The organism is Pseudomonas sp. CK-NBRI-02, assembly GCF_008124495.1.
Classification (GTDB): Bacteria; Pseudomonadota; Gammaproteobacteria; order Pseudomonadales; family Pseudomonadaceae; genus Aquipseudomonas; species Aquipseudomonas guariconensis.
Map to the genome: position 1 here is coordinate 172,479 of NZ_VSJH01000008.1, position 55,666 is coordinate 228,144.

Genomic DNA, 55,666 nt, shown 5'->3' on the forward strand with positions numbered 1-55,666 from the left:
CTGACCGCAGCCTGAGATTCCTGTACCCCATGGCTAGCTAGCCATGGGGTTACGGCAGCACAGCGCAAAGTGCGCGACGTTGATCGACATCAAACAGCCATCGCTCGCCGCGCCCTAGCCTATCGGGTGGACATTCGAACCCACCCCAAAGGACTGCCATGAGCGACGACGCCACGCCTCTGCCCCCTCCCACTGCCGATGCGACGCCCAGCATCACGCCAATCGCCCGCAACCGCCCACCTCGCAGACGCCAGACTGCCGCCAAGACCACCCCAGAGCCGAGCATCAGCGCCATCAGCCAGCAGCCGGCAGCGCTGGAGGTGGCCTCGGCGCGGCGCGGCAGCAATGAAGACAGCACCTCGGCGCGCCTGCCGGCCAGCTACCCCTACCGCACGCGCCTGCGCCGCCAGGACTATGAGAAGGCCAAGCACGCCCTGCAGATCGAGCTACTCAAGGTCCAGAGCTGGGTCAAGGAAACCGGCCAACGCGTGGTCATTCTGTTCGAAGGACGCGACGCGGCAGGTAAAGGCGGTACCATCAAGCGCTTCATGGAACACCTGAACCCACGCGGGGCGAGGATCGTCGCCCTGGAAAAGCCCTCCGAGCAGGAGAAGGGCCAATGGTACTTCCAGCGCTATATCCAGCACCTGCCGACCGCGGGCGAAATGGTCTTCTTCGACCGCTCCTGGTACAACCGCGCCGGCGTCGAGCGGGTGATGGAGTTCTGTACCCCGTTGCAGTACCTGGAGTTCATGCGCCAGACACCGGAGCTTGAACGGATGCTGTGCAACAGCGGCATCCTGCTGTTCAAGTACTGGTTCTCGGTCAATCGCGAAGAGCAGCTGCGCCGCTTCATCTCGCGCCGGGACGATCCACTCAAGCACTGGAAGCTCTCGCCCATCGACATCAAGTCGCTGGACAAGTGGGAGGACTATACCGCCGCCAAGGAAGCCATGTTCTTCCACACCGACACCGCCGACGCGCCGTGGACGGTGATCAAGTCCGATGACAAGAAGCGTGCGCGGATCAACTGCATCCGGCATTTCCTGCATTCGTTGGACTACCCGGGCAAGGACCATAGCATCGCCCATGCACCGGATCCGTTGCTGGTCGGACGGGCCTCGCGGGGGTTCGAGGAGGATGAGCCTCCCTCGCTCGTCAGTTGAGCCTTGGGCCGCAAGCCGGCCCCTTGGGTTTCTTCGGCAATTACGCTTCAATACGCGCATTTTTCCAGACACCCCCAAGGATTCGCCCCAATGGCCTCCAACACCAAGCAGCAAAAACGCGCCAAGCGCGCCGCCACCAAGGCCAAGCAGAACCGCATGGTGCGCAGCGGCCAGGCGGTCAAGGCCAGCGCCGGCGACAGCGCCAGCGTCGAGCAGGTCTTCAACAAAGCCATGGACTCAGGCAGCTACAACAGCCTGTTTGACAAGATGAAGGAAGCCCAGCAGAACGGCCTGGTGCCGATGATCTCGGTGTTCCTGGTCGATCCGCTGCTGGCTCTGGTGCTCAAGGGCCACAAGGAAGAACACGCCACCGACTACATCGTCATGGTCTTCACTGCTTATCGCAAATGGCTCGACGGCAGCGACGAAGATGCCACCATGGCCTGGCTGGAAAGCGACGAGTTCCAAGAGGCCTATGTGGCAGCCTCCGAAGCGGTCGCCAAGCAGCAACAACAGCAGAAGCAGTTCGGCTGAAGATCGCCGGCAGCCCAAACCCGCCCCACAAGCTTCTGTGGGAGTGGATCTACCTGCGAAAACGCCGATACAGACAAACGAAAAGGCCGTGCCCTTCACAGGACACGGCCTTTTTTGTTCAACAGCCCGGATCAGTTATCCAGCGCCACCTGGCCCGCTGCCTGGCCTTCGGCCTTGCGCTTACGCTGCACCAGCAGACCGGCAGCGACCACGCCAATGCTGAGCAATGCGGTGGCGATGATCTCGGCGCGATGGTCTTCGCGCAGCGCCATCACCACCAAGATCGCGACGATGAACGCGATGGTCGCCCAGGTCAGCCCCGGGAACAGCCACATCTTGAAGGCAATCTTCTCGCCCCGAGCTTCACGCTGGCTGCGCATGCGCAGTTGCGACACGGCAATCACCAAGTACACCAGCAGCGCGATGGCGCCGGAGCTGGCCAGCAGGAATTCGAACACCGCAGCCGGAGCCACGAAGTTGGCGAACACGCACAGAAACGCCGCCGCTGTGGACAGCAGGACCGCCCAGTGCGGAGTGCCCGCCTTGGTGGTGCGCTGCGCCATGGCCGGCGCATCGCCGCGCTTGCTCAGGGAGAACAGCATGCGCGAAGAAGTGTACAGCGCCGAGTTCAGGCAGCTGGTCACGGCGATCAGCACGACGATGTCGACGATCAATTTGGCGTTCGGCACGCCGATGCGGCTCAGGACGGTCTGGTAGGAACCGGTCTCGGCCAGGGCTGGGTCGTTCCATGGCACCAGGGCCACGACCAGGAAGATCGACACCAGGTAGAACAGGCAGATACGCCAGATCACCGAGTTGGTGGCGCGGCTGATCTGCTTGCCCGGGTCTTTGGATTCGGCGGCGGCGATGGTGACGATCTCGGTCCCCATGAACGAGAACATGGTGGTCAGCATGGCGGCCAGCACCGCGCCCAGACCGTTGGGCATGAAGCCCTGGGTATCGAATAGATGGCTGACACCGCTGACCTGGCTATTGGGCACCAGGCCGAACATGGCCACACAGCCAACGACGATGAAGCCGATGATGGCCAGTACCTTGAGCAGGGCGAACCAGAACTCGAACTCACCGTAGTTCTTCACGCTGCACAGGTTGGTCAGGGTCAGCGCCAGCGTAATGATGAGCGAGAAGGCCCAGAGGTCCACGGCGGGGAACCAGGCATGCAGGATGGCCGCCGCAGCATTGGCCTCCAGTGGGATCACCAGGACCCAGAACCACCAATACAGCCAACCGATGGTAAAGCCTGCCCAGCGCCCGATGGAGCGGTCGGCATATGTGGAGAAGGAACCGGTATCCGGCGAGGCGATGGCCATCTCGCCGAGCATGCGCATCACCAACACCACAAGGGTGCCCGCCGCAGCATAGGCGAGCAGAACGGCAGGACCTGCCGCAGCGATGGCGTGGCCGGAGCCAACGAATAGACCGGCGCCGATTACGCCAGCGATGGACAGCATGGTGACATGCCGTTGCTTGAGCCCCTGAGCGAGGTCATTGGAATTGTGCTTACCGCTCATAAAACTACCTTTGTAAGGAGTGGACCACCCGAAATGCTTAAACGGAGCGCGCCCGGGGTTGAGGTAGGCGTCGCTGCATTCGGTGGTTTCCGTATGGCAATAAGCGGGCCAGCCACGAATCACGCTCGTCAGAATTCGCTGATGGCCAAGCGCTCCGGGCCTCGCAGGCCTTTCGGCCATGCCTTGACCGAAAGGTCGTCAAATTTTCTTGCCAAGCCCTGATTACTGAAATACCCACTTACAAATGCACCAAAGGTGCCCCACGGTAACACCCGTGCACAAAAAACGATCAACAGAAAGTGCAACCTTAAGGAGCAACCCAAGCCCCGCACACTCACGCGCAAAGTACTACCCGGCCAAAAACGGCTTCCCACACACGTCCAAAGCTGGCACCATCGCGCCTTTTTTCATCAAGGCTCCGGTGCTGGGGACGTGCGCGCGGACATCCTCGCGACAGTCCGCTGCAACGATGCGACAAAGTATCCCGCCAGCGACCCGAGCCACTTGCGACCTGGTTGGCCGCCATTACGCCGCTATGCTAGCTTGGCGCTCGCCAGGAAGGCCGCCAACAGCTGGGAACGCACCCGAACACATGAGGACCGCACATGGCCCAGGCCACGCCCGCGCTGGAAATCCGCAACCTGCACAAACGCTACGGCGAGCAGGAGATTCTCAAGGGCATTTCTCTGACCGCACGCGACGGTGACGTGATCTCGATCCTGGGGTCGTCCGGTTCCGGCAAGTCCACCCTGCTGCGCTGCATCAACCTGCTGGAGAATCCCCACCAGGGGCAGATCCTCGTCGCCGGTGAAGAGCTCAAGCTCAAGGCGACCAAGACCGGCGACCTGATCGCCGCCGACAACCGCCAGATCAACCGTCTGCGCAGCGAAATCGGCTTCGTCTTCCAGAATTTCAACCTGTGGCCACACATGTCGATCCTCGACAACATCATCGAGGCGCCACGTCGCGTGCTGGGCCTGAGCAAGGCCGAGGCCATCGAGGCCGCCGAGGCACTGCTGGCCAAGGTCGGCATCCATGACAAGCGCCACAGCTACCCCGCCCAGCTTTCCGGTGGCCAGCAGCAACGCGCGGCCATTGCCCGGACCCTGGCCATGAAGCCCAAGGTCATCCTGTTCGACGAGCCGACCTCGGCGCTCGATCCGGAAATGGTCCAAGAAGTGCTTAACGTTATCCGCGCATTGGCCGAAGAAGGCCGTACCATGCTGCTGGTGACGCACGAGATGAACTTTGCCCGCCAGGTGTCCAGTGAAATCGTCTTCCTGCACCAGGGCTTGGTCGAAGAGCAGGGATCGCCGCAGCAGGTGTTCGAAAACCCGACCTCGGCGCGTTGCAAGCAATTCATGTCCAGCCACCGCTAACGGAGCAACACATGCAGACCTATAAGAAATTCCTCCTGGCCGCTGCCGCCACGCTGGTCTTCTCGGCCAATGCCATGGCCGCGGAAAAACTGCGCATGGGTATCGAGGCGGCCTACCCGCCGTTCAACAACAAGGATGCCAGCGGCAACGTGGTCGGCTTCGACAAGGACATCGGCGACGCCCTGTGCGCCAAGATGAAAGTCGAGTGCTCGGTCGTCACCTCCGACTGGGACGGCATCATCCCTGCACTGAACGCCAAGAAGTTCGACTTCCTGGTGTCCTCGCTGTCGATCACCGACGAGCGCAAGCAGGCCGTCGATTTCACCGACCCCTACTACTCCAACAAGCTGCAGTTCATCGCCCCGAAGAACGTCGACTTTAAGACCGACAAGGCTTCGCTCAAGGGCAAGGTGATCGGCACCCAGCGCGCGACCCTGTCCGGCACCTGGCTGGAAGACAACTACGGCGATGACGTCGAGGTCAAACTCTACGACACCCAGGAAAACGCCTACCTGGACCTGATCGCCGGCCGCATCGACGGCATCCTGGCGGACAAGTACGTGCAGTACGAGTGGCTCAAGAGCAAGGACGGCCAGAACTTCGAGTTCAAGGGCGAGCCTGTGGTCGACAGCGACAAGATCGGCATTGCCGTGCGCAAAGGCGACCCGCTGCGCGAGAAGCTGAACAAGGCCCTGGCCGAAATCAAGGCCGACGGCACGTACAAGAAAATCAACGACAAGTACTTCCCGTTCAGCATCGAATGATTCACCCAGACCAGCGCCGCCTTGCGCGGCGCCGGTCCCTTGAATGCACCTGCCCATGAATATCGACCTGCACGGATTCGGTCCGGCCATGATGGCCGGCACCCTGATGACCGTAAAACTGGCGCTCTGCGCCCTGCTGCTGGGGCTGGTCCTGGGCCTGCTCGGCGCCCTGGCCAAGACATCCCCGGTCAAGCCGCTGCAATGGCTTGGCAGCACCTATTCGACGTTGGTGCGCGGTGTGCCCGAACTGCTCTGGGTCCTGCTCATCTACTTCGGCACCGTCGGGCTGATGAACAGCCTTGGCGAAGCCTTGAACATGCCGGGCCTCGAGCTCAGCGCATTCGCCGCCGGCGTGATCGCCCTGGGCCTGTGCTTCGGCGCCTACGCCACGGAAGTCTTCCGCGGCGCGATCCTGGCCATCCCTAAAGGGCACCGCGAAGCGGGCCTGGCGCTGGGCCTGTCCAAAGGCCGCATCCTTTCGAAGATCATCCTGCCGCAGATGTGGCGCATCGCCCTGCCCGGCCTTGGCAACCTGTTCATGATCCTGATGAAAGACACGGCGCTGGTGTCGGTGATCGGCCTCGAGGAAATCATGCGTCATGCGCAGATCGGCGTGACCGTGACCAAAGAGCCGTTCACCTTCTATGCGGTCGCCGCGTGCATCTACCTGAGCCTGACCATCATTGCCATGACCGGTATGCACTTCATGGAAAAACGCGCCGCTCGCGGCTTCGTGAGGGCCGAGTAATGAACTGGGAAGTCATCATCAAGTGGCTGCCACGCCTGGCCCAGGGCGCGACCCTGACTCTGGAGCTGGTCGCCATCGCTGTTATCGCCGGGCTGATCCTGGCCATTCCACTGGGCATCGCCCGCTCCTCGCGCCATTGGTATGTACGCGCAGTGCCCTACGGCTACATCTTCTTCTTCCGCGGCACACCGCTGCTGGTGCAGCTGTTCCTGGTGTACTACGGCCTGGCCCAGTTCGATGCGGTGCGCAGCAGCGCGCTGTGGCCGTACCTGCGCGATCCGTTCTGGTGCACCGTACTGACCATGACCCTACACACCGCCGCCTACATCGCCGAGATCCTGCGTGGCGCACTGCAGGCCATCCCGAAAGGTGAAATCGAGGCGGCACGGGCGCTGGGCATGTCGAGGGGCAAAGCCATGTTCTACATCATGCTGCCGCGCGCCGCGCGCATCGGCCTGCCAGCCTACAGCAACGAAGTGATCCTGATGCTCAAGGCCAGTGCCTTGGCCAGTACCGTCACCCTGCTGGAGCTGACCGGCATGGCGCGGACCATCATCGCCCGCACCTACCTGCCGGTGGAGATCTTCTTTGCTGCAGGCGTGTTCTATCTGGTCATCTCCTTCGTACTGGTCCAGGGCTTCAAGGTGCTCGAGCGCTGGTTACGCGTGGACGCCTGCCAGGGGCGTTGAAACTGTAAAACCCGGGGGCCGCCTTGCGGCCCACCGCAGGCTCCGCATCGTCTGAACCTGTAGGAAATGGCGAAGCCTGCGAAGGAGCGCAACGCGCTCCCCTTTCAACAGCGCTGCGGTGCTTGAATGCAAACCATCCCCTACCTTCACGGCCCTCACCTGCTCGAGCGCTTCAAGGCACTCGACCATTTCCTTCTCCAGCATCAGCAGCTATGGCGCCCGCGCCCCTTCACTCAGCTGCATCTGGAATGGGAGGCCCAGCACCCTGAACTCGCCACCTGGCTGCGCCAGCGCACCCTGGAACAAGCCGAAGCCGTCCAGCAGAATCCCGAACAGCTGCCGGCGCCAGCGCCCTTCGCACAACTGGCCATTCGCGCCTCGCAGTTGTCCGCTCTGGGCGAGCTGCCCGATGCTGGCCTGCACCCGGCCGGCCATCGTCTGGACGTGAATGTCCCGGGACGCAAGTGGCAACAGATCGAGGCCTTCACCCGTCGCCTGGCCTTCCACCAGCCCACCGGTCATTGGTTGGACTGGTGTTCAGGCAAAGGCCACCTGGGCCGACGCCTACTGCAGCCCGGCCAACGGCTGACCTGCCTGGAGTACGACGTCGAACTGGTCACTGCGGGAAGCGCCCTGAGCGAACATCATCACCTGCCGGCCACTCATGTACACCAAGATGTGCTGGCACCAGACAGCCACCGTCACTTGGACAGCAGCAAGAGCGCCGTCGCCCTGCATGCGTGTGGGGAGTTGCATGTGCGGCTGCTGCAATTGGCCAGCCAGCAAGGTTGTCGGCAGATTGCCGTCGCGCCCTGCTGCTACAACCGCATTCCGGGGAAGGTGTATCAGCCGATGTCTTCGGCGGCCCAGGCCTCGGCCTTGCAGTTGAGCCAGGAAGACCTGGGCTTGCCGCTCAACGAGGCGGTGACTTCCAGCGCCCGTGTCCGACGTCAGCGTGACATCTCGATGGCCCGCCGCTTGGGCTTTGACCTGCTGCAACGCCAGCAGCGGGCCATCGACGAGTACTTGCCAACACCCTCGCTGCCGACTAATTGGCTGGACAAGCCTTTCGAACAGTACTGCCGCGATCTGGCCGAGCTTCGGCACGTCCAGATCCATGATGCGCCCGACTGGGCGGCGCTTGAGGCCGCCGGCTGGCAACGCCTGGCACAGGTGCGCAATCTGGAGCTGCTGCGCAACCTGTTTCGCCGCCCGTTGGAAATGTGGCTGGTGCTGGACAGGGCCCTGTTTCTCCACGAGCGCGGCTATGACGTGCGCATGGGTGTGTTTTGCGACTACCCCCTCACGCCTCGCAATCTGTTGCTGATTGCAGAGCGCAAAGAAGACGTGCCGTCCAGTTGAAAGCCTGTGGATAACTCTGTGAACAAGCTTGTGATGAATATCACGAAAACGGGGATCCAACCGCTATTTCAGCGCGTTCGCTTATTCCAGGCAGCGAGCCAAAACCAGTAAAAACAGGCCTTTGCGCAAAGACCAGCGGATAAGTCAAGTGGCATGCCTTTCGCGCAATGTTGGCATGCCGCTTGTGCATAAACGCGCCGGACTCGTGCCAATCGCGTGATTTTCAGGCCATTTTCAGCAGGCTCATGCCTAGCAAGAGCAAAGCCAGGCCCAGCCATCCGCGGCCAGCCAGGCGCTGACCAAACAACGCCCAACCCATCGCCACAGTCGCCAGGATGCCAAAGCCGCCCCAGATGGCGTAGGCGAGCGACAGTTCGATGTCCTGAACGGCCTGGGCCAAAGCGGTGAACGCCGCCAGTACACTCAGGATCGAGGCAAAACCCAGGCCTTTGCGACGGAAACCGTCTGAGTATTTGAGCAGAAGGTTGGCCAGTACTTCCAACACGATGGCCAAACCCAGCCAGGCAAAGGGGATCAACATGGCAGGCCCTCCGCTTCGCGCACAGCAGGAGTGCTGCGGGTACCGGCCTTGACCAGCAGGATGCCGGCGATCATCACCGCCAGGCCCAGGGCCTTGGTCCAACCCAGGCTTTCACCAAGCCAGACCACACTGACCACGGTGATCAGAACGATACCGATTCCTTCCCACAAGGCATAAGCCACGCCAACCGGCACACGCTTTACCGCAAGGGCCAGGAAGAAATACGACAGACAGATCATGACGTACATGACGACATGCCCCATGACGGGGAAATGTGTGGCGGCGAGTTTCATCGACGCCGTACCGATCACCTCTGCGGTGATCGCGACGAACAAATAGATCCAGGAACGCATGGTGCCCTCCCATGGGCGACAGCGGCCGAGCGCACAGGCATCGGCACGAGACACAACGTTTAAGGCTGCAGGTCGAGGGAGGGGCTAGAGGTCGCCGGTCCAGTGACGCTCACGGGAAACCAGGCGGGAAGTGGAGAGTAGCTTGAAAGCTTTACTGTTCAACATAATGAACAGCACATTAGCTGAGCTGATCGAATAAGTCAAAACGATAGACTGAGACTAACGAAATTTCGCGTTGAGGCAAGCATTCCCAGGAAAAAGCCCCGTAAAGCCTGCTGAAAGGTTCGTAAATTATATTATTCATCCTATACAAAACGCTGCCGCTACCAAGTGACTGATTCCCCTGCGGCAAAGCGTCGCCAGCTTAAACAAAATGAAATTAATTATTGTGTAGCGATAATTTTTCACCAATAATCCGCCCCGTTCATCACAGTACGGAGGCACCCCATGAACGACAGCAGATCAGTGGCCTACGCGCGTTCGCGCTTGCGCATCATCGGCGTCTTTGCCGCTTTTCTGGCCTGGGCCACCGGTGCAGTCGAGCTTTTCGGCACACCGCTGCTCTGGGTCTTCGACTATCCCGACACAGTCGCGGCCTACCTGCAGGGCCATGGCATCAACATGCCTCTGCTCCTGGAAGACGGCTACCAACCCTCGAGGCTCGCCATGGGTCTGGTACTGGCGCTGGAGATGATTCCGACAGGGCTCTCTGTGCTGAGCCTGCTACTCACAGGCTTGTTCTTCTTGCGCTTGTCCAAGGGGCACACCTGGAGCCTGGCCAACATCCGCATGCTCTGGCGAGTCGGGCTGCTGTGCATCGGCGCTCCGCTGCTGTGGCCAGTGATCGATACCCTCCAAGGCCTGGCCCTGGCCATCGACCTGCCCGCCGGGGAGAGAAGCTTCGTCGTGTCGATCGGTGTATCATCCGAGGCTGTCTACGAGATCATGAAAGGCATCCTGCTCTGCGCCTTCTCGCTGCTCATGCGTGACGCCAAGACCCTCAGCGATGAACACAACTGTTATGTCTAGCCGCCCCCTATGCCGATAATCATCCGCCTCGACGTCGTCATGGCCAGGAACAAGATCCGTTCCAAGGACCTGGCGGAAATCATCGGCATAACGGAAGCGAACCTGTCACTGCTGAAGAACGGCAAGATCAAGGGTTTCAAGATCGAGACCCTCGAGAAGCTGTGCCGCGCGCTGAACTGCCAACCGGGCGACCTGCTGGAGTTCAGCGAGGAATGATCAAGGACCGTTGTACCCGTGGACACCCAATACCAACGCTTCGCCATCCTGGTGCTGGCGAGCCTGCTGCTCGGCGGCTGCGGCCCATCCTACACGTATAGGTATTCGCCACCGCCCAGCCCACATGGGCTCGCTTGCATCAATAACTGCGCGATGCAACGCAATCACTGCAAACAACTGGCCCGCCTGGAAGAAAACAGCCAGCGCGCCCTGTACCAGGCCGAGCTGAGGGCCTACCAGTACTGCAAGGACAGCAAGCCGAACAAGAACACGCGTCATAGTTGCCCCTATCCCAGCTATCCGTTTTTCAACTCCGCAGGCTCCGAATGCCAGCCTGATTACGACAGCTGCTACATGGCCTGCGGCGGCACCATCCAGCGAATTCTGAACAACGACTGACCCAGAACGGACATCGACAACGTGATCCAGACCAAGCCCTTTGCCCTGCTGTGCTGCGCCCTGGCCCTGAGCGGCTGCGCCAGCAACACCCACTCGCCCAAGACCTCGTCCCTCGACTGGGACATGCCCGGCATGCAGTTGGGCGGCGACAGAGGCCTGCCCCTGCGCGCCGAAACACCCTGCCGCAAGCGCGGCTGCGACAACGACAAGCTGTTCTTCAACCCCGCCCAGGCCGAGCCCAGCGTCAACAGCATCCACCGCGGCTGGTAGGAAAACGCTGCTTTCCCGGCAATGGCGTAACCTATTGGAAGGAATAGGTTTACACGCGCCAACCGATCGCTATAATGACGCCCCATTGCCGGTATAGCTCAGCTGGTAGAGCAACTGACTTGTAATCAGTAGGTCCCGGGTTCGATTCCTGGTGCCGGCACCATACGCAGTATCAAAAAAGGCTCACCTTAACGGTGGGCCTTTTTTGTTTGCGTCGTTGACGCCAATCAACCTCTCCCCACGCATACCGCTTAGCCTGAAATCCCCAGGCCAGAACGGAGCATGCGCCATGGCCAAGAAATTCCCACACAACCCCAGCCACCCCGAGCGCATCTGCTGGGGCTGCGACCTGTATTGCCCGGCAAAAGCGCTGGCCTGTGGCAATGGTTCTGAACGGACCCAGCACCCGGCGGAACTGTTCGGTGAAGACTGGGAGCGCCAGCCCCAGCAGAACCAGGCGCTACTGCCGCATGCCGATGACAAACCTTGAAATGCTTTCCCTCGATGCGTTATAGCTAAAAAGGCATCCATAAAGAAAAGAGGCACTACAAGCCCCCATGCACGAGATCACTGTCCCGTCCTGAATAAGGTTTACACCTTTCCCCCGAGAATCTGGAGACCTCGATGGTGCATGGTGTGAAGCGAACACAGCGTGATTACTCGCTGACTTTTAAATTGGCTGTAGTGGATCAGGTCGAAAAAGGTGAATTGACCTGTACTCAGGCCCAGGAGCGGTACGGTATCCAGGGCAAATCTACAGTTCTGGTATGGTTGCGTAAGCATGGTCGGCAGGATTGGAGCCAAGGGGCGTCGATCCGGGCCGAGAGGAGCTGCGCGATGTCCGACCCCAAAACGCTCACTCCAGAGCAGCGGATCAAAGAGCTTGAGCAGCAGCTTGAGCTGATGAGCCAGAAGGCTCAGTTCTTTGAGACCGTCGTTGATGTCCTGAAGAATGACTACGGTGTATCGGTCGTAAAAAAGCGATCCGGCAAGTCCTCTCGCAAGGTCAAGTCGCAGGACTGAGCATTGCCAGGGCTTGTCAGTTTCTAGGCATTAGCCGGCAGGCTTATTACAAGCGCAATCGAGCTGCCGACAGTAAAGCTCATCAGGCAGATCGGGTTGTCGAGTTTGTTCAGAAAATCCGGATGCGTCAGCCGCGACTGGGTACACGGAAACTGCACTATCTGCTGCATTGCCAGCCTGATAAACGAGTCCAAGTTGGCCGAGACCGGCTGTTTGAGGTTTTGGGCGAGCGCCGCTTGCTGGTGCTGCCCAAGCGGGCGTATCACAAGACAACCCAAAGCTATCATCGCTTCTACCGTCATCCCAATCTTCTCAAAGCAGGCCCAAATCAGGTAGTTCCGTCAGGGCCAGAGCACGTCTGGGTGGCGGATATTACCTACCTGCCCTCCAGAAGCGGCCCGCTGTACCTGAGCCTGGTAACGGATGCATATTCCAGAAAGATTGTTGGCCATCATGTCCATGAAAGCCTACATGCCGAGTCGGTTGCACAAGCCTTTAGACAGGCCCTGCGCAAGCGGCGGCGCCACCAGCCGTTAGTCCATCACTCCGACCGCGGTATTCAATACTGCTCAGCGCTATACCAGTCGCTGCATACAAGGCACGGAGTTCATTGCTCGATGACTGACGGGTACGACTGCTACCAGAACGCTCTAGCCGAGCGCATCAACGGAATCCTCAAAACAGAGCTGTTGCTGAGTAACCCAGAAGATCTGGAGCAGGCACGGAAGATGGTTGATGAGGCCGTGCAGATCTATAACACGGAGCGGCCTCACATGGCCCTGAAACACAAAACGCCCGATGCGGTGCATCGGGCGTTTTGAGGCCTACCGGCCTACCTGAACAGGTGTAAACCTATTTCAGGACTAGACACATGTCCCGTCCTGAATAAGGTTTACACCTTTCCCCCGAGAATCTGGAGACCTCGATGGTGCATGGTGTGAAGCGAACACAGCGTGATTACTCGCTGACTTTTAAATTGGCTGTAGTGGATCAGGTCGAAAAAGGTGAATTGACCTGTACTCAGGCCCAGGAGCGGTACGGTATCCAGGGCAAATCTACAGTTCTGGTATGGTTGCGTAAGCATGGTCGGCAGGATTGGAGCCAAGGGGCGTCGATCCGGGCCGAGAGGAGCTGCGCGATGTCCGACCCCAAAACGCTCACTCCAGAGCAGCGGATCAAAGAGCTTGAGCAGCAGCTTGAGCTGATGAGCCAGAAGGCTCAGTTCTTTGAGACCGTCGTTGATGTCCTGAAGAATGACTACGGTGTATCGGTCGTAAAAAAGCGATCCGGCAAGTCCTCTCGCAAGGTCAAGTCGCAGGACTGAGCATTGCCAGGGCTTGTCAGTTTCTAGGCATTAGCCGGCAGGCTTATTACAAGCGCAATCGAGCTGCCGACAGTAAAGCTCATCAGGCAGATCGGGTTGTCGAGTTTGTTCAGAAAATCCGGATGCGTCAGCCGCGACTGGGTACACGGAAACTGCACTATCTGCTGCATTGCCAGCCTGATAAACGAGTCCAAGTTGGCCGAGACCGGCTGTTTGAGGTTTTGGGCGAGCGCCGCTTGCTGGTGCTGCCCAAGCGGGCGTATCACAAGACAACCCAAAGCTATCATCGCTTCTACCGTCATCCCAATCTTCTCAAAGCAGGCCCAAATCAGGTAGTTCCGTCAGGGCCAGAGCACGTCTGGGTGGCGGATATTACCTACCTGCCCTCCAGAAGCGGCCCGCTGTACCTGAGCCTGGTAACGGATGCATATTCCAGAAAGATTGTTGGCCATCATGTCCATGAAAGCCTACATGCCGAGTCGGTTGCACAAGCCTTTAGACAGGCCCTGCGCAAGCGGCGGCGCCACCAGCCGTTAGTCCATCACTCCGACCGCGGTATTCAATACTGCTCAGCGCTATACCAGTCGCTGCATACAAGGCACGGAGTTCATTGCTCGATGACTGACGGGTACGACTGCTACCAGAACGCTCTAGCCGAGCGCATCAACGGAATCCTCAAAACAGAGCTGTTGCTGAGTAACCCAGAAGATCTGGAGCAGGCACGGAAGATGGTTGATGAGGCCGTGCAGATCTATAACACGGAGCGGCCTCACATGGCCCTGAAACACAAAACGCCCGATGCGGTGCATCGGGCGTTTTGAGGCCTACCGGCCTACCTGAACAGGTGTAAACCTATTTCAGGACTAGACACACACGTATCTATCGGTCCCATGGCCCGCTTGCCGCTCTGCTTGGCAAGGCCACCGGGCCCTTCCCTGCCGTTATCCGCTCTACCCTCGGCTGCTCTCCTCTCTCGACGCTGTTCCACACGCTGTCGATTCCACCTCGAGACATGCTGCTGGCGCACAAGCGCAAGCGCCCCGTGCCTCCACCTGCCTGCTGACACCTGAAGTCTTCACCCATCCACAGCCCTAGGCCTATTGCCGTTCGGGGTTGGGGAGGTTTTGCCTTTTTTCGTGTTTACAGGACATCCTCATGACTATTCGCGTTGCCATCATCGGCGCCGGCCCGTCAGGCCTGGCGCAACTGCGTGCTTTCCAATCCGCCCATGCCAAGGGCGCACCTATGCCCGAAGTGGTCTGTTTCGAAAAACAGGCTGACTGGGGCGGCATGTGGAACTACACCTGGCGCACTGGCCTGGACCAGCATGGCGAACCGGTCCACGGCAGCATGTATCGCTACCTTTGGTCGAACGGCCCGAAGGAGTGCCTGGAGTTCGCCGACTACAGCTTCGACGAGCATTTCGGTCGGCCGATTTCTTCGTATCTTCCTCGCGAGGTGCTGTGGGACTACATCCAGGGCCGAGTGAAGAAGGCCGGTGTGCGCCAGTACATTCGCTTCAACACCGTGGTCAAGGCCGTGCGCTTCGATGACCAGAGCCGCACATTCACTGTCACTGCCCATGACTACGCTCAGAGTCAGGGCATCGAGCAGGTGTTCGACTACGTGGTGGTGGCCAGCGGGCACTTCTCCACGCCGAACGTGCCGTCGTTCCCGGGCTTCGAGCGTTTTTCAGGACGCATCCTGCATGCCCACGATTTTCGCGATGCATTGGAGTTCGCCGGCAAGGACGTGCTGATCGTCGGCAGCAGCTACTCGGCCGAGGACATCGGCTCGCAGTGCTACAAGTACGGTGCCCGCTCGATCACCAGCGCCTATCGCACCCAACCGATGGGCTACCAGTGGCCCAAAGGGTGGAAAGAGCGACCGCAGCTACAGCGGGTCGAAGGCGACGTGGCGCACTTCGCCGACGGCTCCAGCAAGCGGGTCGATGCGATCATCCTGTGTACCGGCTACCAGCATCACTTCCCGTTCCTGCCTGACGAGCTGACCTTGCGCACCGACAATCGTCTGTGGCCGCTGGGCCTCTACCAAGGCGTGGTCTGGGAGGCCAACCCGCAGTTGCTGTATTTGGGCATGCAAGATCTCTGGTACAGCTTCAACCTGTTCGATGCCCAGGCCTGGTTCGCCCGTGATCTGATGCTTGGCCGCATCCAACTGCCGGACCAAGCCGCCATGCAGGCCGACAGTGCGCGCTGGCGTGCCGAGGAAGAAGCCTTGGAGAGCACCGCCTCGATGTACCAATTCCAGGGGCGCTACATTCAGCACCTGATCGGACAAACCGATTACCCAAGCTTCGACATCGATGCAGTCAACCGCATCTTCCTCAAATGGAAGCACGACAAGAAGCACGACATCATGGGCTATCGGGACCGCTCCTACCGTTCGGTGATGACCGGTACCGCTGCGGTGCCGCACCATACTCGCTGGCTGCAGGCGCTGGACGATTCGCTGGAGGAATACCTGCGCGAGACGGCAGAGCCCGGTGATGTGCAGGTCCTGAGGCAGGACAAGCGCTGACGCGCGCCCGCGACCGAACACAAGCCGCGCGCAGGTAATAGTCTTTTACCGAATCCCTTGGTTTTCCGCGCGCGGCCTTTGCCTATCCTAGTGCGGGTCATCCTGTCAGCGATGGACCCATGAAAGACACGCTCCCCACCCGCTACGCCTGTCTGGCCGCCTGCCTGTTGTTCACCTTCGCCAGCATTCCATTTCTTGCCCAACACAGCTGGCTCTGGCCGCTCACCCTGCTCACTGCCCTGCTCAGCCTGGTCGGTCTCAATGACCTGCGCCAGAGCCATCATGCCGTGCGCCGCAACTACCCGATCCTGGGCAACATCCGTTACCTGATCGAGACCATTCGGCCGGAGATCCGCCAGTACCTGATCGAGGGCGACGACGACAAGCTGCCGTTCTCCCGCTCGCAGCGCTCACTGGTCTATGCCCGCGCCAAGAACGAGAGCGCCGAGAAGGCCTTCGGCACACTCAACGATGCCTACAAGCCTGGCTTCGAATTCATCAGCCATTCGATGGTACCGGTGCAGACGCCCGACCCGGCGTCGTTTCGCATCGACATCGGTGGCCCGCACTGCCGGCAGCCGTATTCGGCGTCGATCTTCAACATCTCGGCCATGAGCTTCGGCGCGCTCAGCGCCAATGCCATCGGCGCCTTGAACAAGGGCGCGCGCCTGGGCCGCTTCGCCCACGACACCGGCGAAGGCAGCATCAGCCCTTACCACCGCGAACACGGTGGTGACCTGATCTGGGAAATCGGCAGCGGTTACTTTGGCTGCCGTACCGAAGACGGTCGCTTCGACCCGGCGCGCTTTGCCGAACAGGCGCGCGATCCACAGATGAAGATGATCGAACTCAAGCTCAGCCAAGGCGCCAAGCCCGGTCATGGCGGCATCCTGCCTGGGCACAAGGTCAGTGTCGAGATTGCCGCCACCCGTGGTGTGCGGGTCGGCGAGGACTGCATTTCGCCAGCCGCGCACAGTGCCTTCCACACGCCGCTGGAGCTGCTGCATTTCATCGCCCGCCTGCGTGAGCTGTCTGGCGGCAAGCCGGTGGGCTTCAAGTTCTGCCTGGGCCATCCCTGGGAGTTCATGGCCATCGCCAAGGCCATGCTGGCCACCGGGATCACGCCCGACTTCATCGTCGTCGACGGCAAGGAAGGTGGCACCGGTGCCGCACCGCGGGAGTTCAGCGACAACATGGGCGTACCCATGCGTGAAGGGCTGATGTTCGTGCACAACACACTGGTCGGCCTGAACCTGCGTGACCGCGTGCGTATCGGTGCAGCCGGCAAGATCGTCAGTGCCTTCGATATCGCCAGTACGCTGGCCATCGGTGCTGACTGGGTCAACTCGGCACGGGGTTTCATGTTCGCCATTGGCTGCATCCAGTCGCAGAGTTGCCACACCAACAAGTGCCCTACCGGCGTGGCCACCCAGGATCCGCTGCGCCAGCGCGCCCTGGTGGTGCCGGAAAAAGCCGAACGGGTGGCGAGCTTTCATCGCAATACCCTGCATGCCTTGGCCGAGATGCTTGCGGCGGCAGGCCTGGAGCATCCTTCGCAGCTCAAACCCAAACACCTGGCAAGGCGTATCAGCCCGAGCGAGATCAGCCTGTTTTCCCAGTTGCACCAGTTCCTCAAGCCCGGCGAATTGCTCAGCGGCTCGATCGAGAACGAGTTCTATGCGCGGATGTGGCGGATGGCCCGCAGCGACAGCTTCGCGCCGCAAACCGCAGACAGCGTTGCGCCAATGGCAGCGGTACGCCGAAAGGAAACAGCCCCGGCATGAGCCAGGGCTGTTCGGGACGCGAGTACGGGATCAGAAGACGTTGATCGGGTACTCGACGAAGACGCGGACTTCGTTACCGCTGATGTTGTACTCGCTGGATTTCTGCGAGACACGCAGGATGGAGCTGCGCAGTTTGACGCTCAGGTCCTTGGCTGCACCGCTCTGTACCACGTACTTGAGCTGGTTGAAGATCTCGCGCTCGGTACCGCCGGTGCTGGTCGAAGTGGTGATGTTATCGCCACGAACGTACGCAACGTTGTAGGTCAGGCCTGGAACACCGAAGGCGGTGAAATCAAGACCGTAGCCCAGCTGCCAGCTGCGCTCGTCTTCGGCGTTGAAGTCGGACCAGTAGGAGTTGGCCAGGAAGATGGTGCTGCCGCCATCGCCTACGCGGCGTTGGTCTTTCTGGTAACCGCCGTAGGCGTAACCCAGGTTGCTGTCGCCGGTCGAGCGCTGATGGGCCAGGGTGAACGAGTGCGGACCGGTGGCGAAGGTCGCTGCCAGGCTCCAGATCTTGTTGTCGTCGCCGGTGATACCGTTTTCGCGGACATAGGAGTTGTCCAGCTTGGTGCGGTAGCCGTTGAAGTCCAGGGTCAAGGACTGATCCTTGCTGATCGGGAATACGTAGTTGGCGCCCACGTATTGCTTCTTCAGCACGTCTTCGACATCGGAGGCATACAGCGCAGCAGTGAACTGGTCGGTGAACTTGTAGCTACCGCCCAACACGTTGATCGACTTCAGGCCACCGCTGTCACGACCTTCGGCGCTTTTGCGCGATTCAGCAGTGAAGCGACCGGCATTGAGCTCAAGACCTTTGATCTCCTTGGAGGTGATCAGGGTACCGGTGTAGCTTTCCGGGAGCAGACGCGCGTTGTCGTAGTTCAGAACAGGCAGCGTAGGCATCTGGTCACCGTACTTCAGTACAGTGTTGGAGACACGGAACTTGACCGCTGCGCCACCCTTGGAGAGGTCATCGGCAGCGTTGCCGCTGTCGCCTTTCTTGAAGAAGTCGATCCCTTGCGCGCCGGAGTGGCCCTTGCCGCCATCCAGGCGCACTGCGTACAGACCGAATGCATCAACACCAACGCCCACGGTGCCTTGGGTGAAACCGGACGAGAAAGTACCGATCGCCGCCTGGCCCCACTCGGATTTGTCCTTGTTGCCGTCCTTGTAGTCGCGGTTCATGTAGGCATTGCGCAGCAAGACGTTCAGCTGGCTGTCTTCAACGAAGCCCTTGCTTTCGGCCTGGTCGTTGGCCTGGGCCTGGGTCGCGGCGATCATCGCCAGAGCGACCAGGCTGATCCTGGTTTTCAACATCTTGTTTTCCTTATTTCTGAATTTTTAAACGCTCTGCAACCTGACGCCAGGAACCAACGCCCCTTCGTAGGTTCGACGCTATGCGGATCCAAAACTGAAAAAAGCCCGTCATGTGACATGCAGCGGGCTTTGTACAACAGCATGGCCAAGTCATGGCCAGCAGGCGTTGGGCGAATCCTAGCCCCGGCTGATTCGAGATGTCAAAAAATCGTGAAAGGCAGATGCTTATAACCAGATTCACGACAACAACCCGTGAATTTCTGGAGAAATCCGCACAGCATTAGGTTTTTTCCCTATGGCGCAGGCCCGTCCTGTGTTGCCATCTTGCACTTCCAACGCTCGCGGTAGCCCCGAAAGTGGGTTGAGTATTTTTTACAAATAGAAACACCTGTAAAGACAACACCTTACAAATTACCCAAGCGACCACTAATAGCACTCGTTATCATTCGCACTCAATTTTCATTTATTGTTTTGCGGATTCTCAATGTCGGTACCCTCCCACCTTCCCTCTTTATCCTTTGGCCTGTCGCTACTGCTTGGAGCAAGCCTGGCCAGCGCCGCCACCACCACCCTGCCGGAGCTCTCGGTCACCGCCGACCGCGAGCGCGAAGACGACAATCCTCGGGTTCACGAAGTCAGCACGGCAACCCGCACCTCTACCCCGGTTCGCTACGTGCCACAGGCCATCGACACGGTGAAGACCCACAACGTCCTCGACTACGGCAGCTTCAGCCTGGGCAAGGCACTGGAGGGCATTCCCAACGTCAGCAGTGGTGCCGATACCCGCTTCGACAGCTTGCGCATCCGTGGCTTCGACGCCAGCAACGACTTCTATCTGGACGGCGTACGCGATGACAGCCAATACGTGCGCGACCTGCACAACATCGAGCGGGTCGAAGTACTCAAGGGGCCAGCGGCGGTTCTCTATGGCCGTGGCAGCCAGGGCGGTATCGTCAACCGGGTCAGCAAGGCCCCGGAGCACGGCCGGCGCTCGAGCATCGAGGCCCAGGGCGGTAGCGAAGACCTGCGCAGCCTGTATGCCGATCTGAGCGCTGACCCGACCGATACCCTCAGCCTGCGCCTGAACCTCGGTAATGCCGACAACAACAGTTTCCGCGACGGCATCGACGGCAGCCGCCAACTGTTCGCACCGTCCATGAGCTGGCAGCTGACCCCGCAGCTGAACTGGCTGGTGCAATACGAATACAGCCGCTACAACCGCACCCCCGACCGCGGCATTCCTGGCGATCCGCAGACCGGGCGCCCCGTCGATGTCAGCCGTCATACCACCTACGGTGATACCCAGCGCGACTTCATCGATGACCGTGCCCAGTCGCTGCGCTCGCGCCTGAACTACGAGCTCAATGACCAGTGGCAACTGCGCCATACGTTCTCCCTGTTCAATCTGGAGAGCGACTTCGACAACACCTACCTCACCGGCTACATCCCTTCCACCGGCCTGGTGAGTCGCCAGCGCTGGCAACAGGACCTGAGCACTCGCAATCTATTCAATACCTTCGAGGCCGAAGGTCATCTGCAAACCTTCGATCTCGAGCACACCCTACTGGTGGGCCTGGAGCTGGGCGAACAGCGCCGCAATTCGTTGTTGCATCAAGGGGTCGGCGTGCCTTCCGTACCGCTGGGAGGCTCCAGTGGGCAGCACCAGCACACCGGTGCGCTGAAGGTATCGAGTAACAACCACACCCGCGTGGAAAGCGCTGGCCTCTATCTGCAGGACCAGATACGCCTGAACGATCAATGGCAACTACTGGCAGGCGTGCGCTTCGATCGCTTCGAGGTGCAGACTACGAGCAAAGTGAAGAACCTCACGGAAACCCAAGAGAGCACCAGCACCAGCCCGCGCGTGGGCGTGGTCTATTCCCCATGGCGCGAGCACTCGTTCTATGCGTCCTGGAGCAAGACCTTCTCACCGGTCGGTGGAGGCCTGATCGGCATCACACCCGGCGCTCCGGGCAATGGCAACGATGCAGGCCCTGAGCTCACTCGGCAGAAGGAGATCGGGGTCAAGAGCGATTGGTTCGACGAACGCCTGAGCACCACTCTAGCCCTCTACGAGCTGGAGCTGTACAACCGCCGTACCCGCGACCCGAACAACCCCGAGCTCATCCAGCTCAGCGGCGAGCAGCGCTCAAGAGGCATCGAATTGACTGTCATGGGCAATGTCACCGGCAACTGGTACGTGCGCGGCGGCATGGGGCTGCAGGATGCGACCATCGTCAAGGACAACAATGGCCAGCAAGGCAACCGCATCAACGATGTGGCCAAACGCAACGGCAGCCTCTTCGTCACCTGGAAACCAGAGCTCGGCTGGTACGCCGAAACCGGCCTGACGCTGGTAGGCGATCGATTCGCCGACAACCAGAACACCGTCAAGCTGCCCGGCTATGGCCGCTGGGATGCGCTGGCGGGCTACCGCACCCACGATTGGGATGTGCGCGCGGCCTTGAGCAACCTCACCGACAAGACCTACTACAGCTCGGCCACCAGTGCCAGCCAAATCCAGTTCGGTGATCCACGCAGCCTGGTGGTGACCGGTACCTACAGCTTCTGATTCAGGTATCCGATCTCGTCAGGCCAGCCAAGGCCGAAAAAAAACGCCACCGCGATAAACACGGTGGCGTTTTCGTTTGGGCGAGCGTGCACCCAATCAGTGCCAGACGGCCATCAACGCTTCCAGCTCAGCCTCGCTGATCAGGCCCTGCGGATATCGCCCATCCAGTAGACGCCGTGGATCGTCCGACTTGAAGCGATAGCCTCCATGGCTTTTCAACCATTGGGCCAGAATCTTGAGCGATTCGTGGTCCATCACCGAGGAAGGCATAGCCGACTCACTTGCTGCATTCATGTCCACACGTACTCCAGGTGCCGTGAGCGGCTAACTTACGTTGGTTTTATTACAGAACAGCAAAGCTGCTATCTGACTGAAACACCTGAAAAACAATACAAGACATATGCCATCGCCCCCCTCCGGTAATCGGCAGCCACAAAAAAGCCCGTCAATGGACGGGCTTTTTTGTGATCGGGGGTTTAGCGCTTGACCGGCGCCGGCTGTTGCTGGGTCAGGCAGTGGATGTTGCCGCCACCCAGAAGCAGCTCACGGCCTGGAATCATGACGACTTCGTGGTCCGGGAAGACCTTGGCCAGGATCGCTCTGGCCTGGGCATCAGCGGGGTCATCGAAGCTCGGGGCGATGATGCCGCCATTGACGATCAGGAAGTTGACATAGGAGCCGGCCAGACGCACGGACGGGTCACGCTCCTGGCTGCCAGCCACATGGTCGACGCCTGCGCACTCTTGCTCAGTGGCGTACAGCGGGCCCGGGATCGGCATTTTGTGCACGACGAATTCACGGCCTTTGGCATCGCGGCTGTTTTTCAATACCTCGTATGCGGCGTGGCAACGCGCATAGTTGGGGTCGTTGGAATCATCGGTCCAGGCCAGTAACACTTCGCCTGGGCTGACGTAACAGCAGAAGTTGTCGACGTGCCCGTCGGTCTCGTCGTTGTACAGCCCGTCCGGCAGCCAGATGATGGTTTCGACGGCCAGATGCTCACGCAGAATGTCTTCGATCTGCTCGCGATTGAGGTGCGGGTTGCGGTTGCGGTTGAGCAGGCACTCTTCGGTGGTGATGAGCGTACCTTCACCGTCCACATGGATCGAACCGCCTTCGAGTACGAAGCCCTCGGTGTGGTAACGCTGGCAGCGCTCCATTTCCAGGACCTTGGCCGCCAGTTCCTCGTCACGGTTCCAGGGCGCGTACAGGCCGCCGTCGAAGCCGCCCCAGGCATTGAAGCCCCAGTCCACACCCCGCACTTCGCCATGGTCGTTGATGACGAAGGTCGGGCCGGTGTCACGCACCCAGGCGTCGTCGTTGCTGATTTCCACCACGCGGATGTTGGGGACATCGAGCTGACGACGGGCGTTCTCGTATTGGCCGGCAGAGACGGCGACGGTAACCGGCTCGAAGCGGGCGATGGCCTTGGCCAGCGTCACATGCGCAGCTTGCGCCGGCTTGCCGCCCAGGCGCCAGTTGTCCGGGCGCTCTGGCCAGACCATCCAGACCTGGGTTTGCGGCGCCCATTCGGCGGGCATATGGAAACCGTCGGCACGCGGGGTCGAGTTGAGGGTTTTCATCGGTAACCTCTGCGAGGGCCCGGCGCCGACTGCGCCAGGTCATTGATAAAGAGGGCAGCTTACTCAGAAGCGGCCGTGCTTACACCATTATATACTCGATAAAAATCGAACTTAAAAGCTGAACGACAAATTATTTGGTCATAAAAAAGCCACCTAAGCCGATAACAATCGACTCAGGTGGCTCGATGACCTCGACTTAAAGCGCTTCGGACAGAATGCGGTCCACGCTGTCGACGAAGTAATCCACGCTCGCCCGGGTGGTGCACATGGGCGGCTTTATCTTGAGGATATTCAGGTAGTCCCCGGTGGGCTGCATGAAGATGCCAAGATCGCGCAGGCGATTGCACAAGGTCATGGTCTCTTCGGTGGCAGGCTCCAGCGTCTGGCGATCGCGCACCAGTTCAAGACCCAGGTAGAACCCGGAGCCGTGGGCAGCCCCCGCAAGTGGATGTTTATCGACCAATGCCTCCAGGCGCGCCTTGAAGTAACGGCCCACCTCGCGGGTGTTCTCCCAAAGGCCTTCCTCCTGCATGACATCCAGCACTGCCATGCCGATCCGGCAACTGACTGGGCTACCACCGGCCGATGAGAAGAAGTAACCCTCAGCCTCCAGGGCCTCGGCAATCTCCCGCCGGGTAATCACCGCGCCCAGTGGCTGACCGTTACCCATGCCCTTGGCCATGGTGATGATGTCCGGCACCACGCCCTGCTCCTCGAAGCCCCAGAAGTATTCGCCGAGGCGACCATAGCCGACCTGCACCTCGTCAGCGATGCACACCCCGCCCCGGGCACGGACCTTCGCGTAGGCCTCGCGCAGGTAGCCCGCCGGCAGCGAGATCCCCCCGGCATTGCCGTATACCGGCTCGCAGATGAATCCGGCCAGCTGCCGCCCCCGGGCATCGAGATCGGCCAGCTTGGCGTCGACATCCTGCAGGTAATCAGGTGCGCTGTCCGGCCCACGGAAACGCCCGCGGAAAGTGTTCGGTGCCTCCACCGGATGCACCCAGTCCGGCCGGGTTTCCAGCGCCTGCGGGTTGTCGGCGATGGAGGTGGAAATGGCGTCGGTAGCCACCGACCAGCCGTGATAGGCCTCCAGCACACTGAGCAAATCGCGCCCACCGCTGTAGGCCCAGGCCAGGCGGATGGCCAGGTCGTTGGCCTCGGTGCCGCTGTTGACCAGGAACACCCGGTCGAAGCCTTCCGGCGCCAACGCCAGCAGTCGCTCCGAGAACTCGGCTATCGCCGCATAGTGGAAGCGCGAGTTGGTGTTGACCAGCGACCACTGGCGCGCCGACTCGGCGGCCATGCGCGGATGCCCATGGCCCAGCACTGCGACGTTATTGAGCATGTCCAAGTAGGAGCGGCCCTGCATGTCGATCAAGTAGTTGCGCCAGCCCCGCTCGATATGGGGTGGCTGCGCGTAGTAGTGCTTCTGCGAGCGGGCAAAGCTGGCGTCACGGCGAGCCAGCAGGGCCTGGGCGTCGACCAAGGGCTCGGCGCCGCAATCGAAGCCCAGCAAGGCGCGGGGGGACGGGCACACCGCCAACCAGGCCTGGGCATGGGATGGTTTGGCGAAGAACGGCGGCTGATGTTGGTGATCCCGGCTCAACTGGACGCTCAGGAAGCCGCAGGTCAGCCCCAGGGCTTGCCCTTTGGCCAGTGCCTGGCCGTCCTGCGGCGCTTCTTCCAGCCCTGCCAGCCATAGGCTCCAGTCGGATGTGCGCAGCCGACCACGGCCCTCGCCGGTGCGCTCCCAGACACCTGCCTGCGGTGCCTGCAGCGCGGTGCCGGCGGGCACGTTCAGTTCCACACCCAAAGCGCAGGTGGCGGGCTCCTCGGGACGATCGATGTGCGTCTGTGACAACCGGTACTGCCCGTGCAGGGTGCACGCCGGCCCGGCCTGCCCGGTCAGCAGCCGCTGGTCGAAACCGGGCTGCTCCCAATTACCGGCTTCGCAATGAGGGCTGAGCACGCCCAGGTCGATGCGCGCCACCGCCTCGCCGGCCAACGCCGGCATCAGCGGCGCACAGTCCGAAAGGGTCAGCGGCGCCAGGGCGTGCCCTGCGGCCTGGAGAATCGCAGCCTCCATCAGGGCAAAAGGCACGGCGCTGGCGGTGTCGAAGATTTCCCACTCATGGGCGATGTTGTCGAGGATGTACTGGTTGCCAGGCTCTACCTGCAACTGCTGTTCGCTGCTGAGCACCAGCACGGCCGCGCGCATCAGCACCAATGGCCACAAGGCTCGCAGCTCGGCCTCCTGCAGCGGATTGATCGCCTGGTACGCCTGGATCGCCGGCAGGATACGCAGCGGGTCGCCTTCGGCGTGGTGCAGCAGGGCAGCACAGGTCACGGACAAGTCGGCGATACGCCAGGTACGCACCAGATCGCCGAAGTCGATGACGCCCTGCAATTGCCACTGGCGCCCGGCATCACGCGCCCAGACCGCATTGTCATCGGTGATGTCCAAGTGCACGGCCTGGGCCGGCAGGTCATCGGCCAACGGCTGCAAGCGTTCGGCGGCCAGCCCGGTGAGTTGCTGCACACGGGCTCGACGGGACGGGTCTTGCAGTACCGGCAGCAAATGCTCGATCAGTGCCTTAGCGTGGCGCGGGTCCCACTGCAGGGTGCGCTCGAGGCCGGGATGATCGAAATCGGCCAATGCCCGGTCGACACGCGCGCACAGCTCGCCCAGTTCAGCGATCAGGCGCGGCTCCATGTGTTTGAGACGCGTCAGTGGCTGGCCCTCGATGTAGTCGAGCAGGCGCACCCGCAAAGACTGGCCATCGATGTCCACCGCTAAAAGATCCTGGCCATCGCCTGCCCGACGCACGGCCGGCACTGGCAAGCCTTGCTCCCGCAGGTAGGCGAGTGCCGCGTGCTGCGCTTCGAGCTCCACCTGCGCATAGCTGGCGTGGCAGGCCTTGAGCACGAAGCGGCCTTGTTCGCTGTCGAGCAGCAGGTTCAGGTCCTGCTGACTGCCCAACGGCTGCAAGGGTCCGTCCAGGTCGTAGTGCGCGCGCAGCAGGGCATGGGCCTGGGCTTCGCTCAGCGAAGGGTTGGGCTGGCGGGAACGCTGGATCAGGGTGCTCAAGGGCATGGAGTGGAACCTCGGTTTTTTTGTCGCTTATATCGCCACTGCTGCTGCCGATATACAAGAGGCTGGCGATAAAAGCCTTGGTTACAGCAAGGCAGTTCCAAACTGTCCGGCTTTGCCGGACAATGCCGCCGCACGAACAAAGGGCCAGACCGCAGCGACCCGGCCGACACGCTAAGCTCCACTGGAGCTTCCTTCAGACCCAGAGGTTCTTTCAGATGCGAATTCTCGTCACCGGTGGCGCCGGTTTCATTGGCTCTGCCCTGATCCGCCACCTGATCGACAATACCGAGCACGAGGTCCTGAACCTCGACAAACTCACCTACGCCGGCAACCTGGAGTCGCTGCAACGCATCGCCAGCAATACCCGCTACGAACTCGTCCAGGCCGATATCGCCGATGCGGCCACGGTCAGCGCCGTGCTGGAGCGTTTCCAGCCTCACGCGATCATGCACCTGGCCGCCGAATCCCACGTGGACCGCTCCATCGATGGCCCGGCGGAGTTCATCCAGACCAACATCGTCGGCACCTACACCCTGCTCGAAGCCACCCGTGCCTGGTGGAGCCGCCTGCCATCGCAGGCACGCGCGGCGTTTCGCTTCCACCACATCTCTACTGATGAGGTCTACGGCGACCTGCATGGTGCACACGACCTGTTCACCGAGACCACGCCCTACGCGCCAAGCTCGCCCTATTCGGCAAGCAAGGCAGCGTCCGATCATCTGGTACGCGCCTGGCACCGGACCTACGGGCTGCCTGTGCTGGTTACCAACTGCTCGAACAACTACGGCCCGTACCACTTCCCCGAGAAGCTCATCCCACTGATGATCCTCAGCGCCCTCGCCGGCAAACCGCTGCCGGTGTACGGCGATGGCCAGCAGGTGCGCGACTGGCTGTACGTCGACGACCACGCCCGTGCCCTGCTCAAAGTGGTGACCGAAGGCCAGGTCGGCGAGACCTATAACATCGGTGGCCACAATGAGCAGAAGAACATCGATGTCGTGCACGCCATCTGCGCGCTGCTCGAGGAACTGGCGCCTGAACATCCGGCGGGCGTGGCCCGCTACACTGACCTCATCACCTTCGTCCAGGACCGCCCAGGCCACGACCTGCGTTATGCCATCGACGCCAGCAAGATCGAGCGGGAGCTGGGCTGGGTACCGGAAGAGACGTTCGAGAGCGGACTGCGCAAGACCGTACAGTGGTATCTGGACAACCTCCAGTGGTGCCGCCATGTCCAGGATGGCAGCTACCAGGGTGAGCGCCTGGGACATTCCAATTTCAAGGACCTGATCGCATGAGCAAAGGCATCGTACTGGCGGGGGGCTCCGGCACCCGCCTGCATCCCATCACGCTTGGCGTTTCCAAGCAGCTGCTGCCCATCTACGACAAACCGATGATCTACTACCCGGTCTCGGTGCTGATGCTGGCCGGCATCCGTGACATCTTGCTGATCTCCACCCCCCGGGACCTGCCACAGTATCGTCAGTTGTTCGGCGACGGCAGCCAGTTCGGCCTGCGTATCAGCTACGCCGAGCAACCCTCCCCCGACGGTTTGGCCCAGGCCTTCCTGATTGGCGAGCAGTTCATTGGCAACGATCCGGTGTGCCTGATCCTGGGCGACAACATCTTCCACGGTCAAAGCTTCACCGAGCAACTGACCCGTGCGGCCAGCCATCCCACGGGCGCGACGGTGTTCGGTTACTGGGTCAAGGACCCGGAGCGCTTCGGTGTGGTCGATTTCGACGAGCAAGGTCGAGCACTCTCGATCGAGGAAAAGCCTGCCGAGCCCAAGTCCAGCTATGCCGTCACCGGCTTGTATTTCTACGACAACGACGTGATCGAGATCGCCAAGGGCCTGCGCCCCTCCCCTCGTGGCGAGTTGGAGATCACCGACGTCAACAATGCCTACCTCAAACGCGGCGACCTGCGCGTGGAGCGTTTCGGTCGTGGCTTCGCCTGGCTGGACACCGGAACCCACGAGAGCCTGCTGGAAGCCTCGCAGTACGTGCAGACCATCGAGAACCGCCAAGGCCTTAAAGTTGCCTGCCTGGAAGAAATCGCCTACCAGAAAGGCTGGATCACCCGCGAGCAGCTGCTGGCCAAGGCAAACGAACTGAAGAAGACTGGTTACGGTCAGTACTTGAGCAAAATCGCCGAAGAGCCCGCATGAACATCATCCACACCGACATCCCCGACGTGCTGATCATCGAACCCAAGGTGTTCGGCGACAGCCGGGGTTTTTTCCTCGAGAGCTTCAACGCCAGGGATTTCGCCGCTCACACCGGCCTGGACATCACCTTCGTCCAGGACAGCCACTCCTATTCGCGCAAAGGCGTGCTGCGCGGCCTGCATTATCAGGTCGAGAATACCCAGGGCAAACTCGTGCGCGTGGTGCGCGGCGAGGTCCTGGACGTGGCCGTCGACGTACGTCGCAGTTCCCCGACCTGCGGCCGCTGGGTCGCCGCGCGCCTGTCGGCCGAGAACTTCCGCCAGATGTGGGTGCCGCCAGGGTTCGCCCATGGATTCGTGGTACTGAGTGAAGAAACCGAGTTCCTCTACAAGACCACCGACTACTACAACCCCGCTGCCGAGCGCTGCATCCGCTGGGACGACCCGACCCTGAACATCGACTGGCAACTGCAGGCGCCGCCGCAGCTGTCGGCCAAGGACCAGCTTGGCAAGTTGTTCAGCGAGCTCGACCTGCTGCCATGAAACCATTGAAGATCCTCGTTTGTGGCCATAACGGCCAACTCGCCCAAGCCTTGCGCCCGCAGTTGACCGACCTGGGCGAGGTACTGCTGCTCGGACGCGACCAGCTCGACCTGGCCAATCCCGAGCAACTGCGTGAACCCCTGCGCCGACTGGCCCCCGACCTGATCATCAACGCCGCCGCCCACACCGCAGTGGACCAGGCCGAGAGCGAGCCGGAGCTGGCGTTCGCCATCAACGCCGAAGGCCCGCGCGTGTTGGCCGAGCAAGCAGCGCGACTTGGCGTGCCGCTGATCCACTACTCCACCGATTATGTCTTCGACGGCGACAAGCCCACTCCCTACACCGAGGCGGACACACCCAACCCGCTGGGCGTCTATGGGCGCAGCAAGCTGGCTGGCGAACAGGCCATCAGCGCGGTGGGCGGCGAGCACCTGATCCTGCGCACCAGTTGGATCTACTCGCGGCATGGGCGCAACTTCCTGCTGACCATGCAACGCCTGCTGCAAGAGCGCCCGCAGCTGCGGGTGGTCGACGACCAGGTCGGCGCGCCGACCTGGGCCGGCACCCTTGCCGTCAGCACCCGCGCACTCATCGAGCGTTGGCAGGCAGGCCAGGCCGGCGCCTGGGGCCTCTACCACCTGACAGCGCAAGGCGAGACGTCCTGGTTCGGCTTTGCCCAGGCCATTGCCGAACACCTGCGTGCCCAAGGCCTGCCCTGCGCCGAGTTGCTGCCGATCCCGTCCAGCGAGTACCCGACACCTGCGCGCCGGCCGCTGAACTCGCGCCTGGACTGCTCGCGCCTGGCCCGTGAGTGGCAGGTCCAACAACCGCACTGGCACCAAGCGCTGATCGACTGCCTCAAGTAGCGCATAATTGCGCCAGATCCTTCTGGCGCATCCCTTGATGATTTCGACCTCCACGCCTCCACGCCGTCCCCGCTGGCGCAGCCTCGCCCTGCTGGCCCTGTGCCTGGCTCCGCTGCTCTGGCCGCTGCATCACCTGGCCGAGCGTTACTACCAGGAGGAACTGGCCTCACAAAACCGCCAGACCCTCGACCTCTATGTCGCCAACCTGCTGGGCACCCTGCACCGCTACGAGACCTTGCCGCAGATCCTAGGCGACCTGCCAGCCCTGCGCGGTGCGCTCCACGACCCGTTCAAGACCGAAGCGGTGACCAACGCCAACCGCCTGCTCAAGGAGATCGTCGAGCAAACCGGCGCCGAGGTCATGTATCTGATGGACGTCAGCGGCAATACCCTGGCCGCCTCCAACTGGGACAAACACGACAGCTTCGTGGGCCGCAACTTCGCCTTCCGGCCGTACTTCCTCGAAGCCATGCAGGGGCGCCTGGGAAGATTCTTCGGCCAAGGCACCACCTCGGCCAAGCGTGGCTATTTCTTCGCCGCTGCCGTGCACGAGCGGGACAAGATCGTCGGCGTGCTGGTCGTCAAGGTTGATCTGGACCACACCGAAACCCTGTGGGGTCGCACCCCAGAGCAACTGCTGCTCACCGACCAGAATGGCGTGGTGGTGCTGACTTCGCGACCTGACTGGCGCTTTCGCGCCACCCGGGCGCTGACCGCCGCCGAGCGCGAGGCGATCATCGCCATCCAGCCCTACCCGACCCAGGCCCCGCAGCCGCTCAACCTCGACACCGCTGCCTGGCTGATCCAGACCCGCAGCATCAACGAAACCGGCTGGCAAGTCAGCATCCTCGCCCCGCGCACGCTGGTCGACCGCTCCGTGCAGACGGTCATGGCCATCGGTGCGGCCGCCTTGCTGGTGCTGATGCTGCTGGCAGGCCTGGTGATGCAGCGCCGACGCCACTACATCGACCGTATCGACTTCGAAGCCCGCGGCCGCCAGGAGCTGGAAAAGCGCGTAATGGAGCGCACCGCCGACCTCGAAGGCCTCAACACCCGCCTGAAGAAGGAAGTACTTGAGCGAGAACAGGCCCAACAGGAGCTGGTCCGCGCTCAGGACGAGCTGGTCCAGGCCGGCAAGCTGTCGGTGCTGGGCACCATGTCGGCCAGCATCAGCCATGAGCTCAACCAGCCATTGGCCGCTATCCGCAGCTATGCCGAAAACGCCGAGATCCTGCTCGATCATCAACGCATCGAAGATGCCCGTGGCAACCTCAAGCTGATCGGCGAGCTGACCGGGCGCATGGCCTCGATCATCACCCACTTGCGTGCATTCGCCCGTCGCGACCGCCACGCCCCGGAAAGCGTCGCCCTGCAACCGGCGCTCGATGACGCCCTGGCGTTGCTGGCCAAGCGCCGCCGGGCCATGGCCGTGGAGCTGGTCCGCGACCTACCCGACGCCACACTCTGGGTCCAGGCCGGCGAAACCCGCCTGCGCCAGGTGCTCGGCAACCTGCTGGCCAACGCCCTCGACGCCCTGACCGAGAAAGCCAACCCGCGCAAGCTGTGGCTCAGTGCCGAAACCCGCGACGGCTACGTCTACCTGTACATCCGCGACAACGGCCCAGGCTTCAGCAGCCAGGCCCTGGAGCACGCCAAGGAACCCTTCTTCACCACCAAGACCCGCACCCAAGGCCTGGGCCTGGGCCTGGCGATCTGTGAAAGCCTGATGCGAGCCCTGGGTGGCGAACTGCTGCTCGGCAACCACCCGGAAGGCGGCGCACTGCTCACCCTGCAGCTGCGCGTGGCCACGCCCGGCGCGAACCTGCAACCTTCGGAGGACCCCTCGGCATGACGACCGAGACACTCATCGACAGCCGCACCCAGGTCATCCTGGTGGACGATGACCCGCACCTGCGCCAGGCCCTGGGGCAGACCCTGGACCTGGCCGGCCTGAAAGTCGTGACGCTGGCCGACGCCCAGGGCTTGGCCGAGCGCATCGCTGCGGACTGGCCTGGCGTGGTGGTCAGTGACATCCGCATGCCCGGCATCGATGGCCTGCAACTGCTGGAGCAACTGCATGGGCGTGACAGTGACCTGCCGGTGCTGCTGATCACCGGCCACGGCGATGTGCCGCTGGCCGTGCAGGCCATGCGCGCCGGGGCCTATGATTTTCTCGAAAAGCCCTTTGCCAGCGATGCCCTGCTCGACAGCGTACGTCGCGCCCTGGCCTTGCGCCGTCTGGTGCTGGACAACCGTAGCCTGCGCCTGGCCCTGAGCGACCGCCAGGAGCTGTCCACGCGTCTGGTTGGCCATTCGCCGGCCATACAGCGCCTGCGCGAGCAGATCGGCGCCCTGGCCGCCACCCGCGCGGACGTGCTGATCCTCGGCGAGACCGGCGCCGGCAAAGAGGTGGTGGCCCGTGCGCTGCACGACCTGTCGAGCCGCCGCGAGGGGCCTTTCGTGGCGATCAACGCCGGTGCCCTGGCCGAGTCGGTGGTCGAGAGCGAGCTGTTCGGCCATGAACCCGGCGCCTTTACCGGCGCGCAGAAGCGCCGCATCGGCAAGTTCGAGTTCGCCAATGGTGGGACGTTGTTCCTCGATGAAATCGAAAGCATGAGCCTGGATGTGCAGGTCAAGCTGTTGCGCCTGTTACAGGAGCGGGTGGTGGAGCGCTTGGGTGGCAACCAGCTCATCCCATTGGACATCCGCATCATCGCCGCCACCAAGGAAGACCTGCGCCAAGCCGCCGACCAAGGGCGCTTTCGCGCCGACCTGTATTACCGCCTGAATGTGGCACCGCTGCGCATCCCGCCGCTACGCGAGCGTGGTGACGATATCCTGGTGCTGTTCCAGCACTTCGCCGATGCCGCCAGCGCACGCCATGGCCTGCCGGCCCACAGCCTGCAACCGGCCCAGCGTGCCCTGCTGCTGCGTCACGACTGGCCAGGGAACGTGCGCGAGCTGCAGAACGCTGCGGAGCGCTTCGCACTGGGTCTGGAGCTGGCCCTCGACGGCCAGGCGCCCAGCACTCACACAGCCCACGAAGCTGAGCGCAGCGGCACGCTCAGCGAACAGGTCGAACAGTTCGAGCGATCATTGATCGCCGCCGAGCTGGCCCAACCCCACAACTCCCTGCGCAGCCTCGCCGAAGCCCTCGGCATCCCGCGCAAGACACTGCACGACAAGCTGCGCAAGCATGGCCTGAATTTCGAAGGCGGCGCCAGCGGACACGACGATCAGGAGGAAACCCGCCCATGACCACCGACAGCCAGTACCTGCAGTCCGTACTGCACAGCGACATTCCCCTGACCCGGGAGATGGGCATGGAAGTCATTGGCTGGGAGGACCACTGCCTGCGCCTGCAATTGCCGTTGGCGCCCAACGTCAATCACAAGAGCACCATGTTCGGTGGCAGCCTGTATTGCGGTGCGGTGCTGGTAGGATGGGGCTGGTTGCACCTGCGCTTGCGTGAGCTGGGAATCGATGACGGGCATATCGTCATCCAGGAAGGCCAGATCAGCTACCCGCTGCCGGTAACCGACACGGCCGTGGCACGCTGCGAAGCACCGGAAGACAAGACCTGGGAGCGTTTCGTGGCGATGTACCAGCGCCGCGGACGGGCTCGCCTGACCCTCGAGACGATCGTCTGCAACGCGGGCAGCGATGAGCCCGCCGTGAAGTTCAGCGGACAATACGTGTTGCATCGCTAGGCTTGCCGCTGCCGGGGGACGCCTTGAGCCCTAAAGAACTCAGCGACCGATGGCCGCTGCCAATTGCAACAAGGCCGGACGCCACGCAGCCGCGCCAGGCAAGGCCAGGAAGAATTCATTGAGCAGGGATTCACGCGCCGGGTAGCGGAAGGGCTGGCCATCCAGCCCGATGACCTCGCCCCCGGCACCTTCCAGCACACCCTGGGCAGCAGCGGTATCCCACTGGGAGGTCGGCGCCAGTCGCGGATAGCAATCCGCGGCCCCTTCGGCCAACAGGCAGAATTTCAGCGAACTGCCGACATTGGCCAGTTCAAGCTCGCCAACGGCGCTGCCCAGCCCGCCCAACAGCGCTTCCTGCTGAGGGCTGGAATGTCGCTTGCTGGCGACCACCGTGAAGCGCCCGCCCTCCGGCGGTTGCCGACGCACCCGGATCGATTCGGCAGAACCATTCACCTCGGCGCGCCACGCGCCCAGTCCCCGGCCGCCGAAGTAGCAGCGGCCATTGGTCGGCATCGCCACCACACCAAACACCACTTCGCCCTCCTCGATCAAGGCGATGTTGACAGTGAACTCCTCGCTGCCGGCGATGAACTCCTTGGTGCCATCGAGCGGGTCGACCAACCACCAGCGGCGCCAGGCCTGGCGCTCGGCCAGCGGAATCTCGCAGTCCTCCTCCGACAGCACCGGGATATGCGGGGCCAGCACCTGCAAGCCGTCCGCGATGACCTGATGAGCGGCGAGGTCGGCAGCGGTCACCGGCGAGTCATCAGCCTTGGCCGTCACCGCCACATCGGCGCGCCAGAACGGCAAGATCGCCTCACCCGCCAGACGGGCCAGTTTCACGACTTCGTCCATCAATTGCTGATCGTTCATACGCTGAGCAACCCCCGCTGGATCATCAGGTCGCGGGCCAGGTACAGCGCTGCGAGCGCCCGGCCTTCGGAGAATTGCGGATGCATGGCCAGCGCCGACAGTTCACGCAAATTGACCTTGTCCACGCGCATCGGCTCGGGCTCGTCTCCTTCCAGACGTTCTTCGTAGAGATCGGTGGCGAGTACCACCTGGATCTTCTGGCTCATGTAGCCAGGCGAGAGGGACAGCTCGGTGAGATGCTCCAGTTGGCGCGCGCCGAAGCCGGCTTCTTCCTTGAGCTCACGGTTGGCTGCGGCCAGCACGTCCTCGCCAGGCTCGATCAGGCCCTTGGGCAAGGACAATTCATACTCATCGGTGCCACCACAGTATTCTTCCACCAGCACCGCGTGCTCGGCATCGAGCATGGCCACCACCATCACCGCGCCGTAGCCATTGCCGCGACCGACCAGGCGTTCGTAGGTCCGCTCGGTACCGTTGGAAAAACGCAACTGCACGGCTTCGACGCGGAACAGACGGCTGCTGGCGACGATCTCGCGGGCGAGGACGGTGGGTTTCTGGCGCATGGGGCGGCTCCTTGGCGTGAACGGGTTACTATACCGTGGCTTGCCGACCTAACGAGAGTTTCCCATGCCCGTTCTTCCTTGGTCCGCCATCGATACCGTCCTGCTGGACATGGATGGCACCCTGCTCGACCTGCACTACGACAACCAGTTCTGGCTGGAGCACCTGCCCCAGCGCTACGCCGAGCTGCACGGTGTCAGCCGGGCCATGGCCGAACTTGAGCTGCAGCCGCTGTTCGAGCGCAATGCAGGCACTCTCAATTGGTACTGCCTGGATTTCTGGAGCCGCGAGCTGAACCTGCCGATCCGCGAGCTCAAACAGGAAATCGCCGACCTGATTGCGCTGCGCCCGGACGCCGATACCTTCCTCGCCGCAATCCGCCAAGCCGGCAAACGCGTGGTGCTGATCACCAATGCCCATCGCGACTCGCTGTCACTGAAGCTCGAGCGTGTGGAGCTGGCGCCCTATTTCGAGCGGCTGATCAGTTCCCACGACTACGGATTTCCCAAGGAAAGCCCGCAGTTCTGGGACGCCCTGCAGGCGGACATCGGCTTCGATCCTGCGCGCAGCCTGTTCATCGACGACACCCTGGCGATCTTGCGCAGTGCGCGACGCTTCGGCGTGGAGCATTTGCTGGCCGTGCGCCAGCCCGACAGCAAGGCGGGACCGCGTGATACTCAGGAGTTCGCCGCGGTGGAGGATTACCGGCAACTGCTGGAAGGTCTGTGAGCATGCAGTCGCGGATGAACCCGCTCCCACGACGATCACACGGGAGCGGGCTTATCCGCGCATCGGGACAACAGGCAATCAGTCAGGAATGCGCAGCACCTGTCCCGGATAGATCTTGTCCGGATGCTTGAGCATCGGCTTGTTGGCCTCGAAGATCTTGTTGTACTTGTTGGCATCGCCATATTCGGCCTTGGCGATGGCGCTCAGGGTATCGCCTTTCTTGACCGTGACGAAGCGTGCCGCCTGGGCCACGGGCCCTGTGACGGTGATCTGGTCGTCCACTGATGCCACGCCATCGATGTTGCCCGCCGCCAGGATGATCTTTTCCTTTTCTTCCTGGCTCGCCACCTCGCCCTTGAGCACGATCGTATCGCCCTGGACGGTGGCGGAGATGTTCGGGTTACCCAAGCCGACGGATTCGACGTGCTTCTTGAGCTGCGCCTCGGCGTTGGCGTTTCCGGGCGTCAGCAAGTCGATCAGTTTTTCACCGGCTTCCTTCACGAAACTGAACAGGCTCATGTCGCTCTCCTTGATGATCAAACATGGGAAGCAGGAGTCTAGGACAGACTTGGCCAATCCGCCTCGCCAAGCCAATCGACGTCCTCTATCAGGGGATAGAACCTAGCGACTAGACGTCGCCCGCCTGCAAGCCTAGGCTTGTGCAGGTAACAAGCCGCCGGTAATCCGCTCCGATGAACAGCAAACCCCCAGTCTGTGCGGCGTCCATGCCTCTTGCCTTGCCTGCCGCCAGTAATACCTACGACTACGTACAACTCACCGACGAGGTGCGCGACAGCACGCCGCTCGCCGAAGAGGTGGCTCTGGCCATCGTCTACAACGGTCTGAACCAGGCGGTGATGCTGGTCAGCCCTACCCATCTGGAAGACTTCGCCGTCGGGTTCAGCGTCGGCAGCGGTATCGTCGCCAGCACCGACGAAATCTATGACGTGAAGCTCTCCGGTAGTGGCTCGGCGCTCTACGCCGACCTGGAAATTTCCAGCCGCGCCTTCTGGAATCTGAAGAACCAGCGCCGTCAGCTAGCCGGCACCAGCGGCTGCGGTCTGTGCGGCGTCGAAGCCCTGGAGCAGGCGCTACCCGAGCTGGCCACGCTGCCCGGTGCGCCCCTGCCTCCTGCGCACTGGTTGGCCGGGCTGCGCCAGCGCATCGATGCCTTCCAGCCCCTGGGGCAGCACTGCGGCGCGGTGCATGCGGCGCTGTTCATGGACCGTGACGGCGAGCTGCTACTAGGCCGTGAGGACATCGGGCGCCACAACGCGCTGGACAAGCTGATCGGCGCGTTGCTGCGCCAACGCATCGATACTGAGGGTGGCCTGGCCATCGTCACCAGCCGTTGCAGCCTCGAACTGATCCAGAAAGTCCTGCGTGCCGGCATCCAGACCCTGGTCAGCCTCTCGGCACCGACCGGCCTGGCCCTGCAATGGGCGCGTAAGCACAATCTCAATCTCATCCACTTGCCCAAACACAGCGCACCACGGGTATACAGCCCTGTGGCGCAGCAGTCGCAGGGATGAACGCGCCCGAGACCGCGGCCTCCCCCCTCTGTTCGAAAGCTGGCGAACAGCCATAAAAAAAGCCCTGTGCGCAACGGCCAGGGCTTTGTCTCAAGTAGCTTCAGACAAGCAAAATTTGAGAAAGTTTCACCTAAAAAACAAGAAGTTAGAGAATTGTGTACAAGTCGTGCTACTCGTCGGATTTCCATTGCCAGCCGCCTCGCCGAGCCTCAAATTCGCCTCGTCATCCCTATGAGGCTCTCTCGATGAAGAAGTACTCCTCGATTCTGTTGTTGTCTTTCAGCTTGCTCAGCGGCGTTGCCATGGCCGGTGGCAATACCGAGGCCGGCATTGGCGGCGCATTGGGTGGGGTACTCGGCTCCGTAGTAGGTAACTCCATCGGTGGTAGCACCGGCGGCGCCATCGGTGCCGGCCTGGGCGGTGCGGCCGGCGGTGCCCTGGGTGCCGACAAGCGTCAGCGCGGTGAGGCCGCCATCGGTGGCGCACTGGGCGCGGCCGGCGGTAACGTAATCGGTCGCTCGATGGGCGGCACTACCGGTAGCCATATCGGTGCAGCCGCAGGTGGTGGTGCCGGTGGTGCCCTGGGTAACTACCTGGGCAACAAGGCCGACGATGACGATCGTCACGACCGCCGCTACCGTCGTGACTACGACGGCCGCCGTCACTGGGACCGTGGCCATCACTACGGCCATCGCAAGCACAAACGCCACTGGCGTTACGACGACTGATCATTCAGTCAAGCAAAGGCCCTGCCCTGACCGGCAGGGCCTTTTCGTTGGTGTCGACTTTGCGGCTCAGCCGTTGAACTGCAAGCCCGCCAGGGACGCCTGCAGGGCGTCGGGGAAGGTCACCGGGTTGCCGGAGGCACGCTCCACGAAGACCTGCACCACCGTCCCCGCCGCACAGGCTTGCGGCTCGCCTGGACGGAACAGCGCCAGGTGGTACTCCACCGTGCTACCTGCCAGGCGCACCACGCCCAACCCCACTTCGAGCACATCGGGAAACCCTGGCAAGGCATAGAACTGCGCCGCCGAGCTGATCACCACGCCCACCAGTTCACCCTCGCGCAAGTCCAGCTCGGCCTGCTCGACGAGAAACGCCTGGATGGCCGTCTCGAAGTAGCCATGCACCGTCGCGCCGGCAATATGACCATTGATGTCGTTGTCGTGGGGGCGGGTGAGGATAGGATGGAAGTGGTTGAAATGGCTGCGCTGAGGGGATTCGGTCATAGGTTACCCAGGCTTGGTTACGCGAGTGAAGGTTGCGGCCGTCATTAGGAGCAGTTGGGCTGCCCAGCAGCCCAATCACCGGACAAGCCCTCGATTGCTCCAGTGACCATACCATCGGCTCAGGACCAGAAACAAAAAAGCCGCCCCGAGGGGCGGCTTTTTCGTCCGTGCTCGCGTGCTTATAGCTGCGGGCCAGCGGCCTTGATGGCCTCGGAGACGTCGAACTTCTTGAAGTTCTCGATGAACAGATTGGCCAGGCCTTTGGCGGCCTCGTCGTAGGCAGCCGAGTCAGCCCAGGTGTTGCGTGGGTTGAGCAGGACGGTTTCGACGCCCGGAACGGCCTTCGGCACATCCAGGTTGATGATGTCCAGGTGCTCGGTCTCGGCACCGATCAAGGCACCGCTCTGGATCGCAGCGATCACGGCACGGGTGGTCGGGATGCTGAAACGCTTGCCAACGCCATAGCCACCACCGGTCCAGCCGGTGTTGACCAGGTAGACCTTGGAGCCGAAGCCTTTGATGCGTTTGATCAGCAGTTCAGCGTACTCACCAGCCGGACGTGGGAAGAACGGAGCGCCGAAGCAGGTGGAGAAGGTGGACTTGATGCCGCCGCCCGAACCCATCTCGGTGGAACCAACCAGCGCGGTGTAGCCGGACAGGAAGTGGTAGGCCGCCTGCTCATTGTTCAGGATCGAAACCGGAGGCAGAACGCCAGTCAGGTCGCAGGTCAGGAAGATGACCGCGTTCGGCTCGCCGCCCAGGTTCTTCTCGGAACGCTTCTCGACGTGCTCCAACGGGTAGGCGGCGCGGCTGTTCTGGGTCAGGCTGCCATCGGCGTAGTCGGCGTGCTTGGCGTCGTCGAGAACGACGTTTTCCAGCACCGCGCCATGCTTGATGGCTTTCCAGATGACCGGCTCGTTCTTCTCGGACAGGTCGATGCACTTGGCGTAGCAGCCGCCTTCGATGTTGAAGACAACGCCTTCGCCCCAACCGTGCTCGTCGTCACCGATCAGGTAACGGCTCTCGTCGGCCGACAGGGTGGTCTTGCCGGTGCCGGACAGACCGAAGAACAGGGTCACATCACCTGCTTCGCCGATGTTGGCGGCGCAGTGCATCGGCAGAACGTCGGCAGCTGGCAGCAGGAAGTTCTGCACAGAGAACATGGCTTTTTTCATTTCGCCGGCGTAACGCATGCCAGCGATCAGCACTTTCTTCTGGGCGAAGTTGATGATCACGCAACCATCGGAGTTGGTGCCGTCACGCTCTGGAACGCATTCGAAATTGGCGACGTTGAGCACTTGCCACTCTTCACGACCGGCCGGGTTGTACTGGGCCGGATTGATGAACAGGCAACGGCCGAACAGGTTCTGCCAGGCAGTCTGGGTGGTCATCTTGACCGCCAGGTAGTGCTCGGCGGCAGCGCCTACGTGAACGTGGGAAACGAAGTGCTCTTGGGCGTTGTTGAACGCCTCGACGCGAGCCCACAGAGCATCGAACTTGTCAGCCGGGAACTTGCGGTTGATCGGCCCCCAGGCAATGGCACCGGAGGTGCTGGGCTCGTCGACGATGAAACGGTCAGCCGGCGAACGGCCGGTACGATGACCGGTTTTCACAACCAGTGCGCCAGTATCGGCCAGCTCGCCTTCACCGCGGGACAGCGCTTCTTTTACCAGCTCATCGACGGTCAGGTCGGTGTACACGGTGTTGTTGGCTTGCGTCATGAGATACCCCATCCGGCCCAAGGCCGAGTGCTCCAAACGTTTTGTAGTTGTCTATTTCAAACTACTACAGCGAAAAAAGTGGCCGGATTATGCCAGAAAAGCCCAAAAAAAGTAGGCCCCTCCTGTCAGAACTGCGCTTTTGCGCAATTCGACAGGAGTTTCTCCTGTAGTGAACCGTTTCAGTGCTGAGTATCTGACGGTGCCTCGGTGCCACCACCTGCAAACAATTGCGCCACATCGCTCGCGTCGAAGAAATAGCGCTCGTTGCAGAACTGGCAATCGATCTCGACCTTGCCACCACACTCTTCCACCAATGCCTTGGCATCCTCTTCTCCAAGGCTCACCAATGCATTGCCGGAACGCTCGCGCGAGCAGCTGCAATGGAAGCGCAGGGGCTCGATGTCGAACAGACGCACGGCGTCCTCATGGTAGAGGCGGTGCAGCAGGGTTTCGTTGTCCAGAGACCACTCCTCAGGCTTGAGGGTGCCTGCCAGGGCCACGACATGCTGCCAGCTGCCCTCGCGCTCTTCTTCGTCGCGCTGGCGATCGACTGGCAACTGCTGCAGCAGCAGGCCACGGGCCTTGCCACCCTTGGCGTCGAGCCAGAAGCGCGTGTTGAGCTGCTGGGACTGGACGAAATAATTGGTGAAGCACTCCGACAGGTTGGCGCCATCGAGGTCCACGGTGCCCTGGTAACGCTGGCCCTTGACCGGATCGATGGTCAAGGTCAGGTGACCGTCAGGCATCAGCTGGGCCAGGGTCGCGTCGGCCGGGATCTGGTCCGCCTCGTAGCGCGCCATGCCGCGGATATCGCGATCGCTGGAGCACTCGACCATCAACAGCGGAATCGGCCCCTGAGAACGCGCCTGAAGCACCAGCAGGCCATCGAACTTGAGTGCGCCCACGAGTAGCGCGGTCGCCGCCATCAGTTCACCCAGCAGCACTGCGACCGGCTGAGGGTAAGGATGACGGGCCAGCACGTCGGCATAGCTCTGCTCGAGCGCCACCCACTCGCCGCGGATATCGCGGTCGTCGAAGATGAAACGCTGGGTGAAGTCGGTATCCGGCAAATCGCTCATAGGTTTTGGCTATCTAAAAATGATGACAAAATGGTTACAGGGAATTACGACTCCCGTGGCAGAGCGTCCACGAGACGCTCTTAACCCCGTTGGTAATAGAGGTATTTTATGGACAATCGACCACTGTTCCAAGCAAGGTGGTCCTGGGGACCCCTCGTAGCCTGTACCCTGCTGCCTGTTGCTCTACTGTGTTTCTGGTTATGGCCTTTTGGCCAGATCCTGTGTCTGACTTTAGACGAGTGGCTGTTCCACAGCCTCAACGCGCCGTTGGCCGACAATACCCTCTGGCGATATGTCTGGACGATCGGCAGTCTGCGTCCTTTCGATATTGTCGTCGGCTTGATCTTGCTGGCCCTGCTGATCCGGGGCAATTGGGTGTTCAAGGCGACCCAGGTGCGCGAAGCCTTCTTCGGCTTTCTGGTAACGCTGCTCCTCTTAGTGGTGGTTCGCGTACTGTTTTCCAAGTGGGTGGCGATCATGGGCTGGCAACACAACAGCCCATCGATGGTCTTCGACAACGTAGTCCATCTGAGCGACTACTACCCGAATCTGGAAGCCAAGTGGGAACTGAAGGATCGCTCCAGCCAGAGTTTCCCGGGCGATCACGCTTCGGTGCTGTTGATCTGGGCGCTGTTCATGACCCTGTTCAGCCGCACCCTGCTGCAGCGGCTGGTGATCTGGGGCCTGGCATTGCTGTTCATGCTGCCGCGCCTGGTGGCAGGCGCCCATTGGGGGCAGGACGACTATATCGGCGGATTGCTGATGGCCGTGCTGGCCTTGGGCTGGAGCTGCTACACACCGCTGGCGGCAAAAGCCAGTGCGGCGTTGCTGCGATGGACCGCCCCGTTGTTCAGCTGGCTGGCACGATTGCCGCTGGTGGGCAGGATGAGCGTCATTCGCACGGCCTGAATGGCCTTCGGGGCCGCGCTGCGGCCCCTACTCATTCATAACTGCCATGCAGCTGATGAATCTGGCGCCGCTGCTTCTTGGTCGGCCGCCCATCGGTGGTCACACCGAGCGCGCCAGCCTTGCGCATCTGGGCAGCCTGTTCACGACGCCGTACGCTTTCTTCGGTCTCTTCGTACAAGGCCTGCGCCTGCGGCGCTCCGCGACGTACATCCGACAAGGCCTTGACCACTACGGTACGTTCATCGAATCCGGTACGCAGCACGAATTCGTCACCTACCCGAGGCTCCTTGCCCGGCTTGCAGCGTTCTCCCCGGCAATGCACCTTGCCACTCTCAATGGCCGCCTTGGCCAGGGCCCGGGTCTTGTAGAACCGCGCCGCCCATAGCCATTTATCCAGGCGTACCTTGTCGTCTTCTTCCGCTTTGTGGGCCATCCCATTACCTCGAATTCTGTCTTTCACGGAACTGTACTACCGTAACTTGCGGATGCAAAAAGTCCGTGCCGTGCTTACAGTTCACCACCTCATTCGCAGGGCGTGTTTCGTGAAGACATTTGACCATCTGACTGTAATCGGCCTGCGCGAGTGGGTCGCCTTGCCCGACCTCGGCCTGGCGGGCCTGCGCGCCAAGATCGATACCGGCGCCAGCACCTCCAGCCTGCACGCCACGGACGTAGAACCGTTCGAGCGCGACGGCCAGTCCTGGGTGCGCTTCACCGCTCATCTGGGGTCAGTGGTGCAACTTCGCCACCGTCGCTGCGAAGCCCCGTTGGTCACGATGAAAACCATCAAGAGCTCCAACGGCCAAGCCCAGGTCCGCTATGTGATCCGTACGCCGCTGGCGTTGGGCGACCGGGTCTGGGAGGTGGAGTTCACCCTTGCCTGTCGCAAAAACATGCGCTATCGCCTGCTGCTCGGTTCCAAGGCGCTGATTCACGGCCAGCTGGTAGTCAATCCTGGCCTTAAGTACGTTCAGGACAAACCGGCCTTTCCGGCCACCCTTTCCCCTGTCACAGGTGCTGCATGAAGATCGCTGTGCTGTCGCGCAATCCGCGTCTGTATTCCACCCGCCGCCTGGTCGAAGCCGGTACCCAGCGTGGTCACGAGATGGTGGTGATCGATACCCTGCGCGCATACATGAACATCGCCAGCCACAAACCGCAGATCCACTATCGCGGCAAACCGCTGGAAGGTTTCGACGCAGTCATACCGCGCATCGGCGCGTCCGTCACCTTCTATGGCTGCGCGGTGCTGCGCCAGTTCGAGATGATGGGTGTCTACCCGCTCAACGAGTCGGTGGCCATCGCCCGCTCACGCGATAAGCTGCGCTCCCTGCAACTGCTGTCGCGTCGCGGAATCGGTCTGCCGATCACAGGTTTCGCTCATTCGCCGGATGACATCCCCGACCTGATCCAGATGGTCAACGGTGCCCCCTTGGTGATCAAGGTGCTCGAGGGCACCCAGGGCATCGGCGTGGTGCTGTGCGAAACCACCAAGGCCGCCGAATCGGTGATCGAGGCATTCATGGGCCTGAAGCAGAACATCATGGTCCAGGAATACATCAAGGAAGCGGGCGGTGCCGACATCCGCTGCTTCGTCGTCGGCGACAAGGTCATCGCGTCGATGAAGCGCCAGGCCAAGCCTGGCGAGTTCCGCTCCAACCTACACCGCGGCGGCGTCGCCAGCCTGATCAAGATCACCCCCGAAGAGCGCATGACCGCCATTCGTGCGGCCAAGGTCATGGGTTTGAGCGTGGCGGGGGTGGACATCCTGCGCTCCAATCACGGGCCACTGGTGATGGAGGTGAACTCCTCGCCGGGGCTCGAGGGGATCGAAGTCACCACCGGCAAGGACGTGGCCGGGATGATCATCGAACATCTGGAGAAGAACGGCGGGCCGAACCAGACACGAACCAAAGGCAAGGGCTGAGCCAACACAGCCGCGGAGCCATGACAGGGCATCAAACGGCGTTACGAGGCAACAGCAACCCCAATGGCAACCTTACCCGCGCTTCGATTCCGCCACCGGAACGATTGCGCAACTCGACATTGCCCCCGTGCTGGGCCGCGATCCGCTTGACGATCGCGAGCCCCAACCCGGTGCCCTTGCCGCCTCGGGCACGATCTCCGCGGATGAAGGGGTTGAAGATGGTCTCCAACTCCGACTCGTCTATCCCCGTCCCTCGGTCCAGTACGCTGAGCACCACATAGGGCGCGCTCTGGTCACCCGACACGTACACCGCCACTTCGACCCCTTTGCCCGCATGATGCAAGGCATTACCGATCAGGTTACCCAGCATGCGCTTGAGCGACACCCGACGCAGCGGGAACGGCGGAATCGGCTCCAGGCACAGGCGCACCCGCTCCTCCGGCTGGTTGTAAGGCGCCACGACTTCGCGAACCAGTGCGCCCAGATCGGCCACTTCCACCGGCTCGTCCCGACCATCGCGGATGAAGGCCAGGAACTGGTCGAGGATCGCATCCATATCCTCGATGTCGCGGACCATGTCATCGGTCAGCTCACTGTCGTTAGCCATCAATGACAACGACAGGCGCAGGCGGGTCAGGGGGGTGCGCAAGTCATGGGACACTCCCGCCAGCATCAGTTCACGCTCGCGTCCGGCCTGCTCGACGTCTTCGGCCATCTGGTTGAAGGCCCGGTACACCTCGGTCATCTCGCTTGGCGTGTCGCTGATCGGCAACCGCACGCTGCGCCCCTGGCCCAGCTGCCGGGCAGCGAACACCAATCGCTTGAGCGGCTGGTTGAGCTGGCGCACGAAGATCCACGCCGAAGCGGTGGACAACAAACCGATAGCCAGGAACCAGCCCAGCACGTTCCAGATCTTCTGCCCCCGCAGCGGGTGCGGATACAAAGGCACCTTCAACCAGCCGGGGCCCAGGCTCGGCGCGTTGACCCACAAGGCAGGCGGCGCGTGGATGCGCAACCGCACCTCGGTGTCATCGCCAAGTTCGGCCTGCATCTGGCGTTGGTAGATCTCGCTGTAGGGCCAATGCTGCTCACCCTCCGGCACACCGGAGCCGGTGACCCGGATCAACCCTGCCGCCTCGGCGATCTTGTCGCGGTTCTCCTCGTCGGCGGCCCAATAGGCGCGCAATGTCAGGGCCACGCCATGGCTGTACTGGCGATCGACCAGCACGTCCTCGTTCATCAGCAGGTACACCAGCGTCAAGGCCTTGGAGAACAGGACGACGATCAGCACCAGCCACAGGGTGCGGGCGAAGAAGCTTTGCGGGAACCAAAGAGGCGTTTTCATCTGGACAACTACTGCGCTGCGCTCACGGGCGGGGCTCGACAGGGTGCGGGCCTGATCCAGACGCAAACAGGGCGACCCCATCGGGTCGCCCTGGTGCGTGATGGCAAGCCTGCAGGCTCATGTTCATTTGCTGGCGTTTCCGTCCGGCACGAAGACGTAGCCTACACCCCACACGGTCTGGATATAGCGCGGTTTGGAAGGGTCCGGCTCGATCATGCGGCGCAGGCGTGAGATCTGCACATCGATGGACCGCTCCAACGCATCCCACTCGCGGCCGCGAGCCAGGTTCATGAGCTTGTCGCGGGTCAGCGGCTCGCGGGCGTGCATGACTAGCGCCTTGAGCACGGCGAACTCGCCGGTGGTCAGCATGTGCACTTCATCGCCACGCTTGAGCTCGCGAGTAGCCAGTGAAAGTTCGTAGTCGCCGAACGTGACGGTCTCGTCCTCGCTGCCAGGGGCACCCGGTACGCTCGGGGCCTGGCGACGCAACACGGCCTTGACTCGCGCCATCAGCTCGTCCGGGTTGAAAGGTTTGCCCAGGTAATCGTCGGCCCCCAGCTCCAGGCCCTTGATGCGACTGAGCTCGTCGCCCTTGGCGGTGAGCATGATGATCGGGATCTGGTTGTTGGCCTTGCGCAGGCGGTTGCAGGCAGAGAGGCCGTCCTCGCCGGGCAGCATCAGGTCGAGCACCACCAGGTTGAAGACCTCACGGGCCAGCAGGCGGTCCATCTGCTCGGTGTTGGGCACCGCGCGGGCACGATAGCCCTTGCTGGTGAAGAAACGTTCCAGCAGGCTGCTCAGCCCCGGATCGTCATCGACGATGAGAATCTTCTCGCCTTCAGCGGTATTTGCGGTGCTGGTCATGAATAGCTCCTTTGGTATCGCCGCGCATTATGGCGTAGCCATGACAACGCGTGCCGTGTGCATTGTTAGCAGATTTTTCCCATGGCGCCACTTCCCGCCTGGCCGAGGCTGGCCCGGCGCTATCACCGCAAGCCCGGCACGATGGGTATAATGCGCCGCTTTCACCCTGCGCCGCCGGGCCTGAATGCCCCCTTGCGGCCTCCAGCATTCATTATTTGTCAGGTGGTTCTCATGGACAGCATCAACAGCCGTATCGCCGAGGAACTGGGCGTTCGCCCGCAGCAGGTCGAAGCGGCCGTGGCCCTGTTGGACGAAGGCTCGACGGTGCCTTTCATCGCCCGTTACCGAAAGGAAGTCACCGGCAGCCTGGATGACACCCAGCTGCGTCACCTGGAGGAGCGCCTGCGCTACCTGCGCGAACTCGACGAGCGCCGCGCCAGCATCCTGGCCAGCATCGAGGAGCAGGGCAAGCTGACCCCGGAGCTGGCCCGCGAGATCAAGCTGGCCGACACCAAGACCCGCCTTGAAGACCTCTACCTGCCCTATAAGCAAAAGCGCCGCACCAAGGGCCAGATCGCCCTGGAAGCCGGCCTGGGCGAACTGGCCGACGGTCTGCTCAACGATCCGCAACTGACCCCGGAAGCCGAAGCGGCACGTTTCGTCGATGCCGACAAGGGCGTGGCCGACGTCAAGGCCGCCCTGGAAGGGGCCAAGTACATCCTCATGGAGCGCTTCGCCGAAGACGCCGCCCTGCTCGACAAGCTGCGCGTGTTCCTCAAGCAGGAAGCGGTGCTCAGCGCCCGCGTGGTCGCCGGCAAGGAAGAAGAAGGCGCCAAGTTCCGCGACTACTTCGCCCACGACGAACTGCTGCGCAGCGTGCCCTCGCACCGCGCCCTGGCGATCTTCCGCGGTCGCAACGAAGGCGTGCTGACCGCCTCGCTGAAGGTAGGCGAGGAACTGCCAGGCACACTGCACCCCTGCGAGCTGATGATCGGCAACCACTTTGGCCTGGAAAACCGCAACCGTCCGGCCGACAAATGGCTGGCCGAAGTGGTGCGCTGGACCTGGAAGGTCAAGCTGTACACCCACCTGGAAACCGACTTGTTCGGCGAGCTGCGCGACAACGCCGAGAGCGAGGCGATCAACGTCTTCGCCCATAACCTGCACGATTTGCTGCTCGCTGCGCCCGCCGGTCCTCGCGCCACCCTGGGCTTCGACCCGGGCCTGCGTACCGGCTGCAAGGTCGCGGTGGTCGATGCCACCGGCAAGCTGCTCGACCACACCACGGTCTACCCTCACGCTCCGAAGAATGACTGGGACCGCACCCTTTCCATTCTCGCCGCGCTGTGCGCCAAGCACTCGGTGGAGCTGATCGCCATCGGCAACGGTACCGCCAGCCGCGAGAGCGACAAGCTGATCATCGAGCTGGTGAAGAAATACCCCGCCCTGAAGATCACCAAGGTCATGGTCTCGGAGGCCGGCGCGTCGGTCTACTCCGCCTCTGAGCTGGCAGCCCGCGAGTTCCCGGACCTGGACGTCTCGATCCGTGGCGCGGTCTCCATCGCCCGACGCCTGCAGGACCCGCTGGCCGAACTGGTGAAGATCGACCCCAAATCCATCGGCGTCGGCCAGTACCAGCACGACGTCTCTCAGGTGAAGCTGGCGCGCGGCCTGGACGCGGTGGTCGAGGACTGCGTGAACGCCGTGGGCGTGGACGTCAACACCGCCTCCGTGGCCCTGCTGACCCGCATCTCCGGCCTGAATGCCACCCTGGCCCAGAACATCGTCGCCCATCGCGACGCCAACGGCCCGTTCACCACCCGTGCGGCGCTGAAGAAGGTCAGCCGCCTGGGCGAGAAGACCTTCGAACAGGCCGCAGGCTTCCTGCGGGTAATGAACGGCGACAACCCGCTGGACGCCTCGGCGGTGCACCCGGAAGCCTACCCGCTGGTACAGCGCATCGCCGCCGATACCGACCGCGACATCCGCTCGCTGATCGGCGACAGCGCGTTCCTCAAGCGCCTGGACCCAAAGAAGTTCACCGACGAGACCTTCGGTCTGCCAACGGTCACCGACATTCTTCAGGAACTGGACAAGCCCGGTCGCGATCCACGCCCTGAGTTCAAGACCGCGACCTTCCAGGAAGGGGTCGAGGACCTCAAGGATCTGGAGCCCGGCATGATCCTCGAAGGTGTGGTGACCAACGTCACCAACTTCGGCGCCTTCGTCGACATCGGCGTGCACCAGGACGGCCTGGTGCACATCTCGGCGCTGTCGGAAAAGTTCGTCAAGGACCCGCGCGAGGCGGTCAAGGCCGGCGACGTGGTCAAGGTCAAGGTCATGGAAGTGGACATCCCGCGCAAGCGGGTCGGCCTGTCCATGCGCATGAGCGACACACCCGGCGAGAAGGTCGAAGGCAACCGTGGTGGCAATCGTGGCAATGGCGGCAACCGCCAGCAACAGGCACCGCGCCCGCGTGAAACCGCAGCCGCACCGGCCAACAACGCCATGGCCGCGCTGTTCGCCAACGCCAAGCAGTTGAAGAAGAAGTGATGCAGATCCCGGCCGAATACGTTGAAAGCGCCTTCAGCCAACTCCTGGGCTGCCGCCTGCAACGCCTGGAGACGGGCGTAGCCGAGGTGGCCCTGACGCTGGAGCCGCACTTACGCAACCGCGGCCAGAAGCTGCACGGCGGGGCAATCTTCAGCCTGGTGGACATCGCCATGGGCCTGGCCTGCTCGGCCAGCCATGGCTTCGATCAGCAGAGCGTGACGATCGAATGCAAGATCAACTACATGCGCGCAGTCAGTGACGGTGAAGTCGTGTGCACCGCCCAGGTGCTGCACGCCGGGCGCCGCACACTGGTGGTCGACGCCGACGTATTCCAGGGCGACAAGCGCGTGGCCAAGGCACAAGGAACCTTCGCGGTTCTCTAGCTCACCAAGGCTTATCTGCGGTATTTTCGGCGTTATCGAGTATCGGGGCCGCTGCGCGCCCCATTGCAGGCCTCGCCCGCGTCCTCAGGCTAAACATCAGGTCCTGGGGGTGATGGCGAGGCCTGCGATGGGCTGCGACGCGGCCGCAGTCGGCACTGGCACTGCTGAAAACCCAGACAAACCAGGCGACAACGCCAGTTCCTTTTCCAACTACCCTTGTAGACCGTCATCCCTACCCCCATATTGGGGCGACTGACGCGTGAAGGAATACATCTTGAGCGAACTCCTCAACCGCCGCCTGAGCCTGCTCGGCGCCAATCTCCCCCTGCTCAAGCAGTGCCTGCACGGTATTGAGCGCGAATGCCTGCGTGTGACCGACGAAGGTCGCCTGGCCCAAACGCCGCACCCGGAGGCCCTGGGTTCGGCGCTGACCAACGAGCAGATCACCACTGACTATTCCGAGTCGCTGCTGGAGTTCATCACCCCCGCCCTGGCGGACCCGGCCAAGGTGCTCGAGAGCCTCGACGAGATCCACCGCTTCGTCTATGCCAAGCTCGGCGACGAGTACCTGTGGAGCCCGTCCATGCCCTGCACGCTGCCGGCCGAGGAGGACATCCCGATCGCCGAGTACGGCACCTCCAACATCGGCAAGCTCAAGCATGTCTACCGCAAGGGCCTTGCCCTGCGCTACGGCCGCACCATGCAGTGCATCGCCGGCATCCATTACAACTTCTCCCTGCCCGAGGCGCTGTGGCCGCTGCTGCGCGCAGCCGAAGGCAGCGAGGAAAACGACCGCGACTATCAGTCGGCGGCGTACATCGCCCTGATCCGTAACTTCCGCCGCTACAGCTGGCTGTTGATGTACCTGTTCGGCGCATCGCCCGCCCTGGACAAAGGCTTCTTGCGTGGCCACCCGCATCAGCTCGAAGAGCTGGATGCCGAAACCCTGTACCTACCCTACGCCACCAGCCTGCGCATGAGCGACCTGGGCTACCAGAGCAATGCCCAGGCTGGCCTGACGCCTTGCTACAACAACCTGGCCAGCTACACCGACAGCCTGCGCAAGGCGGTCGGCACGCCCTACCCGCCCTATGTCGAGATCGGCACGCACAAGGATGGCGAGTGGGTCCAGCTGAACACCAACATCCTGCAGATCGAGAACGAGTACTACTCGAACATTCGCCCCAAGCGCGTCACCTATACCGGCGAACGTCCGATCCAGGCCCTGACCTCCCGCGGCGTGCAGTACGTCGAAGTGCGTTGCCTGGATATCAACCCGTTCCTGCCAGTGGGTATCGATCTTCCCCAGGCACGTTTCCTCGATGCCTTCCTGCTGTTCTGCGCCCTGGACGACAGCCCGCTGCTCGAAAGTGGCGAATGCGGCCAGTGCACCAACAACTTCCTCACCGTGGTCAAGGAAGGCCGCCGTCCGGGCCTCGAACTTCGTCGCAACGGCCAGCCCATCGGGCTGAAGGATTGGGCCAGCGAGCTGATCGCCCGTATCGCCCCACTGGCCGAACTGCTCGACCGTGCCCAGGGCGGCGAAGAACACGCCAAGGCGTTGGCCGCACAGCAGGCCAAGGTCGACGATGCCTCCCTGACGCCGTCGGCCCAGGTGCTGGCGCGCATGGCCGAACACAACGAAACCTTTGTCCAGTTCTCCCTGCGTCAAAGCCGCCTGCATGCCGGAACCTTCCGCGAGCAACCGCTGAGCGTCGAGCGCCAGCAGGCCTTCGAGACCCTGGCGCGCGAATCGCTGGCCGAGCAGTCGCGCCTGGAGCAGCAGGAAGTCGGTGACTTCGACCTGTTCGTGGGTGCCTATCAGGCCAGTATCCTGGCCATCAGCAACTGATGAGCCGCGCCACCAGCCCGCGCAAGCCACGCGCCAGCAGCCAGGCCAGGATCGACGCGATCCTCGCCGCGGCGCGCGGACTGTTGGCCGATCAAGGCGTGGCGGGCCTGTCGATCTACAGTGTGGCCGAGCGGGCACAGATCCCGCCGTCTTCGGTGTACCACTTCTTCGCCAGCGTACCGGCGCTGCTCGAAGCCTTGACCGCTGACGTGCATCTGGCGTTTCGCGAAGCCCTGAGCGCCCCTATCGACAGCAGCGCGTTCGGTACTTGGCACGACCTGTCACGGCTGATCGAGCAGCGCATGCTGGACATCTACAACGAAGATGCGGCCGCACGCCAACTGATCCTCGCCCAACATGGCCTGAGCGAAGTGGTGCAGGCCGACCGCCAGCACGACCTGGAGCTGGGCGAACTGATGCACAAGCTGTTCGACCAGCACTTCCAGTTACCGGCGATGCCCAGGGATGTGGATGTATTCGCCCTGGCCATGGAGCTGAGCGACCGGGTCTATGCGCGCTCGATGCAACTGCACGAACAGATCACCCCACGCATGGCCGAGGAAGGCAAGCGAGTGTTCGAGGCGTACCTGGGGCTGTACCTGCCGCCGTTCCTGCCCAAGCGCTGAACCACAGGACCGCTGCGGATCCTCTCACGACACAAGGCCACTGCTGCCGGGCATCGTGCACCCTGCAGGAGCGGCCTTGCGTCGCGCGAGGGGCGCACAGCGCCCCATCACCCTTACAACTTGGCGATGGACACTTCGGTGGATTTGACGAAGGCGATCACTTCGCTGCCCACCTGCAGTTCCAGCTCACGCACGGAACGGGTGGTGATCACCGAGGTGACGATGCCAGAGGCGGTCTGTACGTCGATTTCCGAAAGCACCGGGCCTTCGAGGATTTCCTTCACGGTGCCTTTGAACTGGTTGCGAACGTTGATGGCTTTGATGGTCATGATGTGATTCCTTCTCTAGGGCTTCTTGGGTTCAGTGCGCCCAACGCAGCTGCGTGGGCAAAGGGGCTACAGGTTCCGGCTCGGGCGGCGTGCCCGGTACGGCGAGAACACGGTTGAGGACTTCGCTTTCCAGCGCCGCCAGGCGGTGCGATCCACGCGCTCGCGGACGCGACAGGTCGACAGTCAGGTCCAGGCCGACGGCGCCGTCTTCAATGAGAATCACCCGATCTGCCACGGCGACGGCTTCGTTGACGTCGTGGGTAACCAGCAACACGGTGAAACCGTGCTGGTGCCACAGCCGTTCGATCAGTTGCTGCATCTCGATCCGGGTCAAGGCATCGAGCGCCCCCAGTGGCTCGTCCAACAGCAACAGGCGCGGTTTGTGAATCAGTGCCCGGGCCAGGGCCACACGTTGCTTCTGGCCGCCCGACAACGCCGCTGGCCAGTCATGGGCGCGCTCGGCCAGGCCGACCGCTTCCAAGGCTTGCAACGCATCGGCGCGCCAGTTGCCGGACAGCCCCAGGCCGACGTTGTCGATCACCTTCTTCCAGGGCAGCAGGCGCGCGTCCTGGAACATCAGCCGGGTTTCCTCGCGGGCTTGATCCAAGGGCGCGGCACCGGCGAGCAACTGGCCGGCGCTGGGCTGGTCGAGGCCCGCCAGCAGGCGCAGCAAGGTGCTCTTGCCGCAGCCACTGCGCCCCACGATAGCGACGAACTGGCCGGCCGGAATGTGCAGGTCGATGCCTCGCAGCACCTCGCGCTGGCCAAACGCCTTGCGCACGCCCTGAACCGCCAGGGGGATACCGCGCAGCAAGCGCGGCGGTTGTTCCTTGAGCACGGTCATGCGCCCTCCTTCTTCGCCGGTTGATAGGCCGGGTGCCAGCGCAGCCAGACACGCTCCAGGCCACGGGCGGCCAGGTCGGCAAGCTTGCCGAGCACGGCGTACAGGACGATGGCCAGGACCACCACATCGGTTTGCAGGAACTCACGGGCATTCATCGCCAAGTAACCGATACCGGCATTGGCCGAGATGGTCTCGGCGACGATCAGCGTCAACCACATGAAACCCAGGGCGAAGCGCACGCCCACCAAGATCGATGGCAGCGCGCCCGGCAGGATCACCTGGCGGAACAGGCCGAAGCCCGACAAGCCATAGCTGCGCGCCATCTCTACCAACGCCGGGTCGACGTTGCGGATGCCGTGGTAGGTGTTGAGGTAGATGGGGAACAGCGTCCCCAGCGCCACCAGGAAGATCTTGGCCGACTCATCGATGCCGAACCACAGGATCACCAGGGGAATCAGCGCCAGATGCGGCACGTTGCGGATCATCTGCACCGAGCTGTCGAGCAGACGCTCGCCCCAGTTCGACAGACCCGTGATGAAGCCCAGCACCAGGCCGATGCTGCCGCCGATCACAAAGCCCAAGGCCGCGCGCCAGCCGCTGATGGCCAGGTGCGTCCAGATCTCGCCGCTGCGCACCAACTCGACGCCGGCGCTGACCACCGCGCTCGGCGCCGGCAGGATGCGGGTCGACAGCCAGCCGCTGGCGACCGCCAACTGCCACACCGCCAACAGCAGCAGTGGTAAGGCCCAGGGTGCCAGGCGCTTCGACCAGGAAGAAGTTGCTCGACTCATGGCCAGGCCCTCAGCTCTGCGCCACGGACTTGGGCAGGATGTCGTTGGCGACCATCTCGCCGAACGGGCTCACGTAACCACCGCTCTTGGGCTGTTCGGGGCGCTGCACATCCAGGTGCGGGAACAGCAGCTCGGCGACCCGATACGACTCTTCCAGGTGCGGATACCCGGAGAAGATGAAGGTATCGATGCCCAGCGCGGCATATTCCTTGACCCGTGCGGCCACGGTCGGGCCATCGCCCACCAGCGCGGTACCGGCACCGCCGCGCACCAGACCGACGCCGGCCCACAGGTTGGGGCTGACCTCCAGCTTGTCGCGCTTGCCGCCGTGCAGGGCGGCCATACGCTGCTGGCCCACAGAATCGAAACGTGCCAGGGATGCCTGGGCACGGGCGATGGTGTCATCGTCCAGGTGCGAAATGAGCTTGTCGGCGGCCGCCCAGGCCTCTTCGTTGGTCTCGCGGACGATCACGTGCAGGCGGATGCCAAAGCGTACCTCGCGACCCTGCGCGGCAGCTTTCTCACGTACCTGAGCGATCTTTTCCGCCACCGCAGCCGGCGGCTCGCCCCAGGTCAGGTACAGCTCGACCTGTTCGGCAGCCAGGTCCTGGGCAGCGTCGGAGGATCCGCCGAAGTACAGCGGCGGACGCGGTTGCTGGATCGGCGGATAGAGCAGCTTGGCGCCTTTGACCTGGATGTGCTTGCCGTCGTAATCGACCACCTCACCCTCGAGCACCTTGCGCCAGATGCGGGTGAATTCCACGGAGGCTTCGTAGCGCTCCTGATGGTTCAAGTGCAGACCATCACCGGCCAGTTCTTCCGGGTCGCCGCCGGTCACCAGGTTGAACAGCGCGCGACCGTTGGACAGGCGATCCAGCGTCGCGGCTTGGCGTGCGGCCACGGTCGGCGAAATGATGCCTGGGCGCAGGGCCACCAGGAACTTCAGGCGCTGGGTCACCGGGATCAGCGAGGCGGCCACCAGCCAGGAGTCCTCGCAGGAACGCCCGGTGGGGATCAGCACGCCACCAAAGCCCAGGCGGTCAGCGGCCTGGGCGATCTGCTGCAGGTAACCATGGTCGACCGCGCGGGCGCCGTCGTTGGTGCCCAGGTACTTTCCGTCACCGTGGGTCGGGAGGAACCAGAAAATGTTAAGGCTCATTGGAGTTGTCTCCTCAAGGGTGGCTCGGGCCGGGGGCAGCCCCGGCCGCAGCGAATCGATCAAGGCGCGGTGGCGACCTTGGCGGGGGGTGTCCAAATCACGTCCTTGATGCTCAAGGACTTGGGAATCAGCTTCAGCGCCTGGAAGGTGTCGGCGATCTTCTGCTGGGCGGCGACCACCTCAGGCGTGAGCGGCTTGGCACCGAAGCCTTGGCGCTTGACGGACGTGAGGGTGATGTCGGCAGGCAGGCCGAGCAGCGGGGCGACCTGGTCGGTGACCTCCTGCGGGTTGGCCTGCGACCACTGGCCGATGGCACGCACCTCGTCGACCAAGGTCTGGATCACCGCCGGGTGTGAAGTGGCGTACTTGCGGGTGGCCAGGTAGAACTGATGGTTGTCGACCAAGCCCTTGCCGTCACGCAGGGTGCGGGCTTGCAGCTGCTGTTCGGCAGCGGCCTGGTACGGGTCCCAGATGACCCAGGCATCGACACTGCCACGCTCGAAGGCGGCGCGGGCGTCGGCCGGCGGCAGGTAGACCGGTTGGATGTCGCTGTACTTGAGGCCTGCGTCTTCCAGGGCGCGGACCAACAGGTAGTGGACGTTGGAGCCTTTGTTGAAGGCGACCTTCTTGCCTTTGAGGTCTTTCACCGACTGCACGGGCGAGCCCTTGGGCACGAGGATCGCCTCGCTGTGCGGTGCTGGCGGCTCGTAGGCCACGTAGAGCAGGTCGGCACCGGCGGCCTGGGCGAACACCGGCGGGGTCTCGCCGGTAACGCCGAAGTCGATGGAGCCGACGTTCAGCCCTTCGAGCAACTGAGGGCCGCCGGGGAATTCGGTCCACTGCACCTGG

Annotated in this window: 56 protein-coding genes and 1 tRNA gene (2 of these 57 only partly in view); 36 read left to right on the top strand and 21 right to left on the bottom strand. The window is 62.4% G+C overall.

What is annotated here, in order from left to right:
• The 3 genes from DQ397_RS08575 to DQ397_RS08585 all read left to right on the top strand — a co-directional run.
• On the top strand, positions 1-15 hold the 3' end of the coding sequence (locus DQ397_RS08575) for a hypothetical protein (RefSeq protein ID WP_043211028.1). It extends 306 nt beyond the left edge of the window; 15 of the gene's 321 nt are visible here — the last part of the coding sequence; its start codon lies beyond the left edge, outside the window; it ends in the stop codon at positions 13-15.
• 143 nt (positions 16-158) lie between these two features.
• Positions 159-1,166 carry a polyphosphate kinase 2 gene (gene ppk2, locus DQ397_RS08580; protein ID WP_043211024.1) on the top strand — a complete coding sequence of 336 codons (1,008 nt, stop codon included), beginning with the start codon at positions 159-161 and terminating at the stop codon, positions 1,164-1,166.
• A 90-nt stretch (positions 1,167-1,256) separates the two neighbouring features.
• Positions 1,257-1,700 carry a hypothetical protein gene (locus tag DQ397_RS08585; RefSeq protein ID WP_043211022.1) on the top strand — a complete coding sequence of 148 codons (444 nt, stop codon included), beginning with the start codon at positions 1,257-1,259 and terminating at the stop codon, positions 1,698-1,700.
• Positions 1,701-1,831: 131 nt separating this feature from the next.
• Here the strand turns inward: DQ397_RS08585 and gabP are convergent, their stop codons facing one another.
• Positions 1,832-3,232, bottom strand: coding sequence for a GABA permease (gabP, locus tag DQ397_RS08590; RefSeq protein WP_043211020.1), 1,401 nt, complete (start codon positions 3,230-3,232; stop codon positions 1,832-1,834).
• A gap of 605 nt (positions 3,233-3,837) precedes the next feature.
• Between gabP and DQ397_RS08595 the strand changes: the two genes are divergently transcribed.
• From DQ397_RS08595 to DQ397_RS08615, 5 genes are all read left to right on the top strand, one after another.
• Complete coding sequence (locus DQ397_RS08595) at positions 3,838-4,611, top strand: ABC transporter ATP-binding protein (RefSeq protein WP_043211018.1); 774 nt, start codon at positions 3,838-3,840, stop codon at positions 4,609-4,611.
• An 11-nt stretch (positions 4,612-4,622) separates the two neighbouring features.
• Positions 4,623-5,375 (top strand): ABC transporter substrate-binding protein, encoded by a 753-nt coding sequence (locus tag DQ397_RS08600; RefSeq protein ID WP_043211016.1) that lies wholly within the window; start codon positions 4,623-4,625, stop codon positions 5,373-5,375.
• A gap of 55 nt (positions 5,376-5,430) precedes the next feature.
• A complete protein-coding gene (locus DQ397_RS08605) occupies positions 5,431-6,123 on the top strand; it encodes an ABC transporter permease (RefSeq protein ID WP_043211015.1) in 693 nt (230 codons plus the stop codon).
• Positions 6,123-6,812, top strand: coding sequence for an ABC transporter permease (locus DQ397_RS08610; RefSeq protein ID WP_043211013.1), 690 nt, complete (start codon positions 6,123-6,125; stop codon positions 6,810-6,812). The genes DQ397_RS08605 and DQ397_RS08610 overlap by 1 nt, the downstream gene beginning before the upstream one ends.
• A 126-nt stretch (positions 6,813-6,938) precedes the next feature.
• On the top strand, positions 6,939-8,174 hold the full coding sequence (locus tag DQ397_RS08615; protein ID WP_372240740.1) for a methyltransferase: 1,236 nt from the start codon (positions 6,939-6,941) through the stop codon (positions 8,172-8,174).
• Positions 8,175-8,397: 223 nt separating this feature from the next.
• Here DQ397_RS08615 and mdtI read toward each other — a convergent pair whose 3' ends face one another.
• Both mdtI and DQ397_RS08625 read right to left on the bottom strand, forming a co-directional pair.
• Entirely contained in the window at positions 8,398-8,715 is a 318-nt protein-coding gene (gene mdtI, locus DQ397_RS08620; protein ID WP_043211010.1) for a multidrug/spermidine efflux SMR transporter subunit MdtI, read from the bottom strand.
• A complete protein-coding gene (locus tag DQ397_RS08625; RefSeq protein ID WP_043211007.1) occupies positions 8,709-9,068 on the bottom strand; it encodes a multidrug/spermidine efflux SMR transporter subunit MdtJ in 360 nt (119 codons plus the stop codon). Before DQ397_RS08625 ends, mdtI begins: the two co-directional genes overlap by 7 nt.
• Before the next feature lie 447 nt (positions 9,069-9,515).
• Here DQ397_RS08625 and DQ397_RS08630 point away from each other — a divergent pair, with 447 nt between their 5' ends.
• From DQ397_RS08630 to DQ397_RS08675, 10 genes are all read left to right on the top strand, one after another.
• A complete protein-coding gene (locus DQ397_RS08630; RefSeq protein ID WP_043211005.1) occupies positions 9,516-10,097 on the top strand; it encodes a hypothetical protein in 582 nt (193 codons plus the stop codon).
• 9 nt (positions 10,098-10,106) lie between these two features.
• A complete protein-coding gene (locus DQ397_RS08635; protein WP_043211003.1) occupies positions 10,107-10,313 on the top strand; it encodes a helix-turn-helix transcriptional regulator in 207 nt (68 codons plus the stop codon).
• An 18-nt stretch (positions 10,314-10,331) separates the two neighbouring features.
• On the top strand, positions 10,332-10,712 hold the full coding sequence (locus tag DQ397_RS08640; protein ID WP_043211000.1) for a hypothetical protein: 381 nt from the start codon (positions 10,332-10,334) through the stop codon (positions 10,710-10,712).
• A 21-nt stretch (positions 10,713-10,733) separates the two neighbouring features.
• A complete protein-coding gene (locus tag DQ397_RS08645) occupies positions 10,734-10,982 on the top strand; it encodes a hypothetical protein (protein WP_043210998.1) in 249 nt (82 codons plus the stop codon).
• Positions 10,983-11,069: 87 nt separating this feature from the next.
• Positions 11,070-11,145 (top strand) — tRNA-Thr (locus DQ397_RS08650).
• A gap of 126 nt (positions 11,146-11,271) precedes the next feature.
• Entirely contained in the window at positions 11,272-11,472 is a 201-nt protein-coding gene (locus DQ397_RS08655) for a DUF3079 domain-containing protein (protein WP_043210996.1), read from the top strand.
• A gap of 134 nt (positions 11,473-11,606) precedes the next feature.
• Positions 11,607-12,826, top strand: a protein-coding gene (locus tag DQ397_RS08660) for an IS3 family transposase (protein WP_148921530.1) whose coding sequence is annotated in 2 segments (ribosomal slippage) — positions 11,607-11,955 and positions 11,955-12,826 — 1,221 coding nt in all. Because the reading frame shifts where the segments join, the coding sequence is not laid out codon by codon here.
• A gap of 104 nt (positions 12,827-12,930) precedes the next feature.
• Positions 12,931-14,150 (top strand): IS3 family transposase gene (locus DQ397_RS08665; RefSeq protein WP_148921530.1). Its coding sequence is split into 2 segments (ribosomal slippage): positions 12,931-13,279 and positions 13,279-14,150, totalling 1,221 coding nucleotides; the frame shifts between segments, so codons are not numbered across the junction.
• A gap of 334 nt (positions 14,151-14,484) precedes the next feature.
• Positions 14,485-15,870, top strand: coding sequence for an NAD(P)/FAD-dependent oxidoreductase (locus DQ397_RS08670; protein WP_043208353.1), 1,386 nt, complete (start codon positions 14,485-14,487; stop codon positions 15,868-15,870).
• A gap of 119 nt (positions 15,871-15,989) precedes the next feature.
• A complete protein-coding gene (locus tag DQ397_RS08675; RefSeq protein ID WP_043208351.1) occupies positions 15,990-17,654 on the top strand; it encodes an FMN-binding glutamate synthase family protein in 1,665 nt (554 codons plus the stop codon).
• Positions 17,655-17,684: 30 nt separating this feature from the next.
• Here the strand turns inward: DQ397_RS08675 and DQ397_RS08680 are convergent, their stop codons facing one another.
• On the bottom strand, positions 17,685-18,971 hold the full coding sequence (locus tag DQ397_RS08680) for an OprD family porin (RefSeq protein WP_043208349.1): 1,287 nt from the start codon (positions 18,969-18,971) through the stop codon (positions 17,685-17,687).
• A 484-nt stretch (positions 18,972-19,455) separates the two neighbouring features.
• Here DQ397_RS08680 and DQ397_RS08685 point away from each other — a divergent pair, with 484 nt between their 5' ends.
• Positions 19,456-21,543, top strand: coding sequence for a TonB-dependent siderophore receptor (locus tag DQ397_RS08685; RefSeq protein WP_043208346.1), 2,088 nt, complete (start codon positions 19,456-19,458; stop codon positions 21,541-21,543).
• Positions 21,544-21,639: 96 nt separating this feature from the next.
• On the opposite strand, the gene DQ397_RS08690 is transcribed toward DQ397_RS08685, so the two are convergent.
• From DQ397_RS08690 to DQ397_RS08700, 3 genes are all read right to left on the bottom strand, one after another.
• On the bottom strand, positions 21,640-21,837 hold the full coding sequence (locus DQ397_RS08690) for a hypothetical protein (RefSeq protein WP_043208344.1): 198 nt from the start codon (positions 21,835-21,837) through the stop codon (positions 21,640-21,642).
• A 182-nt stretch (positions 21,838-22,019) separates the two neighbouring features.
• Positions 22,020-23,126, bottom strand: a complete 1,107-nt coding sequence (gene aguA / locus DQ397_RS08695; RefSeq protein WP_043208342.1) for an agmatine deiminase — start codon at positions 23,124-23,126, stop codon at positions 22,020-22,022.
• Positions 23,127-23,322: 196 nt separating this feature from the next.
• Complete coding sequence (locus DQ397_RS08700) at positions 23,323-26,223, bottom strand: aminotransferase (RefSeq protein ID WP_148921531.1); 2,901 nt, start codon at positions 26,221-26,223, stop codon at positions 23,323-23,325.
• A 215-nt stretch (positions 26,224-26,438) separates the two neighbouring features.
• On the opposite strand from DQ397_RS08700, the gene rfbB reads away from it, so the two are divergent.
• Genes rfbB through DQ397_RS08735 form a run of 7 tightly spaced genes read left to right on the top strand, consistent with a single transcriptional unit; the run spans position 26,439 to position 33,511 of the window.
• Positions 26,439-27,521: a dTDP-glucose 4,6-dehydratase gene (gene rfbB, locus DQ397_RS08705; RefSeq protein ID WP_043208340.1), complete on the top strand. Its 1,083-nt coding sequence runs from the start codon at positions 26,439-26,441 to the stop codon at positions 27,519-27,521.
• Positions 27,518-28,393: a glucose-1-phosphate thymidylyltransferase RfbA gene (rfbA, locus tag DQ397_RS08710; protein ID WP_043208337.1), complete on the top strand. Its 876-nt coding sequence runs from the start codon at positions 27,518-27,520 to the stop codon at positions 28,391-28,393. Before rfbB ends, rfbA begins: the two co-directional genes overlap by 4 nt.
• Positions 28,390-28,935 (top strand): dTDP-4-dehydrorhamnose 3,5-epimerase, encoded by a 546-nt coding sequence (rfbC, locus tag DQ397_RS08715; protein ID WP_043208335.1) that lies wholly within the window; start codon positions 28,390-28,392, stop codon positions 28,933-28,935. Before rfbA ends, rfbC begins: the two co-directional genes overlap by 4 nt.
• A 5-nt stretch (positions 28,936-28,940) precedes the next feature.
• Entirely contained in the window at positions 28,941-29,801 is an 861-nt protein-coding gene (gene rfbD / locus DQ397_RS08720; RefSeq protein ID WP_043208367.1) for a dTDP-4-dehydrorhamnose reductase, read from the top strand.
• A gap of 37 nt (positions 29,802-29,838) precedes the next feature.
• Positions 29,839-31,653 (top strand): ATP-binding protein, encoded by a 1,815-nt coding sequence (locus tag DQ397_RS08725; RefSeq protein ID WP_043208333.1) that lies wholly within the window; start codon positions 29,839-29,841, stop codon positions 31,651-31,653.
• Complete coding sequence (locus tag DQ397_RS08730) at positions 31,650-33,059, top strand: sigma-54 dependent transcriptional regulator (RefSeq protein WP_043208331.1); 1,410 nt, start codon at positions 31,650-31,652, stop codon at positions 33,057-33,059. The genes DQ397_RS08725 and DQ397_RS08730 overlap by 4 nt, the downstream gene beginning before the upstream one ends.
• Positions 33,056-33,511: a YiiD C-terminal domain-containing protein gene (locus DQ397_RS08735; protein ID WP_043208329.1), complete on the top strand. Its 456-nt coding sequence runs from the start codon at positions 33,056-33,058 to the stop codon at positions 33,509-33,511. Before DQ397_RS08730 ends, DQ397_RS08735 begins: the two co-directional genes overlap by 4 nt.
• Before the next feature lie 39 nt (positions 33,512-33,550).
• Here the strand turns inward: DQ397_RS08735 and cysQ are convergent, their stop codons facing one another.
• Together cysQ and nudE are read right to left on the bottom strand one after the other, a co-directional pair.
• The gene (gene cysQ, locus DQ397_RS08740) at positions 33,551-34,384 is read right to left on the bottom strand and encodes a 3'(2'),5'-bisphosphate nucleotidase CysQ (protein WP_043208327.1); all 834 of its coding nucleotides are present in this window, start codon (positions 34,382-34,384) and stop codon (positions 33,551-33,553) included.
• Positions 34,381-34,947 (bottom strand): ADP compounds hydrolase NudE, encoded by a 567-nt coding sequence (gene nudE, locus DQ397_RS08745; RefSeq protein WP_043208324.1) that lies wholly within the window; start codon positions 34,945-34,947, stop codon positions 34,381-34,383. Before nudE ends, cysQ begins: the two co-directional genes overlap by 4 nt.
• 64 nt (positions 34,948-35,011) lie before the next feature.
• Here nudE and yrfG point away from each other — a divergent pair, with 64 nt between their 5' ends.
• Positions 35,012-35,674 carry a GMP/IMP nucleotidase gene (yrfG, locus tag DQ397_RS08750; protein WP_043208322.1) on the top strand — a complete coding sequence of 221 codons (663 nt, stop codon included), beginning with the start codon at positions 35,012-35,014 and terminating at the stop codon, positions 35,672-35,674.
• A gap of 78 nt (positions 35,675-35,752) precedes the next feature.
• Here the strand turns inward: yrfG and lysM are convergent, their stop codons facing one another.
• Entirely contained in the window at positions 35,753-36,193 is a 441-nt protein-coding gene (lysM, locus tag DQ397_RS08755) for a peptidoglycan-binding protein LysM (protein ID WP_043208319.1), read from the bottom strand.
• A 173-nt stretch (positions 36,194-36,366) separates the two neighbouring features.
• Between lysM and fdhD the strand changes: the two genes are divergently transcribed.
• Positions 36,367-37,206 carry a formate dehydrogenase accessory sulfurtransferase FdhD gene (gene fdhD / locus DQ397_RS08760; RefSeq protein ID WP_043208317.1) on the top strand — a complete coding sequence of 280 codons (840 nt, stop codon included), beginning with the start codon at positions 36,367-36,369 and terminating at the stop codon, positions 37,204-37,206.
• 245 nt (positions 37,207-37,451) lie between these two features.
• Entirely contained in the window at positions 37,452-37,934 is a 483-nt protein-coding gene (locus DQ397_RS08765; RefSeq protein ID WP_043208314.1) for a glycine zipper domain-containing protein, read from the top strand.
• A 66-nt stretch (positions 37,935-38,000) separates the two neighbouring features.
• On the opposite strand, the gene DQ397_RS08770 is transcribed toward DQ397_RS08765, so the two are convergent.
• From DQ397_RS08770 to hslO, 3 genes are all read right to left on the bottom strand, one after another.
• A complete protein-coding gene (locus tag DQ397_RS08770; protein ID WP_043208311.1) occupies positions 38,001-38,435 on the bottom strand; it encodes a thioesterase family protein in 435 nt (144 codons plus the stop codon).
• A gap of 179 nt (positions 38,436-38,614) precedes the next feature.
• Positions 38,615-40,156, bottom strand: coding sequence for a phosphoenolpyruvate carboxykinase (locus tag DQ397_RS08775; RefSeq protein ID WP_043208309.1), 1,542 nt, complete (start codon positions 40,154-40,156; stop codon positions 38,615-38,617).
• 179 nt (positions 40,157-40,335) lie between these two features.
• On the bottom strand, positions 40,336-41,235 hold the full coding sequence (gene hslO / locus DQ397_RS08785; RefSeq protein WP_043208307.1) for an Hsp33 family molecular chaperone HslO: 900 nt from the start codon (positions 41,233-41,235) through the stop codon (positions 40,336-40,338).
• A 108-nt stretch (positions 41,236-41,343) separates the two neighbouring features.
• On the opposite strand from hslO, the gene DQ397_RS08790 reads away from it, so the two are divergent.
• Entirely contained in the window at positions 41,344-42,144 is an 801-nt protein-coding gene (locus DQ397_RS08790; protein WP_043208304.1) for a phosphatase PAP2 family protein, read from the top strand.
• Positions 42,145-42,175: 31 nt separating this feature from the next.
• On the opposite strand, the gene DQ397_RS08795 is transcribed toward DQ397_RS08790, so the two are convergent.
• Entirely contained in the window at positions 42,176-42,577 is a 402-nt protein-coding gene (locus DQ397_RS08795) for an RNA-binding S4 domain-containing protein (protein ID WP_043208302.1), read from the bottom strand.
• A gap of 109 nt (positions 42,578-42,686) precedes the next feature.
• Between DQ397_RS08795 and DQ397_RS08800 the strand changes: the two genes are divergently transcribed.
• Together DQ397_RS08800 and rimK are read left to right on the top strand one after the other, a co-directional pair.
• Positions 42,687-43,169 carry an ATP-dependent zinc protease gene (locus DQ397_RS08800; protein WP_043208301.1) on the top strand — a complete coding sequence of 161 codons (483 nt, stop codon included), beginning with the start codon at positions 42,687-42,689 and terminating at the stop codon, positions 43,167-43,169.
• Positions 43,166-44,071, top strand: a complete 906-nt coding sequence (rimK, locus tag DQ397_RS08805; protein WP_043208300.1) for a 30S ribosomal protein S6--L-glutamate ligase — start codon at positions 43,166-43,168, stop codon at positions 44,069-44,071. Before DQ397_RS08800 ends, rimK begins: the two co-directional genes overlap by 4 nt.
• Positions 44,072-44,102: 31 nt before the next feature.
• Here rimK and DQ397_RS08810 read toward each other — a convergent pair whose 3' ends face one another.
• Together DQ397_RS08810 and ompR are read right to left on the bottom strand one after the other, a co-directional pair.
• Positions 44,103-45,416: an ATP-binding protein gene (locus tag DQ397_RS08810; protein WP_043208365.1), complete on the bottom strand. Its 1,314-nt coding sequence runs from the start codon at positions 45,414-45,416 to the stop codon at positions 44,103-44,105.
• A gap of 123 nt (positions 45,417-45,539) precedes the next feature.
• Positions 45,540-46,280, bottom strand: a complete 741-nt coding sequence (gene ompR / locus DQ397_RS08815) for a two-component system response regulator OmpR (protein WP_043208299.1) — start codon at positions 46,278-46,280, stop codon at positions 45,540-45,542.
• 231 nt (positions 46,281-46,511) lie between these two features.
• Between ompR and DQ397_RS08820 the strand changes: the two genes are divergently transcribed.
• From DQ397_RS08820 to DQ397_RS08835, 4 genes are all read left to right on the top strand, one after another.
• On the top strand, positions 46,512-48,833 hold the full coding sequence (locus tag DQ397_RS08820; protein ID WP_043208296.1) for a Tex family protein: 2,322 nt from the start codon (positions 46,512-46,514) through the stop codon (positions 48,831-48,833).
• A complete protein-coding gene (locus tag DQ397_RS08825) occupies positions 48,833-49,216 on the top strand; it encodes a PaaI family thioesterase (RefSeq protein ID WP_052352403.1) in 384 nt (127 codons plus the stop codon). The genes DQ397_RS08820 and DQ397_RS08825 overlap by 1 nt, the downstream gene beginning before the upstream one ends.
• 274 nt (positions 49,217-49,490) lie before the next feature.
• Positions 49,491-51,068: a glutamate--cysteine ligase gene (gene gshA, locus DQ397_RS08830; protein ID WP_167358080.1), complete on the top strand. Its 1,578-nt coding sequence runs from the start codon at positions 49,491-49,493 to the stop codon at positions 51,066-51,068.
• On the top strand, positions 51,068-51,694 hold the full coding sequence (locus tag DQ397_RS08835) for a TetR/AcrR family transcriptional regulator (RefSeq protein WP_043208293.1): 627 nt from the start codon (positions 51,068-51,070) through the stop codon (positions 51,692-51,694). Before gshA ends, DQ397_RS08835 begins: the two co-directional genes overlap by 1 nt.
• A 113-nt stretch (positions 51,695-51,807) precedes the next feature.
• Here the strand turns inward: DQ397_RS08835 and DQ397_RS08840 are convergent, their stop codons facing one another.
• The 5 genes in view from DQ397_RS08840 to DQ397_RS08860 are tightly spaced (at most 59 nt apart) and all read right to left on the bottom strand, a layout consistent with a single transcriptional unit that may run on beyond the window.
• A complete protein-coding gene (locus tag DQ397_RS08840; RefSeq protein WP_003255829.1) occupies positions 51,808-52,023 on the bottom strand; it encodes a molybdopterin-binding protein in 216 nt (71 codons plus the stop codon).
• Positions 52,024-52,054: 31 nt separating this feature from the next.
• Positions 52,055-52,867 (bottom strand): aliphatic sulfonates ABC transporter ATP-binding protein, encoded by an 813-nt coding sequence (gene ssuB / locus DQ397_RS08845; RefSeq protein ID WP_043208292.1) that lies wholly within the window; start codon positions 52,865-52,867, stop codon positions 52,055-52,057.
• The gene (gene ssuC / locus DQ397_RS08850; RefSeq protein ID WP_043208290.1) at positions 52,864-53,658 is read right to left on the bottom strand and encodes an aliphatic sulfonate ABC transporter permease SsuC; all 795 of its coding nucleotides are present in this window, start codon (positions 53,656-53,658) and stop codon (positions 52,864-52,866) included. Before ssuC ends, ssuB begins: the two co-directional genes overlap by 4 nt.
• Before the next feature lie 10 nt (positions 53,659-53,668).
• Complete coding sequence (ssuD, locus tag DQ397_RS08855; RefSeq protein ID WP_043208289.1) at positions 53,669-54,817, bottom strand: FMNH2-dependent alkanesulfonate monooxygenase; 1,149 nt, start codon at positions 54,815-54,817, stop codon at positions 53,669-53,671.
• Between the two features lie 59 nt (positions 54,818-54,876).
• On the bottom strand, positions 54,877-55,666 hold the 3' portion of the coding sequence (locus DQ397_RS08860) for a sulfonate ABC transporter substrate-binding protein (protein WP_043208287.1). It continues 176 nt past the right edge of the window; 790 of the gene's 966 nt are visible here — the last part of the coding sequence; the start codon falls outside the window, past its right edge; the stop codon is at positions 54,877-54,879.

Excerpts from the sequence above, each read along its gene's own strand:
- DQ397_RS08700 (WP_148921531.1), bottom strand. The coding sequence starts at position 26,223 with ATGCCCTTGAGCACCCTGATCCAGCGTTCCCGCCAGCCCAACCCTTCG.
- DQ397_RS08735 (WP_043208329.1), top strand. The coding sequence starts at position 33,056 with ATGACCACCGACAGCCAGTACCTGCAGTCCGTACTGCACAGCGACATT.
- DQ397_RS08685 (WP_043208346.1), top strand. The coding sequence starts at position 19,456 with ATGTCGGTACCCTCCCACCTTCCCTCTTTATCCTTTGGCCTGTCGCTA.
- DQ397_RS08725 (WP_043208333.1), top strand. The coding sequence starts at position 29,839 with ATGATTTCGACCTCCACGCCTCCACGCCGTCCCCGCTGGCGCAGCCTC.
- DQ397_RS08630 (WP_043211005.1), top strand. The coding sequence starts at position 9,516 with ATGAACGACAGCAGATCAGTGGCCTACGCGCGTTCGCGCTTGCGCATC.
- mdtI (WP_043211010.1), bottom strand. The coding sequence starts at position 8,715 with ATGTTGATCCCCTTTGCCTGGCTGGGTTTGGCCATCGTGTTGGAAGTA.
- DQ397_RS08765 (WP_043208314.1), top strand. The coding sequence starts at position 37,452 with ATGAAGAAGTACTCCTCGATTCTGTTGTTGTCTTTCAGCTTGCTCAGC.
- DQ397_RS08615 (WP_372240740.1), top strand. The coding sequence starts at position 6,939 with ATGCAAACCATCCCCTACCTTCACGGCCCTCACCTGCTCGAGCGCTTC.
- DQ397_RS08610 (WP_043211013.1), top strand. The coding sequence starts at position 6,123 with ATGAACTGGGAAGTCATCATCAAGTGGCTGCCACGCCTGGCCCAGGGC.
- ompR (WP_043208299.1), bottom strand. The coding sequence starts at position 46,280 with ATGACCAGCACCGCAAATACCGCTGAAGGCGAGAAGATTCTCATCGTC.
- DQ397_RS08790 (WP_043208304.1), top strand. The coding sequence starts at position 41,344 with ATGGACAATCGACCACTGTTCCAAGCAAGGTGGTCCTGGGGACCCCTC.
- DQ397_RS08775 (WP_043208309.1), bottom strand. The coding sequence starts at position 40,156 with ATGACGCAAGCCAACAACACCGTGTACACCGACCTGACCGTCGATGAG.
- hslO (WP_043208307.1), bottom strand. The coding sequence starts at position 41,235 with ATGAGCGATTTGCCGGATACCGACTTCACCCAGCGTTTCATCTTCGAC.
- DQ397_RS08840 (WP_003255829.1), bottom strand. The coding sequence starts at position 52,023 with ATGACCATCAAAGCCATCAACGTTCGCAACCAGTTCAAAGGCACCGTG.
- ssuB (WP_043208292.1), bottom strand. The coding sequence starts at position 52,867 with ATGACCGTGCTCAAGGAACAACCGCCGCGCTTGCTGCGCGGTATCCCC.
- DQ397_RS08585 (WP_043211022.1), top strand. The coding sequence starts at position 1,257 with ATGGCCTCCAACACCAAGCAGCAAAAACGCGCCAAGCGCGCCGCCACC.
- DQ397_RS08625 (WP_043211007.1), bottom strand. The coding sequence starts at position 9,068 with ATGCGTTCCTGGATCTATTTGTTCGTCGCGATCACCGCAGAGGTGATC.
- DQ397_RS08730 (WP_043208331.1), top strand. The coding sequence starts at position 31,650 with ATGACGACCGAGACACTCATCGACAGCCGCACCCAGGTCATCCTGGTG.
- ssuD (WP_043208289.1), bottom strand. The coding sequence starts at position 54,817 with ATGAGCCTTAACATTTTCTGGTTCCTCCCGACCCACGGTGACGGAAAG.
- DQ397_RS08820 (WP_043208296.1), top strand. The coding sequence starts at position 46,512 with ATGGACAGCATCAACAGCCGTATCGCCGAGGAACTGGGCGTTCGCCCG.
- DQ397_RS08810 (WP_043208365.1), bottom strand. The coding sequence starts at position 45,416 with ATGAAAACGCCTCTTTGGTTCCCGCAAAGCTTCTTCGCCCGCACCCTG.
- DQ397_RS08770 (WP_043208311.1), bottom strand. The coding sequence starts at position 38,435 with ATGACCGAATCCCCTCAGCGCAGCCATTTCAACCACTTCCATCCTATC.
- DQ397_RS08655 (WP_043210996.1), top strand. The coding sequence starts at position 11,272 with ATGGCCAAGAAATTCCCACACAACCCCAGCCACCCCGAGCGCATCTGC.
- DQ397_RS08835 (WP_043208293.1), top strand. The coding sequence starts at position 51,068 with ATGAGCCGCGCCACCAGCCCGCGCAAGCCACGCGCCAGCAGCCAGGCC.
- DQ397_RS08595 (WP_043211018.1), top strand. The coding sequence starts at position 3,838 with ATGGCCCAGGCCACGCCCGCGCTGGAAATCCGCAACCTGCACAAACGC.
- cysQ (WP_043208327.1), bottom strand. The coding sequence starts at position 34,384 with ATGAACGATCAGCAATTGATGGACGAAGTCGTGAAACTGGCCCGTCTG.
- rfbA (WP_043208337.1), top strand. The coding sequence starts at position 27,518 with ATGAGCAAAGGCATCGTACTGGCGGGGGGCTCCGGCACCCGCCTGCAT.
- DQ397_RS08600 (WP_043211016.1), top strand. The coding sequence starts at position 4,623 with ATGCAGACCTATAAGAAATTCCTCCTGGCCGCTGCCGCCACGCTGGTC.
- lysM (WP_043208319.1), bottom strand. The coding sequence starts at position 36,193 with ATGAGCCTGTTCAGTTTCGTGAAGGAAGCCGGTGAAAAACTGATCGAC.
- ppk2 (WP_043211024.1), top strand. The coding sequence starts at position 159 with ATGAGCGACGACGCCACGCCTCTGCCCCCTCCCACTGCCGATGCGACG.
- DQ397_RS08690 (WP_043208344.1), bottom strand. The coding sequence starts at position 21,837 with ATGAATGCAGCAAGTGAGTCGGCTATGCCTTCCTCGGTGATGGACCAC.
- DQ397_RS08825 (WP_052352403.1), top strand. The coding sequence starts at position 48,833 with ATGCAGATCCCGGCCGAATACGTTGAAAGCGCCTTCAGCCAACTCCTG.
- DQ397_RS08605 (WP_043211015.1), top strand. The coding sequence starts at position 5,431 with ATGAATATCGACCTGCACGGATTCGGTCCGGCCATGATGGCCGGCACC.
- rfbB (WP_043208340.1), top strand. The coding sequence starts at position 26,439 with ATGCGAATTCTCGTCACCGGTGGCGCCGGTTTCATTGGCTCTGCCCTG.
- ssuC (WP_043208290.1), bottom strand. The coding sequence starts at position 53,658 with ATGAGTCGAGCAACTTCTTCCTGGTCGAAGCGCCTGGCACCCTGGGCC.
- DQ397_RS08670 (WP_043208353.1), top strand. The coding sequence starts at position 14,485 with ATGACTATTCGCGTTGCCATCATCGGCGCCGGCCCGTCAGGCCTGGCG.
- DQ397_RS08635 (WP_043211003.1), top strand. The coding sequence starts at position 10,107 with ATGCCGATAATCATCCGCCTCGACGTCGTCATGGCCAGGAACAAGATC.
- rfbC (WP_043208335.1), top strand. The coding sequence starts at position 28,390 with ATGAACATCATCCACACCGACATCCCCGACGTGCTGATCATCGAACCC.
- DQ397_RS08795 (WP_043208302.1), bottom strand. The coding sequence starts at position 42,577 with ATGGCCCACAAAGCGGAAGAAGACGACAAGGTACGCCTGGATAAATGG.
- yrfG (WP_043208322.1), top strand. The coding sequence starts at position 35,012 with ATGCCCGTTCTTCCTTGGTCCGCCATCGATACCGTCCTGCTGGACATG.
- rimK (WP_043208300.1), top strand. The coding sequence starts at position 43,166 with ATGAAGATCGCTGTGCTGTCGCGCAATCCGCGTCTGTATTCCACCCGC.
- gabP (WP_043211020.1), bottom strand. The coding sequence starts at position 3,232 with ATGAGCGGTAAGCACAATTCCAATGACCTCGCTCAGGGGCTCAAGCAA.
- nudE (WP_043208324.1), bottom strand. The coding sequence starts at position 34,947 with ATGCGCCAGAAACCCACCGTCCTCGCCCGCGAGATCGTCGCCAGCAGC.
- aguA (WP_043208342.1), bottom strand. The coding sequence starts at position 23,126 with ATGAAAACCCTCAACTCGACCCCGCGTGCCGACGGTTTCCATATGCCC.
- DQ397_RS08680 (WP_043208349.1), bottom strand. The coding sequence starts at position 18,971 with ATGTTGAAAACCAGGATCAGCCTGGTCGCTCTGGCGATGATCGCCGCG.
- fdhD (WP_043208317.1), top strand. The coding sequence starts at position 36,367 with ATGAACAGCAAACCCCCAGTCTGTGCGGCGTCCATGCCTCTTGCCTTG.
- DQ397_RS08675 (WP_043208351.1), top strand. The coding sequence starts at position 15,990 with ATGAAAGACACGCTCCCCACCCGCTACGCCTGTCTGGCCGCCTGCCTG.